This window comes from Flagellimonas lutimaris, assembly GCF_051494225.1.
GTDB classification, from domain to species: Bacteria; Bacteroidota; Bacteroidia; order Flavobacteriales; family Flavobacteriaceae; genus Flagellimonas; species Flagellimonas lutimaris_A.
Genome location: NZ_JBNPYE010000004.1, coordinates 1 through 57,671 on the forward strand (window position 1 = coordinate 1; position 57,671 = coordinate 57,671).

Annotated in this window: 41 protein-coding genes, 1 tRNA gene and 1 pseudogene (1 of these 43 running past the window's edge); 19 read left to right on the plus strand and 24 right to left on the minus strand. The window is 39.8% G+C overall.

The window, feature by feature from the left end; all coding sequences use genetic code 11:
- The 9 genes and pseudogenes from ACQQ5U_RS09935 to ACQQ5U_RS09975 all read right to left on the minus strand — a co-directional run.
- Positions 1–2,600 (minus strand): annotated as a pseudogene (locus ACQQ5U_RS09935) (hypothetical protein); the annotation flags it as partial.
- 348 nt (positions 2,601–2,948) lie between these two features.
- Entirely contained in the window at positions 2,949–5,096 is a 2,148-nt protein-coding gene (locus ACQQ5U_RS09940; protein WP_437397181.1) for a DUF5723 family protein, read from the minus strand.
- Positions 5,097–5,694: 598 nt separating this feature from the next.
- Positions 5,695–6,021 carry a YegP family protein gene (locus ACQQ5U_RS09945; protein ID WP_437397183.1) on the minus strand — a complete coding sequence of 109 codons (327 nt, stop codon included), beginning with the start codon at positions 6,019–6,021 and terminating at the stop codon, positions 5,695–5,697.
- A gap of 185 nt (positions 6,022–6,206) precedes the next feature.
- Positions 6,207–7,406 carry a glutamate-5-semialdehyde dehydrogenase gene (locus ACQQ5U_RS09950; protein WP_437397184.1) on the minus strand — a complete coding sequence of 400 codons (1,200 nt, stop codon included), beginning with the start codon at positions 7,404–7,406 and terminating at the stop codon, positions 6,207–6,209.
- Positions 7,406–8,182, minus strand: a complete 777-nt coding sequence (gene proB, locus ACQQ5U_RS09955) for a glutamate 5-kinase (protein WP_437397186.1) — start codon at positions 8,180–8,182, stop codon at positions 7,406–7,408. Before proB ends, ACQQ5U_RS09950 begins: the two co-directional genes overlap by 1 nt.
- Before the next feature lie 3 nt (positions 8,183–8,185).
- Entirely contained in the window at positions 8,186–8,992 is an 807-nt protein-coding gene (proC, locus tag ACQQ5U_RS09960; RefSeq protein ID WP_437397188.1) for a pyrroline-5-carboxylate reductase, read from the minus strand.
- Between the two features lie 36 nt (positions 8,993–9,028).
- On the minus strand, positions 9,029–9,220 hold the full coding sequence (locus tag ACQQ5U_RS09965; RefSeq protein ID WP_437397189.1) for a hypothetical protein: 192 nt from the start codon (positions 9,218–9,220) through the stop codon (positions 9,029–9,031).
- A gap of 31 nt (positions 9,221–9,251) precedes the next feature.
- Positions 9,252–9,449 (minus strand): 30S ribosomal protein S21, encoded by a 198-nt coding sequence (gene rpsU / locus ACQQ5U_RS09970; RefSeq protein WP_321414813.1) that lies wholly within the window; start codon positions 9,447–9,449, stop codon positions 9,252–9,254.
- Positions 9,450–9,457: 8 nt separating this feature from the next.
- Positions 9,458–9,901, minus strand: coding sequence for a GNAT family N-acetyltransferase (locus tag ACQQ5U_RS09975; protein ID WP_437397191.1), 444 nt, complete (start codon positions 9,899–9,901; stop codon positions 9,458–9,460).
- 476 nt (positions 9,902–10,377) lie between these two features.
- On the opposite strand from ACQQ5U_RS09975, the gene ACQQ5U_RS09980 reads away from it, so the two are divergent.
- On the plus strand, positions 10,378–12,024 hold the full coding sequence (locus ACQQ5U_RS09980; RefSeq protein ID WP_437397193.1) for a S41 family peptidase: 1,647 nt from the start codon (positions 10,378–10,380) through the stop codon (positions 12,022–12,024).
- Positions 12,025–12,185: 161 nt separating this feature from the next.
- Positions 12,186–13,448: a site-specific integrase gene (locus ACQQ5U_RS09985; protein ID WP_252078828.1), complete on the plus strand. Its 1,263-nt coding sequence runs from the start codon at positions 12,186–12,188 to the stop codon at positions 13,446–13,448.
- Positions 13,449–13,478: 30 nt separating this feature from the next.
- Here the strand turns inward: ACQQ5U_RS09985 and ACQQ5U_RS09990 are convergent, their stop codons facing one another.
- On the minus strand, positions 13,479–14,606 hold the full coding sequence (locus tag ACQQ5U_RS09990; protein ID WP_437397195.1) for a Fic family protein: 1,128 nt from the start codon (positions 14,604–14,606) through the stop codon (positions 13,479–13,481).
- Between the two features lie 725 nt (positions 14,607–15,331).
- Here ACQQ5U_RS09990 and ACQQ5U_RS09995 point away from each other — a divergent pair.
- From ACQQ5U_RS09995 to ACQQ5U_RS10045, 11 genes are all read left to right on the plus strand, one after another.
- Complete coding sequence (locus tag ACQQ5U_RS09995) at positions 15,332–15,622, plus strand: helix-turn-helix domain-containing protein (RefSeq protein WP_437397197.1); 291 nt, start codon at positions 15,332–15,334, stop codon at positions 15,620–15,622.
- A gap of 139 nt (positions 15,623–15,761) precedes the next feature.
- Positions 15,762–16,100: a plasmid mobilization protein gene (locus ACQQ5U_RS10000; RefSeq protein WP_252078839.1), complete on the plus strand. Its 339-nt coding sequence runs from the start codon at positions 15,762–15,764 to the stop codon at positions 16,098–16,100.
- An 80-nt stretch (positions 16,101–16,180) separates the two neighbouring features.
- Positions 16,181–16,972: a type IV toxin-antitoxin system AbiEi family antitoxin domain-containing protein gene (locus tag ACQQ5U_RS10005; protein ID WP_437397199.1), complete on the plus strand. Its 792-nt coding sequence runs from the start codon at positions 16,181–16,183 to the stop codon at positions 16,970–16,972.
- Positions 16,969–17,760 carry a nucleotidyl transferase AbiEii/AbiGii toxin family protein gene (locus tag ACQQ5U_RS10010; protein ID WP_437397201.1) on the plus strand — a complete coding sequence of 264 codons (792 nt, stop codon included), beginning with the start codon at positions 16,969–16,971 and terminating at the stop codon, positions 17,758–17,760. Before ACQQ5U_RS10005 ends, ACQQ5U_RS10010 begins: the two co-directional genes overlap by 4 nt.
- A complete protein-coding gene (locus tag ACQQ5U_RS10015) occupies positions 17,757–20,822 on the plus strand; it encodes a type I restriction endonuclease subunit R (protein ID WP_437397203.1) in 3,066 nt (1,021 codons plus the stop codon). Before ACQQ5U_RS10010 ends, ACQQ5U_RS10015 begins: the two co-directional genes overlap by 4 nt.
- Positions 20,822–22,447, plus strand: coding sequence for an HsdM family class I SAM-dependent methyltransferase (locus ACQQ5U_RS10020; RefSeq protein ID WP_437397204.1), 1,626 nt, complete (start codon positions 20,822–20,824; stop codon positions 22,445–22,447). Before ACQQ5U_RS10015 ends, ACQQ5U_RS10020 begins: the two co-directional genes overlap by 1 nt.
- Positions 22,440–24,365, plus strand: a complete 1,926-nt coding sequence (locus ACQQ5U_RS10025; RefSeq protein ID WP_437397205.1) for a restriction endonuclease subunit S — start codon at positions 22,440–22,442, stop codon at positions 24,363–24,365. Before ACQQ5U_RS10020 ends, ACQQ5U_RS10025 begins: the two co-directional genes overlap by 8 nt.
- Complete coding sequence (locus ACQQ5U_RS10030) at positions 24,349–25,521, plus strand: hypothetical protein (RefSeq protein WP_437397207.1); 1,173 nt, start codon at positions 24,349–24,351, stop codon at positions 25,519–25,521. The genes ACQQ5U_RS10025 and ACQQ5U_RS10030 overlap by 17 nt, the downstream gene beginning before the upstream one ends.
- Before the next feature lie 258 nt (positions 25,522–25,779).
- The gene (locus ACQQ5U_RS10035) at positions 25,780–28,500 is read left to right on the plus strand and encodes a KAP family P-loop NTPase fold protein (protein ID WP_437397208.1); all 2,721 of its coding nucleotides are present in this window, start codon (positions 25,780–25,782) and stop codon (positions 28,498–28,500) included.
- Positions 28,501–28,538: 38 nt separating this feature from the next.
- Positions 28,539–30,770 carry an AAA family ATPase gene (locus tag ACQQ5U_RS10040; protein ID WP_437397209.1) on the plus strand — a complete coding sequence of 744 codons (2,232 nt, stop codon included), beginning with the start codon at positions 28,539–28,541 and terminating at the stop codon, positions 30,768–30,770.
- Positions 30,763–31,980 carry an McrC family protein gene (locus ACQQ5U_RS10045; RefSeq protein WP_437397211.1) on the plus strand — a complete coding sequence of 406 codons (1,218 nt, stop codon included), beginning with the start codon at positions 30,763–30,765 and terminating at the stop codon, positions 31,978–31,980. Before ACQQ5U_RS10040 ends, ACQQ5U_RS10045 begins: the two co-directional genes overlap by 8 nt.
- A 313-nt stretch (positions 31,981–32,293) precedes the next feature.
- Here the strand turns inward: ACQQ5U_RS10045 and ACQQ5U_RS10050 are convergent.
- The 5 genes from ACQQ5U_RS10050 to ACQQ5U_RS10070 form a co-directional block, all read right to left on the minus strand.
- Positions 32,294–32,367 (minus strand) — tRNA-Asp (locus tag ACQQ5U_RS10050).
- A gap of 126 nt (positions 32,368–32,493) precedes the next feature.
- The gene (locus ACQQ5U_RS10055) at positions 32,494–33,423 is read right to left on the minus strand and encodes a DUF58 domain-containing protein (protein ID WP_437397213.1); all 930 of its coding nucleotides are present in this window, start codon (positions 33,421–33,423) and stop codon (positions 32,494–32,496) included.
- A gap of 82 nt (positions 33,424–33,505) precedes the next feature.
- Positions 33,506–33,823: a thioredoxin gene (gene trxA, locus ACQQ5U_RS10060; RefSeq protein WP_100817082.1), complete on the minus strand. Its 318-nt coding sequence runs from the start codon at positions 33,821–33,823 to the stop codon at positions 33,506–33,508.
- A 102-nt stretch (positions 33,824–33,925) separates the two neighbouring features.
- Positions 33,926–38,311, minus strand: a complete 4,386-nt coding sequence (gene dnaE, locus ACQQ5U_RS10065; RefSeq protein ID WP_437397215.1) for a DNA polymerase III subunit alpha — start codon at positions 38,309–38,311, stop codon at positions 33,926–33,928.
- 146 nt (positions 38,312–38,457) lie between these two features.
- Positions 38,458–38,913, minus strand: a complete 456-nt coding sequence (locus tag ACQQ5U_RS10070) for a ferritin-like domain-containing protein (protein WP_437397217.1) — start codon at positions 38,911–38,913, stop codon at positions 38,458–38,460.
- Positions 38,914–39,176: 263 nt separating this feature from the next.
- On the opposite strand from ACQQ5U_RS10070, the gene ACQQ5U_RS10075 reads away from it, so the two are divergent.
- Together ACQQ5U_RS10075 and rimM are read left to right on the plus strand one after the other, a co-directional pair.
- A complete protein-coding gene (locus tag ACQQ5U_RS10075) occupies positions 39,177–39,752 on the plus strand; it encodes a 30S ribosomal protein S16 (protein ID WP_437397219.1) in 576 nt (191 codons plus the stop codon).
- Between the two features lie 12 nt (positions 39,753–39,764).
- On the plus strand, positions 39,765–40,292 hold the full coding sequence (gene rimM, locus ACQQ5U_RS10080; protein ID WP_437397220.1) for a ribosome maturation factor RimM: 528 nt from the start codon (positions 39,765–39,767) through the stop codon (positions 40,290–40,292).
- Between the two features lie 62 nt (positions 40,293–40,354).
- Here rimM and ACQQ5U_RS10085 read toward each other — a convergent pair whose 3' ends face one another.
- A complete protein-coding gene (locus ACQQ5U_RS10085; RefSeq protein ID WP_437397221.1) occupies positions 40,355–40,924 on the minus strand; it encodes a hypothetical protein in 570 nt (189 codons plus the stop codon).
- Between the two features lie 184 nt (positions 40,925–41,108).
- Here ACQQ5U_RS10085 and ACQQ5U_RS10090 point away from each other — a divergent pair, with 184 nt between their 5' ends.
- Positions 41,109–41,819 (plus strand): tRNA1(Val) (adenine(37)-N6)-methyltransferase, encoded by a 711-nt coding sequence (locus ACQQ5U_RS10090; protein WP_437397223.1) that lies wholly within the window; start codon positions 41,109–41,111, stop codon positions 41,817–41,819.
- A gap of 44 nt (positions 41,820–41,863) precedes the next feature.
- Complete coding sequence (locus tag ACQQ5U_RS10095) at positions 41,864–43,042, plus strand: acyl-CoA dehydrogenase family protein (protein WP_437397225.1); 1,179 nt, start codon at positions 41,864–41,866, stop codon at positions 43,040–43,042.
- A gap of 7 nt (positions 43,043–43,049) precedes the next feature.
- On the opposite strand, the gene ACQQ5U_RS10100 is transcribed toward ACQQ5U_RS10095, so the two are convergent.
- The 8 genes from ACQQ5U_RS10100 to hutH all read right to left on the minus strand — a co-directional run bounded on the left by ACQQ5U_RS10100 (position 43,050) and on the right by hutH (position 56,138).
- Entirely contained in the window at positions 43,050–45,350 is a 2,301-nt protein-coding gene (locus tag ACQQ5U_RS10100) for an FdhF/YdeP family oxidoreductase (RefSeq protein WP_437397227.1), read from the minus strand.
- Between the two features lie 5 nt (positions 45,351–45,355).
- A complete protein-coding gene (locus tag ACQQ5U_RS10105) occupies positions 45,356–45,724 on the minus strand; it encodes a DUF7009 family protein (protein WP_437397229.1) in 369 nt (122 codons plus the stop codon).
- 40 nt (positions 45,725–45,764) lie between these two features.
- Entirely contained in the window at positions 45,765–48,764 is a 3,000-nt protein-coding gene (locus ACQQ5U_RS10110) for a DNA polymerase III subunit alpha (protein WP_437397231.1), read from the minus strand.
- Between the two features lie 67 nt (positions 48,765–48,831).
- Positions 48,832–50,046: a DNA polymerase IV gene (gene dinB, locus ACQQ5U_RS10115; protein ID WP_437397233.1), complete on the minus strand. Its 1,215-nt coding sequence runs from the start codon at positions 50,044–50,046 to the stop codon at positions 48,832–48,834.
- A gap of 296 nt (positions 50,047–50,342) precedes the next feature.
- Positions 50,343–51,314 (minus strand): formimidoylglutamase, encoded by a 972-nt coding sequence (hutG, locus tag ACQQ5U_RS10120; RefSeq protein WP_437397235.1) that lies wholly within the window; start codon positions 51,312–51,314, stop codon positions 50,343–50,345.
- 4 nt (positions 51,315–51,318) lie between these two features.
- Positions 51,319–53,322, minus strand: coding sequence for a urocanate hydratase (locus ACQQ5U_RS10125; protein ID WP_437397237.1), 2,004 nt, complete (start codon positions 53,320–53,322; stop codon positions 51,319–51,321).
- A 10-nt stretch (positions 53,323–53,332) separates the two neighbouring features.
- Positions 53,333–54,559, minus strand: a complete 1,227-nt coding sequence (gene hutI / locus ACQQ5U_RS10130) for an imidazolonepropionase (protein WP_437397239.1) — start codon at positions 54,557–54,559, stop codon at positions 53,333–53,335.
- 1 nt (position 54,560) lies between these two features.
- On the minus strand, positions 54,561–56,138 hold the full coding sequence (gene hutH, locus ACQQ5U_RS10135) for a histidine ammonia-lyase (protein WP_437397240.1): 1,578 nt from the start codon (positions 56,136–56,138) through the stop codon (positions 54,561–54,563).
- A 75-nt stretch (positions 56,139–56,213) separates the two neighbouring features.
- Between hutH and ACQQ5U_RS10140 the strand changes: the two genes are divergently transcribed.
- Both ACQQ5U_RS10140 and ACQQ5U_RS10145 read left to right on the plus strand, forming a co-directional pair.
- A complete protein-coding gene (locus ACQQ5U_RS10140; protein WP_437397242.1) occupies positions 56,214–57,101 on the plus strand; it encodes a LysR family transcriptional regulator in 888 nt (295 codons plus the stop codon).
- Between the two features lie 48 nt (positions 57,102–57,149).
- Positions 57,150–57,671: the 5' portion of a nitroreductase family protein gene (locus tag ACQQ5U_RS10145; protein ID WP_437397243.1), read on the plus strand. The gene runs 33 nt beyond the window's last position; 522 of the gene's 555 nt are visible here — the first part of the coding sequence; its start codon is at positions 57,150–57,152; the stop codon falls past the right edge of the window.

Below are 57,671 nucleotides of genomic sequence, written 5' to 3' on the forward strand. Positions count from 1 at the left end.
GAGCAGTTCGGTGTGGTGCCCGTCTCGTTGTAGACGTACAGGGTGGTGGTCGTTGTTATGGCGTCCCCTGCGGACAGGGCGTTGCCCCCTCCGTTGGGGGCGTCGAAATAGTTGCCGTCCGTGAGTGGGGGCAGTGTGTAGGAGTCACATGCGGTGACGTCCGCCGGGGCGTCCACCGGCGGGGTGTTGTTGATGGTCACGGTGAAGTTGCTCTCCGCGGAGCAGTTCGGTGTGGTGCCCGTCTCGTTGTAGACGTAGACGGTCATGGTGCTGTCCACCACGTAGCCCACGGGCAGTGGGTTGCCCCCTCCGTTGGGGGCGTCGAAATAGTTGCCGTCCGTGAGTGGGGGCAGTGCGTAGGAGTCACATGCGGTGACGTCGTCGGGGGCGTCCACCGGCGGGGTGTTGTTGATGGTCACGGTGAATTTTTCTTCATCCGTACATACAGGCGAAATACCACCTACTTCATCATAAATATAAAGTGTGATATTGCTAGTAATTATATCGCCAGGATTATAAATGGTACCGCCTCCTGCCATGCCACCTGATAAATCATAGTAAGCTTCGTTACCTGATAAATTGGTTCCGGTTATGGGAGGTAATTCATATGAATCGCAGCTTTCAACATCAAGAAGGGGATCGATAACAGGGGTTTTGTAGATGTAAATTATTTGTTGGACATCAAAATAATTACCATAGATGTCAGTAATCCTATAGGTCCGAGTAACTGTCTCTGGATTGGTAAGACCATCAGAAACATCAGCTATAAATGTAACAGTATCCACAGCACAATTGTCAGCTTCATCCGTTACCACTGTTGGGTCTGGTGTTGGTGCTGTATCACAAACAGTTTCTGTTAAGGGATTACTGGCAGTAGGGGGGGTAGTATCTACAAAAGCAACAGAGAAAACATCGAGATGCTCAAAATTTACACCATCAAAATATGCATTTTTGGAGGCGTCGATGCTTGTTGCTTTAATTGCTGTTATTGTTCCGGTAAGGAAATCTCCATCCCCATCTGTGTCAATGATCAATGATAGATCACCACAGTTGTTATTGTCGAGGATATCCGATCCTGAAAGGTCTATTCGGACACTGACTCCTAGAATGGGGTCTACTCCTCCTGGAGAAACTGTTTTTTGGATTTTCCATTCCCTTTCTATTCTGGAAACAAACTGGGGAGGAAGTTCGGTTGCTGTTTGATTAAGGCTTCTGTGATCATTGCCCCATAGCAGATAATTATGAAGATACGAAAATAGTGAAGGAGACCCCCAAGTTGTATTGTCGATCTCTGGTCTGGATTGGTCCAAGTTGTCCGTTCCAAAATTTGAGTTTGTGGACATGGAAACAATGGCTTCCGTGTTTTCACTTTTGGAAATCCGTTGATGAAGATTATAGCGAAGCTTTTTGTCATCATAACTGGTTGAGTTATCCCCACCATCAAAGTCTTGATAACGATCTCTTCCCAATCCTGCGATATCGTATCGATAGTTGGGGTCTATGGTAGGATCCCAGATTATTGTTCCATCCGCAGCGAGATAATTGTAACCTTGATTACCTACAATACTTCCTAATTGTCCGGAATTGTTCAGGGTAATACCGTATTTTATGGCCAAATAACTTTCTACCCGTTGAATGCTATTGGCATCCAAGGGCCCATCTGCCAATAGAACTTCGGCAATATTTCCAGTTAAATTTTGATTTGAAATGGAACTGTTAAAATGTTTGCCAAGCCTATTGAACAAGTATAGATCTCGCTCGGCACCGGCATCGTTTCTGATGACATTGATATCTGGTAGTCCGTTCACCCAAGTAGTGAACTCTTCATCTTCCATAAAGGGATCAACATCCACTTTTCTCATCAAAGTGCCAATAGTTGGTGCTTCCAATAGATCTATGCCACCACTTTGAAAGAAATTCCAACTGTCCCATGTTCGGCCTATGGAGAATCGGTTACTGTTAGATATACCTATGGAAAGATTGGTAGTCGAGCTATGGTATGTATCCATATCACCTCCAAACAACAAGCGCTGGGAATCTGCGGAATTGCCCATTCCTCTTCCCTTAAATACAATGAATACTGTGATTTCTCCTCGGGAATTAGACCTAAAATGAAGGGCTTGACCATCTCCACTTCCATCAAACTCTATTGACGGATTAAAGTTGAAACTGTTTCTACGAAGTGTTGGAATACCAGGAATTGTACCACTGGGGATTAAGTAAGCTGGTGACCCAAAGGAATTTTGCAATCCCAATGGGTAGGGATTGTTGTAATCTGCAGGAGCTGGATGGGGCACCGCATCTTGGGCTGTAAAATCTACAAAATCGTACCAAATGTTCACGGGTGTGCCATCGGCTGGGGCCAATGGTGTAATCAATTGAAACTGACCTGGTGTAGGTAATGGTGCTGAATTTATCGCCCTATCCCCAATAAGCCATGTATCCACTTGTTGGCCAAAAACATGTCCACTGAAAATTAGGATGAGCAACACTGAAATGTTTCTAAGCAAGTTCTTGAAGACACTTCCTGAATAGATTCGTTGCCCCCAATTTTTATACGTTCTTCGTGTAATGAAATAGTAGAGTAGAAGTATAGCCATATCAGTTAAGTTTATTCGATCTCTTGTTGGGGTCAGGACAGGAAATAGATTTGGTATTATAAAATAACACAGTTCTGTGGATGATTATTAGCCCCAATTAACCAATGACGGTTTAGAATTGATGAATGGTGGAAATGGATCAATGAAAGTGAAATCACTTTGATATTCAGCACCTTACATTTGTAGGTATTTCCTTATCATTAGTAATTCCTTTACATGGATGTTCTGGGCAATAAAAAGGGCCGTCAAGAAAATCCTGACGGCCCTAACCATCCTGTTGTTGAAGAACTCACGTGTTTCACCAAACCATACGTTCTAAAACCTATTGATTAAATATGGGAAGGATGGTTATTTGATTAAATTGATTTCCACTCTTCTATTTTGTTTTCTGCCCAGTTTAGTAGTATTGGATGCTATAGGTTTTTCTTCACCAAACCCAATAGCACTCAATCTATTACCAGAGATTCCCTCATTGATCAAAAAGTCTCTTACAGAATTGGCCCTCGCTTCGGATAATTTCTGGTTACTTTCGCTGCTTCCAACGCTATCGGTGTGTCCTTCAACGGTAAACCTGGCACTTGGGTATTCATTTAAAATTTGGATGATGTCCACCATTACAGAAACAGATTCTGTTTTAATAGTGGCCTTGCCCGTATCGAACAAAATGGTCTTGGCATAATCGTTCAATTGCTTTTGAACTTCCTGTGTAACTTCTGGACATCCATTGTTACTGACAGGCCCAGCTGTTTGCGGACATTCATCATCGATATCGGCCAAAGTGTCCCCGTCAGTATCTGGACAACCCTTGTGTTCCTTAGTGCCAGGATTGTTGGGGCAACGGTCATTTTGGTCTATGATGCCGTCACCGTCGGCATCGGGACATCCATTTAGTTCTTTTAGTCCAGGTACTTGTGGGCAATCATCATCTTTATCCAATACACCGTCTCCATCGGAATCTTTCCATGGACATCCGTTGTTTTCGATAGGTCCTGCTTCGTTGGGGCAATTATCGTCTTTGTCCAAGATTTCATCACCGTCGGTATCTTTCCAAGGACATCCATTGTTCTCCAATGGTCCTGGAATTTCTGGGCAACTATCCATATCATCCTTGAGACCATCCCCATCTTTATCTCGAAGTTTATGTTGGTAGATGGGCACTTTAACACCAGCATAGATGTCCAAAGTTTTGGTTTGACCCATGAATGAAGTAAGTATAGAACTTGAACCTAGATAAAATGGCCCTGCTCTAAGTCCTGCGCCCCATCTAAAACCTATTTCCTTCATAATACTGACTGGTGAGTAGATACTTAACCAAGCTGTCTCCAATCTAGGTGTCAATGATATTTGGTTTTGGATATGGTTGGTGTTTATCCTGTTTTTTCCTCTCAGGGAAACATCCGAATTGAAGTTTAGATAGAACTTGGAATAAATGTTCCAGTCTACATTGGCGTGAAATGCGGTTGGTAATGAAGACCTTGATGAACTTTGGGCAGTACCAATAACATCGAAGTTGTTCTTTAAGCCTTCTTCCAAATCTAGTCCGTCAAAATTATCTATGCTTTGTGTCTTGTCAAGGTTATATGTTTCTTCTTCTCCGCCTTTGTTTTTTATGCTTCCTATATCTGTAATGGATGCACCAAATTTTATTTTGTATTTATTGACTCCTTTATTTACAATGATGTTCCCCTTTGTATCTGTTAATTTATGGTCTTTATGGTCGGGCCTCCATTCGTAAACCAAACCAATGTCACTACCTAATCCTGAGGATTTACCAAACTTGAAGAAGTCCCCAAAGCTATCATCTTCACCTCCTGATACGTCATTGCCATAGGTTAAGGCACCATCGGTTGTTACTTCTTGCGTTGCGCTATTGAAGTCAATGCTTACTTCGGAACCTTTCAAATAGGCATGGTGTGTTCCCGATAGGTATTTTAGTGTGATTCCGCCTTTTAGGAAATGTTTCCCGTTGTCCATCAATACCCGAGCATAAGATGCACCGATTTCTGTCCATAGGTTGATGTCTCCGGACAAATCTCCCTCGTTGATGAAGAAGTCCTCATCTTCATTGAATCCACCTTCTTTATCAATGGTAGTGCCGTTGATGTCATCCACATTGATAAATAGTCTGGCTCTAGAATATAATGCAATGGAGTGCTTTTCCGATAGACTTAACATGACCGATGGACCTAAGACATCCAAATTGGAAACAAAAAAATTGTTTTCATTGGAATTGGTGTTGGCCTCATCAAAGGTTTTGTCTATATCATTGAACAAGTCGTTTAGGTTTACACCAAGATAGTTATTGCCAAAAAAGGCGCTAAGTCCAATTAAGTTCACATCTAGTTTCAACCTGGAATCTGCAATGTTTGATGGGTTGGAGATAATTCCATGAACACCATTATAGTTATCGGTGAGCAAACCTTCATATGATTGGGCGTTTATGGCACTAACTGAAAGTATCAGCAAAGCACCGACCAAAATTTTCTTTGTAAACATATCTGAAATTTTTAACCTAAAAGAAATAGGCATAGGGTTATTAAAAAGTAAATGATCAGCCCAAAGAGAGTGTAAATAATGGAATGGAGAGGTGGTAAATAAACGAATGAGCTTTTTCAGTTGACGGATGGGGCAATTGAGTTTATTTGGATTTTCACAATGCCTCAATTTTTAGTTGAGGACTTTACTATTTCAGTGTTTTGATAGTTGAATCTTTGAATGTTTTTAACACCTAAAGGATTATTGTAATTGATAAATTTTATAGGAGTTGGCGCAAATAAAAAAAACCATTACAACCAAGGAATTTTTAAAATTCCTTGGCGTAACGGAAACCTCAACTAAACTAAACACTTTTATGACCAACAGTCTTCAAAAGTGAATTGCTATATGTGCATACGTTAAATTGATCTTGCTCATCAATATGTACTAACGCGATTGCACAACAAACATAAGTGGGAAAAATGAAATAAAAGCACCCCGTTTTATGGATGCCCTGTTTCAACCAATGAATGCACGTTTTCGTTTGAGGAAGAAAAAAAAAGGCAAAAAAAAACAGCCCTCAAAGGCTGTTTCTCTATGATTTATAATGGTATGGGAATTATATTTCCTCTACCGATGCATCTGGCGCGTTCTTTTTTACGGAAGCAATACCGTTTTCCATGGCGGATTCGCTGGAATACATTTCACTATTACCGATAACCTGCCCGTTGGATGCTTTTAAGTTAAAGAATGGGCTTCCATCCTTTGCGGTGTTTCGTTCAAAATACTTATCGTCTTGTGAGTGCTTTTTCACAGACTCGATACCATTTTCACAAGCATCTTTGGATGAATATCCCTGACTGCTTAAAATAACTTGGCCGTTCCCAGCTTTTAAATTAAACCTGAACTTGCCGGCTTTATCTGTTTTAATTTCAAATTTTCCCATACTTATTCTATTTTAAGTAATAAATCTAGATATTTTCTTAAAAAATGACCAATAAAAGATACAATAATTGATAATAAAATAAGATTTTAATCTTTTTGGAAACGTTTTAGTAATAGAATAGTAGTTTTTATATTAAAAAGGAGGCCAATTGGCCTCCTTTACAATTAATTGTGTACGAAGATTGGTTACACCCTAATTTGACCATCACCAAACACATAGTATTTGTTGGTGACCAATTGTTTAAGCCCCAATGGGCCTCGGTGATGCAATTTGTCCGTACTGATGGCCAATTCTGCACCAACTCCCATTTGACCTCCATCCGTAAATCGTGTAGAAGCATTTTGGTATACCGCAGCACAATCCACATTCTCCATAAAGGTCTTTGCCACACTATTGTTCTCGGTCATGATAGAAGCAGAATGTCCACCAGAATTTTGGTTGATCATTTGTACAGCCTCATCAATATTGCTCACGGCGCCTATAACGCACTTCATGGCCAAAAACTCTTCTTGCCAGATGGATTCGTCTGTAATGATATCTTCATCGGTCAAAACTTTTTTGACTTCATCATCTACTATAATAGAAACATTATTTGCTGTGAGTATTTGCTTCAATTCCTTAAGCTTGTCCTCGTAACCGTCAATTTGAGTATCTATCAATATCTTGTCCAAGGCATTACAGGCTGAAATTTTATGGGTTTTGGCATTTAAAATTACTTTCAGACTTTTCTCCCAATCTGCCTCTTTGTGCACATATAGGAAGTTGTTCCCTCTGCCACTAATAAGCACTGCGCATTTGGCGTGTTCTTTTACAAATGCGATCAAGCGTTCACCTCCGCGGGGAACAATAAGGTCTAAATCTTGATCGGGATTCCTTAAAAACTCCTGCGTCTGGGTTCTGTCCATTTCCAAGAACTGAATAAAGTCTTCGGAGAGTCCATTTTCCGTCAAGGCTTGGTGCCAGAACTTTACAAGTGCCCTATTGCTGTGGTAGGCTTCTTTACCACCTTTGAGCAATATTTTGTTATTGGCCTTAAATGCAAGTACGGCAGCCTCGACTGTTACGTCTGGACGTGACTCATAAATAATCATTATGGTGCCGAAAGGCGCGGTTCTGTTGATGATTTTCAATCCGTTGTCCAGCTCTCTTGTGGAAATCTCCTTGTTTACAGGATCATCTTGCAAGCGAACCTCTTTTACGGCCTGAATCATTTGGTCCACTTTCTTTTGGTCCACCACCAAACGATCGTATAATGCTTGGTCGTCGCGATTAAAAGCGTCTAAATCTTTTTTGTTTGCTTGGAGCAGTTCATCCCGATTCTCATCAAGAATGTGCTCCATATCTTGTAATACTTTATTTTTTAATTCTGTGTTTAATAATTTCATTACTCTGGTTTTGAAACTTCAGTTCCTACGTTCTTTCCTTCTATAATATCTAGGATTATGTTATCTCGCTTACCGTTAACAATGTAGGATGGAATATTATCGGCTGCGGCTTTTTGTGCATAGCTCAATTTAGAACCCATGCCTCCCCGGCCTTCACCTTCTTGTTTGTTTCCTTCTTCAATATACTTGTCCAGGTCTTCTTTAGGCTCTACTTTATCTATGACCTTGGACTCTTCCTTTTCAGGGTGTCCATCATAAAGACCATCAATATCCGTCATAAGAATCAATTTGTCGGCTCTCATCAACTGTGCAAGCAATGTAGCCAGCTCATCGTTATCTGAAAACATGGACATGGAAACGGAAACGGCATCATCCTCATTGGCTATTGGGATTACTCCTTCCGAAAGGAGACCCTCAATACAATTGATCATATTGTCTCGGTGAACACCAGGGTTAAAATCCCTTTTTGTGGGGAGTACCTGGGCACATTTCATGCCGTAATCATTAAAGATATTGTAATAATGTCTCATCATTCTGGGTTGCCCAATGGCAGAATAAACTTGCCTACGTTGGGTCTTATCCTTGATTTTTGCCTTTCCCAAAACCTCTTTACCGGCGATTACCGATCCAGAGGAGACCAAAATGGTCATGATGTCTCGTTCGTATAGCTCTGCAATTTGTTGTACCAAACTGTTGAGCACAGGTCTTACAATTCTATTGTCTTTGTTGGTCATCACATTTGTACCTACTTTGATGACCACTAGTTCTTTATACATGATTTAGTATTCTTCACCTAGTTCCACAGCTCTACTGAATGCTGCAAAGGCGGCTTCTTTAATTAATTCGTTTACATTGTTGTCTTCCATGGAATCCAAGGCTGCCCTTGTTGTCCCTCCCTTGGAGGCAACCATTTCCATCCAAGTATCGGGGTTAAGGTTGTTTTGATTGAACAACTCAACAGCTCCTGTAAAGGTTTGGCTCACCAATACTTTGGAAACGTTCTCGGAAAAGCCCATTTGCAGCGCAGCTTCCATCATACTTTGCATAAAGTAGAATACATATGCCGGACCACTTCCGGAAATTCCGGTGGATGCATCAATGAACTTTTCATTTTTGACTCGGAGTGATTTCCCAGTGGTATCCAATAGGCCTTCTACCATAAAAAGCTCCAAACGGGATACATCTTCGGCAGAAACATAACTTGTTAGCCCTTTGCCAACTTGAGCCGGTAAATTGGGCATGGCCCTTACCACTTTTTTGATTCCTAAGGATTCTTGGATGTAATTGATGGTTACACCGGCCATTATGGAAATGAACAATTGTTCTGGATTCACTAATTTTTTCATGCGTTCGAAAAGTTCTTCGGCATGATAGGGTTTAACGGCCAAAAAAATGATATCTGCTTGTGGAACGCAGTCTTCAATCCTATCGATGGCGTCGAAATAGGCAATTTTATCTACTTCTTCCAATTTTTCTTTTGATTTGTCCAATACCATGATATTGCGTTTTTTTAGCAATTTGGATTTGGACATACCGGTAGCATAGGTAAGCCCCATGTTACCTGCGCCTATAACTAATACTTTCATTGTTTTTATTAAAGGGTTATATAATAAATTGTGGTTTTATGCCAATACATTACATTCTTCGCAGTCCTTTACTTCTCCGTAATAGGTTTCACGATATTTATGTAAAGTGCGAACGGGAAGCCCCATGATGTACTTTCTAATGTACGTGACCTGGGTGGTAAGCTCGCCCATTTTAACGCTATAGCGTTTTTCATATTTGGTTTCCCTTTTAATCTTTGAAAGTTTCATTTTATTGTTATTGATACTATAGTTTTTGATGTTATTGGTCTTCCTGTTCTTTCAGGAATTGTTCCTTATATTGCGCCTTTTTTAATGTTTTTCGGCGCTCTACTGATTTTTTGGTGTATTCTTGACGACTTCGTATTTGGTCCAAACGCTTGGTGTTTCGATATTTCCTTTTGTAGCGTTTTAGAGCCCTTTCAATACTTTCGCCAGGCTTAACTTCGATTTTTAGCATATAATGGTTTATCTGTTCAATCTCATTTCTAAATGGGTTGCATTGAACCCTTTTTCTTCAAAAAACTTTTTATTCGGATATTGATTTTCACTTGTAATGTGAATGGCTACGTCCCCTTTGCAATATTGGAGCGTGTAGTCCAATAGCTTTTGTTCGATGTCGTTATTCCTGTGGTTTCTATGTATAACAAAGAATACCAGAAAATTTTCGGGAATATAGTCTCCCATCCCTGTCTTGTTCACAACGGCCAAACCTAGAATTTCATCCTTCTCTTCCATGGCAAAAACATATCCTCCCAATCCGGGAATGTCTTTAGTGGAATACTGGATGGCCTTTCTAATGGCCTTTTTCGTAGCTTTCTTGCCTTCTTGATGTTCGAAAAGAAAGTTGGCAAATCGGTGGGCTTCCATAGTAGAAAGTCTGGTATAGGCATCGTAGGTCTTGATTACCATGCTTTTATTTTGAACGATAATGGATCTAGTTTTTGGTTAATGGATACAAATAGGGCGTAATGAAAATGTCGGAAAAATTTTTCCGTGAATTCCCATTTAAATTGGGTCAATTTTCCCGTGTCGGGGGAAGGTAATTATAGGGTAGGCGGAATAAACTTATCTGGCTGGTTTCGGAATACCAGATAATTAAAACTTAGGATTCTGCAATTTTTTCTCTCGTGGAGCTTGACGTTCATCGGGACAAAGGTAAGGAATGTAGCCCTTAAATCCCAATAATACTGGGGTTTATGTTTTTTATAACGTTTGGAAGTATACCAAATGGTGGAATCATGGATTTTTCATTTATTCATTCTCAAATATTAAAAGTTACTTAAAACTCACCTATTTAGCGTTAAATGTTCTTAAATGTAAGGGTGGTTTTTATATGTCTGAAAGAATGAAGGTTATATTTATTTCCAAACGCTAATCAAATAATCATGGTAAACAAAATTGTCTTCATGTTTGGGTTGTTTATTACTCAGGCAGTATTCCCATTCAATCCCCTTCAACTTAATGAAACTCAAAAATTAGCTAAAACTGCTAAAATCTGGGGTTTTTTAAAATACTATCATCCTCAAGTAGCCAAAGGCAAGTTCAATTGGGATGAGCAGTTGTTAGAGCTATTGCCCAAAGTGGAAAAAGCAACAAACAAAGAGGAACTATCAAAAATCTATTTGGATTGGATTGAAAGTTTGGGAAAAGTACCCATTTGTAAAAAATGCGCAAAGGAGGATGATCAAGAGTATTTCGATAAAAACTTTGATCTCTCTTGGTTTAATAATGCTGAATTTTTCACCCAACAACTATCCGATAAACTAAAGTTTATTGAGCAAAACAGGTTTCAAGGAAAAAACCATTATGTGTATTCCCAATATAAACAAGTGGGCAACATTACCTTAAAAAATGAACCTGAATACAAGGATTTGGATTGGTCCAACCCAGATATGAGGTTGCTTATTGCTTTCAAATATTGGAACATCATCGAATATTTTTTTCCTTACAAATACCAAACCGACGAACCTTGGGATGAGGTGTTGCTTACCACCATTCCACAATTGCAATCTGCTTCCACAGAAAAGAAGTTTCATGAAGCGATACAAAAATTGGTGGTAAAAATTGATGACTCCCATGGAGGTTTCGTCACTTCAGAAGGCAGCTACTACTATTACCCAAATTTTAAAACTCAATTTATAGATGGCCAATTAGTGGTGCGCGGATTTTATAATGATTCAATAGCGCAGCAATCACCCATTAAAAAGGGGGATGTTATCCTTGCGGTGGACAATGTGCCTGTGCAAAGTATGATCAAGAACAATATGGATTTGGTTTGGGGGTCCAACCCAGCAAGCAAGTACAGAAATTTGAGCTACAATATTATTCGTTCTTTGAGCCCTACTTTTAAAAACATATCCTTTCAATCCAAAGGAGAAGTTCTGCAATATGATGCTCCGTTGTTTTCTATTAAAGGAATTCTGTCTAAAAAGGTGGAAAAATGGAAAATGCTCGATGATAATATCGGCTATGTGAACATGGGAAAGTTGACTGGTAAAGATGTTGAAGAAATGATGGAAAGTTTTAAAGACACCAAGGCTATTATTTTCGACATCAGAAATTATCCAAAAGGAGCCATATATAGATTGACTTCCTTCTTGTTTCCTGAAGAACGATCATTTTATAGGGTAATAATGCCTGTCCTGGATTACCCAGGTAGATTTAAATGGCATGATGGTACCCAATGTGGAAGTTCAAAAAGCAAAAAGGAATATACAGGTAAGATTGTTCTTTTAGTCAATGAGGTCACTCAAAGTCGGGCGGAGTTTAATGTGATGGCCCTGCAAACAGCTAATGACGTTATTACTTTGGGGAGCCAAACTGCCGGAGCGGATGGGGATGTATCCCGCTTGGATTTGGGAGGGGGCATCAAAACCTCCATTTCTGGGATTGGCATTTTTTATCCCGATGGTACCGAGACCCAACGTAAGGGAGTGAAAATCGATATTGAGGTTCATCCAACAATCCAGGGAATTCGGGAAGGTAGGGATGAGGTACTTGAAAAAGCCATTGAACTGGCCGGAAGGCCGTAAAACAAAAAAAGCCCCGAACTTTCGGGGCCTTTTGCGGTCTGGACGGGATGCTACCTTGCATTTTTAACATATCATTAACATACATTATTTTACTGATAATCAAGCAATTAAATGTATATTGATTTTTATTTTACATCATAAAACACTACTTTTCATGAAAAATGCAGCACGAATGCAGCACGCAAATGTATAATTACAACTTTTATATTTCAGAATCACCAAACAAAAATGGTACCCATAGTATCAAGTTGAGATACTATGAAAATCGTCATGTAAGAATCCAAATCGATACAGGAATTGAAATTGCAATAAAGTATTGGAACAAGGATAAATCGTTTCTTAAAAAATCAAAGGAAGTGGGTTCTGAATTTGTCCAACTTACCCAAATGGACAGCTTGGCCAATCAAATTATTTCCAGCTATCGAAATCAGGGTAGGCCACTTTCAAAAAAGATGTTCAAAAAACAATTTGAAGAAGGTGAACCGTCCATCAATTCAAAACCTGTTCAAGACTTTTTTACTGAATTTGACCATTATCTGGAAAGCAAAAAGAGCAAGGTGGTTAAAGATGTGATTAAGGATTACAATTCACTTAGAAAACATTTGGAGGGTTTCCAGGAATTTTCGGGAATCATCATCGATTTCAATGCTTTTGATTATCATTTCTACCAAGAATGGACGGATTACCTAGCGTACCATGCTCCATTAAAGAATGGGGGTGTCGGAATGAAGAACAATACCATAGGCAAGTTGGTGAAGAACTTAAAGGCTTTTTTAAATGACCGTATGCGTAGAAACCGTATCAAGCCCATTGATCTTTCAGCATTTAAGGTAGTTCAAGAAGAAGTGGACCATATCTATCTATCCGATGATGAAATTCAGGCTATTGCGGCCGTGGACTGTAAAGCCGATGAAGAATTGGAGAAAGTAAAGGACTTTTTTGTAATTGGGTGTTTGACAGGGCTTCGGTTTTCCGATATTTCGAGGATTCGACCTGAGTATTTGGACGATAATGGGTTTTTGAATATTCGACAGAAGAAGACATCTGGCCGAATTGTAGTGCCACTTCGTTCCCAAGTCAAGAGCATTTTGGGAAAATATGATGGATATGCCCCTGATATTGACTCATTCACTTTCAACAGGCGTATAAAGGAACTTGGGGATTCGGCCAAACTTCACCAAAAAGTAGAAATTGAACATAAACGGGGAACCATTAAAGAAGCACAACTTTTGGAGAAATATAAATTGATAAGTTCCCATACCTGTAGGCGTTCGTTTTGTACCAATGCTTACCTAAATGGCATCGATGTGCAACTCATCATGAAGATTTCAGGCCATAAATCAGAAAAGGCTTTCCGTCGTTATCTCAAAATTTCAAACTATGAGGCTGCTCAAAAATTGAAAGAGGCCTGGGGAATTTCATAAAACGAAAACTTGTATGATTGTCAAATAAAATCAAACTTCGTTTTTGAACTTTAGGTTTAGTGAGTACCGGGTGCTTTTGAGTTCACCAGATTTGACTAATATGGATTTGTTGACCAAATCCTTTAAATCACGTGTGGCCGTTGATGCAGATGTTTGGGCTATACGAATATAATTGTCCGCACTGAGCCCGCCTTTAAATCCCTTATACCCTGCTTTAAACATACGTTGGACTACTTTTAGCTGGCGTTCGTTCATCAAACGGGAGTATTGATCAAAGAACCTTGCTTTTTGAATCAAAAAGTCAATGGTTTTGATGGTGTGTTGTTGTGCTGTAAGTATAGTTTCCCCAAAGTATAGTAGGAATTCAGTAAGGTCTAGTTTGAAATTATGGGCTTCGATGGAAGAATAGTATTCTTTTTTATTGGACTCGATGGTCTGTGATAGGGATATAAGTGCTGGTCTGCCCAAATCCATGGAAATCGATTTTTCTGAAATCCCTCTAGCAATACGTCCATTCCCGTCTTCAAAGGGGTGGATGGCCAAAAAGTAAAAATGTGCCAATCCTGACTTGGCCAATGGAAGCATTTTGGATTTGTTTGTCGTGTGGGTTTCGTTGAACCAACGAACATAAGCTTCCATTTCATTCGTCATTTGTGATGAGGGAGGTGCCTCATAATGTACCGTCGGTTTGTCGAGGCGTCCTGAAACAACTTGCATAGGATCTTCATGGGTACGATATCTTCCAATATCCACTAAATCCCTTCTGCCATTGGCGAGCATCTGATGCCACTCAAAAAGTTGTTCATGGGTCAATGGTACTGCATATGTACGATATAGATTGACCATCATTTCAGATATTCCATATTCAGCTTGGGGAAGTTTCTTTCTTTCCGTTTCAAGTCCTAAGTTTTTTTTAATGGATTCCTGAATACTCCCACGATCAAGATATTCCCCTTCAATTGCCGATGTGGTAAGAGCTTCATCCGACAAAACTTCAATTAAAAGTTCATTTTTGTCTTCCTCATCAATATGTTTAATTGAACCAAGAGCTACTCCACTAGTTTGGACAAACTGATATTCCAAGTTTTCCAAGGCTGCCTCATCGTACTTGAAATTGGGCCAATCTTTTTGTTGCCAGTTCCATTTAAAAGCTGTCATGAGCCAAATAATTAAGGTTTATAGCTCAAAAATAACATAAAAATGAGCTATAAATTAAATTTTTATAGCCCAAAATAGAAAAATGGAAGAAACGGTCACTGAGAACTACTAAAAACGGATTATTTGAACTATCATAAGTTTTGATATAGAAGATTTGTTTTTCAGCTCCTTATAGGTACTTGTATTGTGCTTAATTTTTCCTAGTGAAGGTGGTTCACTTTCGCCCTGTCAGCTATGCTAACTTTATCCCAGTTGGAGTGATATAAGTTGGCCGGTGTTTCTATTTAATATGCCACATACAAAACTTAATGCGGTGTTCATTTCTTCATAGCATTATATAACCATTTGTATGAAACATTAACTATTGCTTTATACAAATGTATAATTATACATCTGTATAAATATTTGTGGAAAGGGAGAAAGAAGACAATGGCTAGAGATTGTTCGAGTGTTAGCGTAAACTGAATTCTTTTTCTCCCTACCCATATTTCTATGGCAGTTGCCAAAAACACTGTTTTTGGCAACACCCCCAAAGGAATCGAATAGAGATGGTAAGCCTCTCGAGGCTTACCATCTCTATCTTAGATTTAATCTCAATTACCATACAAATTTATTTTGAATGTTTCTTGATTTACCATACATAAACTGATGTACGGTAAACAGGTTAAATGCTGTTCAATGTTGCTAGGTTTGTTCAATAAAGTAAATCAACAAATACCAGTAATATGAAGCGCATATTTATCATGGACGACGATGGATTAAAGGAATACGTTCCTGTAGAATCTCTCAAAAACAATCCAGCTCCAAAACTGGAGGATAAGGATAATCAAAATCAAACTGAAAATGAAATGTTGACGATTGCCGATTTGGTCAAGAAATTTAAAGTGACCAGGCCGACCATCTATTCCTGGATGGAAAAAGGGCTGCTCAAAAAGATACCGATTGGCGGACGTGTTCTATTTCATCCCAATGACATCGACGAGCTTATCGATCGGTTAAGGGGTATTTCTTCTTAGAAACAGATTGATGATCCAAAGTCAAAATAAAAAATGGATTTTATTAATCGGAGGTCACGAAGCAAGTTGTGTTTTTGTATACAAAAACTGCTCACTTTGTTCGCAAGCTTGTTGAAGATACTCCTCAATTCCTAAAATTATGGCACGGCCAAAAAAAGAAATTAGAGAGCTTAAAGCAATTCATATCAGTTTTAGAACTACAGTGGATAATTATCTCATTGTAGCTCATAATGCAGAATCTTGCGGGCTTTCAATTGCTGATTATATCCGAAAAAAAATTACTGGAGAACCTTTGCCTAGATATAAGATCTCTCCTTATGAAAGAAAAATTTTCGTTGAGCTGAGCAGGATAGGTAACAATATTAACCAGTTGGCCATCAAAATTCATTTAGGGCAGAACCAACCCGAAAAATTGACGGGACAACTTGTGGAATTACAAAGGTTGCTTTCTGAAGTAAAACAAATTATGGTAAAATAAAGTCAAAACAGGTTGATTGAATTTTAGTAAAAAAAAAAGAAAAATAGCAATAATTGCTAATATTCTTCTAAATTTACTAAATGCAGCTCGCCGATTTTATCAAAAATAGATTGTCATTGGAAGAATATTCATTCTCCCGTGATGAATATATGGCTTATTCAGGGAAGGACGCAAATGCTATTGCAACGGATTTAGCCTATTTATCTGAGAAAGGGGAGATTTTTGCCTTAAGAAAAGGATTCTATCTTATCATACCGCCAAGATATTCAAAGTTGGGTGTTTTGCCATTGGAGCTTTATGTCAATAAATTATTTGAACATTTGGAAAAGCCCTATTACATTGGTTTATACTCGGCAGCACAAATACATGGAGCAGCCCATCAACAGGTACAGACTGGATACATCATCACACAAAGCACTAGAATGTTGGATATTCATAAAAAAAATGTAACCATAAATTTTTTTCTTACCTCTAATTGGCCCAAGGCCAATATTGTCCAAAAAAAATCGGATGCTGGTTATTTTAATGTTTCAGACCCATTACTGACCATTGTAGATTTAATATACCACCAAAGAAAGTTAGGAGGAATAAATAGAATATTGGCAAATATCGAGGAACTTTTAGAAGAAGTTGAGCCAAGTGAAATGGATTCCTTATTGCAATGGTATCCGCATAAAAGTGTTTTACAGCGGTTGGGTTTTTTAATCGATTATATAAACCCAGAAGAGAATTTGCGTGAGCCACTTATTGTGCATTTGGAAAGACATGGGTTTTACCCTGTACTGTTGAATACATCGGATAAAATCAAACCAGGTGCAGTGGATAATAAATGGAAAGTTGATGTGAACTTAGCTCTTGAAAGCGATATATGATACCACGGCCCTACATAGCAGAATGGCAAGAACATGCTCCTTGGAAATCATTCGCCCAGATAGAGCAAGATTTGATTATAAGTCGTATGCTGGTTGCCATATTCTCCGATGATTTCTTATATGAAAACCTAGCTTTTAGAGGTGGTACGGCATTACACAAGTTATACCTTAATCCAGCACCTCGGTATTCAGAAGATATTGATTTGGTTCAAATTAAGGAAGGACCCATTAAACCTATTATGGAAAGACTGGATCAGATTATAGATTTCTTTGAAGAGCCAAGAAAAACGCAAGTTAGAGGTCATGGCGCAAAAGCTCTATATCGATTTAACTCAGAGTATGAGAATATCCGAATGCGGGTTAAAATTGAAATCAATTGTCGAGAGCATTTTAATGTTCTTGATTGGGTTGAATTCCCATTCGAAGTTGAGAATACCTGGTTTACAGGCAGCACCAAAATACGAACATATAGCATCAATGAACTTTTAGGAACTAAGTTACGGGCATTGTACCAGCGAAGTAAAGGCCGTGATCTTTTTGATTTGGATTATTCGCGGACGCACATAAATTTGGAAACGGCCTCAATCATCGAATGTTTCAATGAATATATGGCCTTTTCGGTTGGAAAGCCACCAAGTCAAAAAGAGTTTTTACAAAATATTGAAGCTAAGGAAAATGATTCTGGTTTTACTGGGGACATGGAAGCCTTGTTGCGTCCTGAAATTGAATATGACCAAAAAGCAGCATTTAGATGGTTGAAAAATGAAATACTTAAAACCGAAGAATGATATTCAACGAAGACTCTAGAGTAAAGATACCAGTGATTTTACATCTCACGCAGCTTGGGTATACGTATTTGTCCCTTAAGGAATCCAGCTGGGATGTGGAGACCAATATTTTTACAGACATTTTCAAGACTTCGATTGAACGAATAAACCCGCATCTTGAAAGTCAAGATATTGAAAGATTATATCAGGAAATAAGCCTGTCTCTTGACAATAATGATTTGGGCAAAGCCTTTTATAATATGTTGGTGCAACGTTCAGGAACTAAACTTTTGGATTTAGAAAATTTTGGAAACAATTCTTTCCATGTAGTAACGGAGCTTACCTATAAAAATGGTGAGGATGAATTCCGGCCAGACGTTATTGTATTGATTAACGGTATGCCATTGGTTTTTATAGAGGTGAAAAAGCCAAATAACCGCGATGGGGTTTTGGATGAGCGGAGGCGAATCAAAAGAAGGTTTCAGAACAAAAAGTTCAAAAAATTTGTGAATCTTACCCAGTTCATGATTTTCTCCAATAACATGGAGTATGACGACAATGAAATTGAGCCCTGGCAGGGTGCGTTTTACGCCTCCCCCTCCTATACTAATCCCATCTTTAATTATTTCAGGGAAGAAATTGGCTTCAACCTTTCCCAAGTTTTAAAACCTTTGGACCCCGATACTGAGGATTTTGTTTTAAGGGACACTAATTACCAAGCCATAAAAAACAGTCCAGAATTTTTAACCAACAAGAATCTGGATTCTCCGACAAATAGAGTTCTCACTTCTTTGTTGAGCAAGGAAAGACTGGAATTCATGTTGCGCTATGCCTTGGCCTATGTTAACGAGTACTCCGGTATTCAGAAACATATCATGCGTTACCCTCAGTTTTTTGCAACAATGGCCATTCAAGTAAAACTGGATAAAGGGATAAAAAAGGGAATCATTTGGCACACTCAAGGTAGTGGTAAAACGGCTCTTGCGTATTACAATACCCATTTTTTGACCGATTACTTTCAAGCCAAGAACATTATTCCAAAGTTCTATTTTATAGTCGATAGGTTGGATTTGCTTACACAGGCCCGGGATGAGTTTACGGCGAGAGGATTGAAGGTCCATACGGTAAACTCTAAACAGGAGTTTCTAAATGATTTAAAAACTACCACCGCTGTTTATAACGCCAAAGGAGTTCGTGAAATTTCTGTGGTAAATATCCAAAAGTTTCATGATGACAAAGACTTGCGGATGAACCTTGACTATGATATTTCCATACAGCGGATTTATTTTTTGGATGAAGTGCACCGCAGTTACGATCCCAAAGGTAGTTTCTTGGCCAATTTAGAACAGAGCGATAAGAATGCCATCAAAATCGGATTGACAGGAACACCTTTAATCGGGAAAGATTTAAAGTCCAAAGACTTGTTTGGTGATTATATCCATAAGTACTACTACAATAAATCCATAGCTGATGGCTACACTCTAAAGCTGATTCGAGAAGACATAGAGACCGAATACCAAATAAAATTAAAGGCTGCGCTTGATTCCATTGATATAAAAAAGGGAGATACTGATAGAAAATTGGTGTATGCCCATTCCTCTTTTGTAGAACCTATGTTGGAATACATCGTCGACGACTTTGAAAAATTCAGGGTTCGTAACAATGATGGTAGTTTAGGGGGCATGGTTATATGCGACAGCAGCGAACAGGCGAGAGAATTGTTCAGGATTTTTAATGAGAAATTTGGTTCCGTGTTTAATAGTCTGCCAAAAGTCGCTGAAGAAGATATTACCTATGGTAATGAATGGTCTGCAAACTTTAAACCTAAAAAAGCAGGGCTTGTTTTGTACGATTCTGGATCAAAGGATGAATTGGCCGAACGCAGGGATCAATTTAAGTCTGGGAAAATTGACTTGCTTTTTGTTTATAATATGTTATTGACGGGTTTTGACGCCAAACGGCTAAAGAAACTGTATCTGGCAAGAGTAATAAAAAGCCATAATCTTTTGCAGGCATTGACCAGGGTAAATAGAACCTATAAAGATTACCGTTATGGCTATGTGGTTGATTTTGCCGATATATCCTCCGAGTTTGACAAGACCAACCGTGCCTATTTTGATGAGCTTCAAGAGGTTTTGGGTGATGAGATGGAAAGCTATTCCAATCTCTTTATGTCCAAAGAAGAGATTGAGGTCAACATATCGGAAATAAGGGAAACCCTTGCTGATTATGAATTAAAAAATGCCGAAATCTTTTCTGCTCAAATTTCAGAAATTAGCGATAGAGGTACTATGTTAAAGATTAAGAAGGCCTTGGAAGATGCCCGTTCCCTTTACAACGTTATTAGATTGACAGGGGAATATGATCTGTTGGAAAAATTGGATTTCCGTCAATTGGGACGATTGCGTATCATGGCGATAGACCATTTAGCATTGATTAACGCCAAACAAGCCTTGGAGCACAATGAAGAAATGGGCAATCTATTGAATATGGCTCTGGAGGATGTGGTATTTCTGTTCAAAAAAGTAGGGGAAGAAGAACTGATTCTGGCCGATAGACTAAAAGACATCCTAAGAAAAACGCGCGAAGGCCTTGCCAGTAATTTTGATACCAAAGACCCTGAATGGATCAGCCTATATGATGAATTAAAAAGACTTTTTGAAAATAAGAACCTAAGTGAGGTCACTCAGGAGGAAATGCAGCGTAATATGCATTCACTGAAAACCATTCATGAAAAAGTGAAGGAATTGAACCGGAAAAATGAGCTGCTGCGTGCTAAATACGAAGGTGATCAAAAGTATGCCCGGGTTCAGAAACGGTTGTTGGAAGCAGGAAAACCTTCAAAAATTAGGACGGCCATTATCGAGGCCTTACAAAATATAAAGGAACAAGCAGATATGAGCATACTACAACGCAACAATACTTTGGACAATGAAGCATATTTTAAACGGGAAGTGGCACGCTATGTAATGAAGTCATTCAACCAAAGTTTGACCACCGCTTTGGATTACGACACCGTAATTTTTATTAGTGACATCATTGTAAATGAATATATGAACGAGTATTATAACAGACCGGCATAATGACTGTAGAGAATACAACACAAACTAAAAAACTAATAGACAACCTAAAGGCTGTATGTGCCAGTTATGGTTTAGGGAATGATGGCAACGAGTTTAAGATCATCACCCAGGTATTTTTGTACAAATACCTGAACGATAAATTCTCATATGAGTTAAAAAAAGTAAGACCAAGTTTAACTAAAAGGGAAAAATGGCAATTGGCATTGAGCGAGATTGATGAAGGAGAATATAAACTACTACAGTTTGACTTAGAAAGTAATACGGCCTTTCTCTATCCACACCATGTGATTGAGTATTTATTCGATAGACAGAATGAACCTGAATTTGGTAAGCTATTGGATGACACCCTTTTGGACATTGCCGCCAAAAACAATGATCTCTTTGCCGTTAATACCGATGGTGGTGCCAAAATCAGGTTGTTTGATAGGGTCACTGAATTTATTTCGGATCCTACCAAGCGGGATGCCTTTGCAAAGGCATTGTTGAATAAGTTAGTGGATTTTAGTTTTGAGAATATCATGACCGAAGGGTTTGATTTCTTCTCCACCATTTTTGAGTATCTGGTAAAAGATTATAACAATGACGCTGGGGGTAAGTACGCTGAATACTATACTCCGCATGCCGTGGCCAAGATAATGGCTGCTATTTTAGTTTCGGAACCTGTTAAGAATGTGACCGTATATGACCCAAGCGCAGGATCCGGCACTTTGCTTATGAACCTGGCTCATGCCATAGGTCCAGATAAATGCACCGTGTACTCCCAAGATATTTCCCAAAAATCATCCACCTTGTTGCGATTAAATTTGGTGCTTAACAATTTGGTGCACAGTATTGAGAATGTGATACAGGGCAACACCATGACCACTCCCTATCACAAAGAACATGGGTCCTTGCGTAAGTTTGACTATATCGTGAGCAACCCTCCTTTTAAGCTGGACTTTAGTGACGATGTAGAGGAGTTGCAGAAGAAAATAAATAAAGATCGCTTTTTTGCGGGAATTCCCAACATACCTAAAAAAGCCAAAGATAAAATGGCGATTTACTCGCTGTTTTTACAGCACATCGCATACTCGTTGACAGAAAAGGGGAAGGCAGCAGTAGTTGTACCCACTGGGTTCTTAACGGCACAAAGTGGTATTGATAAAAAAATACGTGAATACTTAGTTGATCATAAAATGTTGGCCGGAGCGGTAAGCATGCCCAGTAATATTTTTGCCACGACTGGCACAAATGTTTCCATTGTCTTTATGGACAAAAATAATGATGGAAAAGTGGTGTTTATTGATGCCAGCAACTTAGGCACAACGGTTAAAGAGGGGAAAAACCAAAAAACGGTTTTAAATACTGAAGAGGAAGACCGTATTATAAACACCTTTATCAATAAAACAGAGGTGGATGATTTTTCCGTAGTGGTTGAATATGATGAAATCACTACTAAAAACTATAGTTTTAGTGCAAGTCAGTATTTTGAAATTAGAATTAAATACATTGACATAACTCCTGGTGAATTCGAAGAAAAAGTGAGAACCTCTTCAAAACAGCTCGCTAACCTTTTTTCCGAAAGTGAACTTCTGGAAATGCAAATACAACATAACCTAAAGAATTTGAAGTATGATAATGAATGAGTCAAAGTATAATGCTCATTGGAAAACTAAAATTCTTTCGGATTTGGGATCTTTCCAACGTGGTAAATCTCGTCATCGTCCCAGAAATGACAAATCACTTTTTGAAAACGGTCATTTTCCTCTAGTTCAAACAGGAGAAATAAAAGATGCCAACCTTTACATAACATCTCATAACGCCACTTATAACAGTTTTGGACTGAAACAAAGCAAGTTGTGGCCAAAAAATACTCTCTGTATAACGATAGCCGCAAATATTGCTGAGACTGCCTTATTAGGGTATCCCATGTGCTTCCCAGATAGTGTTGTTGGTTTTATTGCCAACCCAAAAGAAAGTTCAGAGTTGTTTATGCACTATGTTTTCACATACATTAGAAAGGCTATTCAAAGTTCAGCAAGTGGAAGTATCCAAGACAATATTAATATTGATTACTTAACTAGACTTAAATTTAAGATTCCAGCTAAGTCGTACCAAGATGGAATTGTTAAAACTTTATCACAAATTGATTCAAAAATAGAGATCAACAACCAAATCAATGCAGAGCTTGAGGCCATGGCCAAACTGCTTTTCGATTATTGGTTTGTACAGTTCGACTTTCCATTCGACTTCAATCAGGGCAAGCCCGATGCCAACGGCAGGCCCTATAAGTCTTCCGGGGGCAAAATGGTCTATAACAAGCAGTTGAAACGGGAGATTCCTGAAGGGTGGGATGATGGTACGCTCTCAGATATAGCAAATATTATAATGGGGCAATCTCCTCCTGGAAATACCTACAACGAAAATCAAAATGGAATAGTCTTTTTTCAAGGCTCTACAGATTTTGGTATTAGATATCCATCCATACGCCAATACACAACTCACCCATCTCGGATAGCGCCGGAAGATTCAATACTATTATCAGTTAGAGCTCCCGTCGGTACACTTAATCAAGCATTGTGTGAATGTTGTATTGGTAGAGGATTAGCGGCTATCAATGAAAAAAGTGGATCCAATTCTTACTTATGGAGTCAAATGACTTATTTCAAACAAGTTTTTGACTACAGGAATTCTGTGGGAACAACTTTTGGTTCAATTACCAAAGATGATTTATTTAGTTTAAAAGTTGTTCTACCTAGTAAAGATGCGATTAATCATTTTAAATCAATAGTCGATTCTTTTCATCAAAAAATTAAAGTTAATTCAATAGAAAACCAAAAATTGTCAGAACTCCGGGATTGGTTGTTGCCACTGTTGATGAATGGGCAAGTAACATTTGGTAAGGTTAAGGAAGAATTAGGTCAGGTTGCAAAGGAAGGAGTGGCTTACAAAAAAGATAAAGAGTCCATTGACACTTTATTTGAGAACATCAACTTTGATTACGAAGTGGCCGTGGTACAACTGCTCACCGAGCGTCGATTTGGTTTTACTTATGGCAAAAAATACACCCATAAAATGTTCAGCAACATAGAACTGCTGAATACTATGCCAAAACTTAAAGAACTAGTTTTTGAAGAAAAAGGTTGGGGCATGTTTTCTAAGGCTATTGCCAAAACTATCGATGCACAATGTTTTGTTTATCAGTATCAATTGGATAATGGTACAAAAGTGTTGAAAGTAAAAAGTAGTGCTTTTAAAGAAGTACTGGACTGGACAAACCAAAAAGAAAACAAAGAATTTGTCGAACAGGTCAATGCCATGTTGGATTTATATGAGAAGCCTCTCATTAATAAAGATATGGACCGTATAGAACTGTTTAATACAGTATTGAAGTGTATTAAGGTTTTAGAAACTGACAGCCTGCAATCTATTAGAAACAAAATGGCACAATGGCCAATGGAAGAAGGTGGCTATCGTTCAAAGGCTGAAAAGTTTAACGAGAATGAAACTTTGTATATGATTGGGTTTATAAAAAATGAAATCCTAAATGAGTTTTCCAAATAAGATTACTTATCCTATTTTGATATTGCCCAATGATCTAGATGAGATTCTAAAATCAATTCCGGAGGAGGCACTTAAACCAAAAGAACCTGTCGAACCTACTTTAATTATTCCTAAAAGCCCGATAGAACCAAGTAAACCAGCCGGTGGAATACAATCATATGGATGTCTTTTATTATCTATAGTCATATTTGTTTTGGCAGGAGTTATTGGTAGTAATTCAGAGATAATGGCATCTATTTTTGATGGATTTGGTCTTGTTTTTTTAGTAATAATAGTTCTTGGGTTTGGTATGGTTTACAACTACCATAAAAATGGAGAAAATGCGAAAAAGGAATATAAAAACAAAATGGATGATTACAAAGCTTCGAGAAAGCAATACCAGCACGATATACTTTACTACAGAGAAGAGTATGAAAGGAAAAAAACAGAATACCAAACTGAATTAATAGATTATATAATCCAACTTGACAAATGGGAAAAAGGTCTTTTAAGGTCACAAAGGCCAGATTATATAAGTGCTATGCGTAAAGCTTCCTTATTATATAGAACTAACCCGACAGCTCCAACAGAAATTTCTACAAATTATAATAAGGGAGTTTCAGAGGAAGGGTTTTACAACCTGCTTCTATCGAAATCTTCAAATTTTAGCGATAAATGGGTTTTGTCTTTATCCTCGGCTCCTTATATCCGGCCTTATAGGCCAGATATAGTGTATATTGAAGATATTTACAGTCCTTTAACTGAAAACACTACAAGTTTATACGTTGATATTGAGATTGACGAACCTTATGTTGGCGCGACTGGCGAACCAATTCATTATATAGGTTCTGAAAAGAGAAGGAACAGTTTTTTCACGGAAAATGGATGGGTAGTGATTAGATTTGCGGAGGAGCAAGTAATTAAACAACCACAAGAGTGCGCTGAGTATGTCATGAACATTATTGGCAATATAAAGTCGGGGATTTATCCAGCACAAAATCATGCTATTCATTCCGTGGAAAAATGGTCAAAAGAACAATGTCATAAATTAGCCTTTGCACGATATAGAAATACTTATCTAAATTTTGAGCTTAGTGAAAAACTTCAAGAGGAATTACTCTTTGAAGCGAAAAACAACTCAAGATTAGATAACAATGATTATGAATTACCTTTTTAAGATCTTTAAGTGATACTCTAATATTCTTAAATGGTTGATTATCATTAACAAAGAATCATTTGAAAAATGGATTGGTTCTAGAGAATTGATATGGAAAGCTAGAAAATCGAAAACGGACTGCAAACAGGCAATCAGGTTAAAAATGGCTAAATTGGAAAGTGAAAGAAGACCACAAAATCATGGCCGAGAAGTTTTCGGAGAATGAGACGTTGCAATTGATTGGGTTTGTTAAGCAATTTAATTAATAATCAAACTAAAATGAGTGAAAAGAGTTATCCAACTTATACGGTTAGATTTTTTGTTTTGTTGGTAGTTTCGGTTGCTCTTTTACTTCTTTTTAGTTACCCCATCGTAACCCTGTTCATAAAAATTGGGAGACATATTAATTATGAATCCTTGGGGTTTTTGATAGGTTACGGAAGTACTAGTTTACTGGCAATTATTTTTTTAATTATTGCGATTGTCAGAGGATATATCCCTCATAAAAATCTAACCTACATTATCAGTATTGTCCTTGTTTTTTACTTATTTCTACGATTTGATGGTGTTGATCATTTAGAGTTATTACCATTAAACAATCTTCTAAAGTATCTTGATATCATAATCCTTTTAGGGGTACTCTATATAGTACTTATAAGTCTCTCCTTATTCAAAAAAAAACAGACAAAAAGCTCCCCTTTCTTTTTAGAAGATAACCTATATGAAGAAGGTGAAATAGCCAATGAGAAAATTCTTCAAAAATTAATAATCACTTTAAAAGATTTTCGTCCCAGTACAGCATTTTCAGTTGGAATAAATGCTGTATGGGGCTATGGGAAAAGTACATTCTTAAAACGATTTAAGATAGAATATGAGAAAAGGGAACCGAAAGCCATAGTTTTTTGGTACCGGGTATGGAAAAATAAAGGAGTAAATGCTATCATCGAAAATTTCTTTCACGAATTGAGTACAGCTTTGAGACCATTATCAGGGGAGCTCGACACTGAATTTAAGGGATATGTTGATGCAATATTGAAAATTCCCCATAATGAGTTCGGAAAAGTATTGGCTATGGGAAGGGAAATAATTACCGGTAATAAGTCACTTGAGGAACACTATAGTTCGATTAATAGTATTTTAAAAAGAATAGATAGGCAAATTATTATCCTTTTAGATGATCTTGACCGACTTGAAGGAGAGGAGATTTTAAATACAATGAAATTGATGCGTACTCTTTCTGATTTTAACAATGTGATTTTCATTGCCGGGTATGATAGACAATATGTATTAAAAAGTATCTCTAAACCGAAGGATAATTATATTGATAAAGTTTTTAATGTGGAAATCAACTTATTGCCGTTTGATGAAAACCTCATCTTGCAAGAATTGCTTGTTGAAATAGAAAAAATCCCTTCCCCAAAAAATACCAATGTTGATGACTCAACCTTATTAGAGGTCTTTAAGAGTTTGTTTGATGACCATCCATTTGCGATAAATATAGATACTTTAATATCCAGTCCCTGTACTCAAGAAAACCTTTCATATTCAGATTTCTTGGAAACACTGAGGGATGTCAAACGATTTGTTAATGAGTTCAGATTCAATATTGATTTTTTAGAAACTCCGTCGGATGTCATTCTGAGTGAATATATACTCCTAAGGTTGTTAACATACAAATACCGTTATGTGCAGGAACTGATATTGAATAAAATGGAAACCATACTTTTTAAAGGGAAAATTGATTGGGTCAATAGGGAAATCAAAGAAGGAAATGGTTTTTATCATGACGTTTGGATATATACTCATGAGAAAAAAATAATCGGCAAAGACATTCATGACAACCCAATCTATATGATATCATCTAAGGAAAAGTTAAAAGAATTATTGTCCAAGAATGCAAAAATTGATGATTTTGAGGTAATTAATGCTGGTTTATGTCGCCTTTTCAAAATGAAAAGTTTGGAATTCTATGAGACTCATCAAAATAGCATTTCAAAAACGTACTATACAAATCTATACATTAGAAACAATATTGCTTCAGGTAATATCACACTTTCTCAAATTCAAAAAGCATTTGAAACCAACAAACTTCATGAGTTGGTACACATGATAGGAATAAATCCTGATTATAAAGAGTTTTCAATTCAAAATGAGTTAAAGTATTTTGTTTTCAGAACTAAACCTCAAAACCGCGAACAATTCGAGGATTTAATACTTTCTTTGAATATTTTCATGTCTGATGGAACTCACTCAGATGATGAAAAAGTATTAGCAATTCTTAAGAACGGTGTCGAAACTTTTTATCCTAATCAGAGAAATGATTTTGTTGAGTTTTTAGGCAATGTATTGAGCATTAGTTCCATTGGATATCTTGACAGATTATTCAGTGGAATTAACCACAATTTGAAAAGAAAAGAAGTCGGGGAAAATTATCCAGGTGGATATATCAAGTATAATAATAACTTCTTTTCAAATGAGTTAAAGGCATTACTTCTTCACAAGCTTAAGGCCTTAATCAATAAAAAAGCCGAAACGAATGAGGTTTTGGAGGCATATCATTTAATCACAGAAAAAATCACTCCCCAGCAAACAATAATAAGACCTTTTGAGGCAAACACTTTGCTAAGAGAAGAAATTGAAAGGGACTTCTTAAAATATTACGATACACCACTTTTTCAGATGATTTCGGATAAGGCCGATAACCGAGAAGCAGAATTCAGAGGTTATAAACCCAATGATTTTTTGAATCAAATCTTTGCTTCTCAAAGTGCTTATAAAAAACTTGTTGGACAGATTAGTAATCCAACAGCATTTGAAGAATTGGAAAAAGATGGACTTGATAATTTGATATCTTTTATGGAGAGTATTCAAAAAAGCTTCAGTGAACCAGACAACATTAGAATTGAAAATACGATTAAAACACTAAAAAAATATGTTGAGAAGGGCTTCAAAAGTCTAAATCAAAAGGAATATGACGAAATATGGGGACACAAGAATTGAAGCCAATGACTTTTCACGAAACTATCCTAAAAAAGTTATTGGAATATAGAGAAAAGCATCCACATTTTAATTTTCTAATGCGACAACGCGCTGGGGCTGGACAGCGATTTGAAAGTGGTCATTGGTTTCAGGGCAATGATGATTATGCTTTTGTTGGTTTAATCAATGCAAGTGGAGGCTCCAATAGAACTAGAAGCGTTGGTATATTGTTCTATCCAAACGATAATGGATATACCTGTAATCTAGAAGTAGTGTATAACGAGGAAAAAGATGAAAACCTGATTGCAGCATATCAAGCTTTAATCCATCGAATTGGTCCTTTCCAAAAAATTACAGAAACTAAGTCTTCACTCCATATAGGAGAAGTTTCAAAAGATAATTTTTCAACTCTCTTTACATTCTTGGATCGTAATTACCAATCCATTGCCCAAGAGTTTAGAAATCAGGGCAAAGAAAATGTATTGGTAAGTAATAAGAAGTTTGATAGTATGCTTTCAAGAATAAACGAAGTGAAGGCTGCTATCAGCTCGAAAACGCAAACAAATATACCAGCCTATTATTGTGTTGGCATTACTTTTAAGGATGGTGACAATGAAAATCAACTTTCAAGATTTAAAAAGGAAAACATTTGGGAAAATGGTTATGGAGATAAAAATATCCAAATAGTCAAGAGAGTTAAGCCAGGGTCGATGATAGCTGCCAAAACGACTTATACCGAAGGAAAAAATGGCTCTACAGTTTCAGTATTAAAAATTCATGCAATTGGAAAAGTAGTAGCAAACCCTGGAGATGGAAATATCTTGAAGGTCAAGTGGGAAGATAATTTAAATCCATTTGTCCTTTATGGAAAAGGGGGTTATCGAAGTACAATTTCACAGATAAGAAATCAAGAAACAATTGATTTAATTTTTAAAGTTAGAAAAGGAAATAGCCCTGATGAGCTAGATAAACTAAATATAAACGAAATGGCATTGAATCAAATTTTATATGGCCCGCCGGGGACAGGTAAAACATATTCTACAAAGGAATTGGCTGTGCAGATTGCCAACCCAGCACTTTCAATTAAAAAGGACTTGGATAATGTCCAAAAACGGGAATTGATTTTGAGTGAGTATGATAGATTGTGCGAAGCAGGACAAATTGTATTTACCACCTTTCATCAATCATTTGGATATGAAGATTTTGTAGAAGGTATTAAACCTGTCACCACTGCAGACCAAAAACTTATTTATGATATTAAACCGGGCATATTTAAGAAAGTTTGTAAAAAGGCAGAGGACAACTATCTAGATTTTAAGAAAGGGGGGGCCAACGAAATGGCGTTTGACGACGCTTTTGAAAAATTAAAGGAAGAATGGGAAGAAAATGAGGAAATAAAATTTCCCTTAAAAAGAGAGGGGTATGATTTCACTATCATAGGTTTTACAGAAAAATCAATTCAATTTAAAAAATCAAGTGGGGGAACAGACCATACTTTGAGTATCTCAACCTTAAGAGACGCTTATTATGGCACAAGAGAAATTAATGAGACGGGGGTTGGTATTTATTACCCCAGTATTTTAAAAAGGTTGAAAAGTTATGAGTCTGAAAATGATTCATCTAAAAAATCAGTTAGAAACTATGTTTTAATCATAGATGAAATCAATCGAGGAAATGTTTCATCAATTTTTGGGGAGTTAATCACATTGTTGGAGCCTGATAAAAGGTTGGGAGCTGATGAGGAAATACTTTTGAAATTACCATATTCTAAGGATGAAACATTTGGCGTACCTCCAAATCTTTATATCGTTGGCACAATGAATACTGCCGATAGAAGTGTGGAAGCTTTGGACACCGCCTTACGGAGACGGTTTATCTTTGAGGAAGTTATGCCCAAGCCCCAATTGTTGGAAAAAATCACATATGACGGCTTTAACCTTAAGGAGGTTTTGGAGACTATAAATGAACGTATCGAAGCCCTGTTGGATAGAGACCATACCATTGGTCATTCATACTTCATCAAATTAAAAAGTGGTGATAAGGATGGACTTTCACGTGTTTTTAAGAACAACATCATCCCTTTATTACAAGAGTATTTTTATAACGACTACGAAAAAATCGCCTTGGTACTTGGCCAGGGTTTTGTAAAAGAGAAAGGTACAGGGAAGGTCAATTTTGCCCAAGTTAAAAATATAGATGTGCCGGAAAGTGAAGCAACTTACATATTACTTCCACAAATTGATGATATTGAAGCTGCCGTAGGCGGTTTACTGAATACATCTAATGAATAATCGAAAAAACATACTTCAGGCTTTTGAACATAGTAAGCTGCAAGTCGGACGGGAATATAATAATGTTCTTTTCGAAGAAAAGCACCTTAATGCTTTAGCTAAATTAAACCAGCTACATAACAATGAATATTTTACGCTACTCCATAAAGGCATTAAGTTTTCTCAATATGTCGGTGTAATTCAAATTGATGGTCTTACCATTGAAATTTTACCAAAAATTGACGGTGGATCAAACAATGAATCGCATTGGCAAAAAGTATTGATTAACATGCTTAGGACCACAAGACGATTAAAAGTCAATAAGGTGGGACAAGCCAAAGTCAGCAAACAGCAAATCCATTTGTTGGACATTTATTTTGAATGGTTTCTGAATGAAACACAGCTATTGATAAGACAAGGTCTCATAAGACAATACCGCACAAAAAAAGGAAATATAAAAGCCCTAAAAGGTAAATTGGTTTTTGCCGCACATTTAAATCACAATCTAATCCATAAAGAACGGTTCTATACTGAACATCAAGTGTATGATTATGACCATCAAATCCATCAAATTTTATCACAAGCACTTGACATCATCGGTCAATTTTCATCAGGTACTTATTTGTATTCCAAATGCAAACGAGTACAAGCAGCATTTCCCGATGTTTCCAATACCGCTGCAAATCTCCATATATTCGATAAACTGGTAAGCAATAGAAAAACAAAACCTTATGCGACTGCCCTTGAAATTGCGCGACTCATTATTTTGAACTTTGCTCCAAATATCTCAAATGGAAAGGAAAAGATGTTGGCTTTGCTTTTTGATATGAACAATTTGTGGGAGGAATATGTGTTGGCAAAACTGAAATCTGTTCACATAGATGGTCTTTCGGTAAAAGGTCAAGAATCGAAACCATTTTGGAATCGAATTAAGATTAGACCTGATATTGTTCTAAGAAAAGACAGCAAAACCTATGTGATAGATACTAAGTGGAAAAATATAGGTGGCAACAAACCTTCGACCAATGATTTACGCCAAATGTATGTCTATAATAAATATTGGGAATCTTCTCGGGCTTTGCTGCTTTACCCTTCCCTCATTACAGAAAAGCCAAATTTTATATCCTTTAAAAATGAAAAGCAAGAATGTGGCATAGGTAAGCTCAATATTCTTGAAGATGGTAATTTGAAAGATGATTGTGGTCAAGAAATAATAAACTGGCTAAATTGACAACTAAATCTTGATAATTTGAGCCGAATAACACTTCTAATCGGCTCTCTGGAGAAAAAAAGTGATTCCAAACACCGCGAAAAATGTAGTTTGTTGCAAATGCATTTTAATGGCAAGATTAGTTTATCCTACTTTTTAAGGAGTAATTTTTCGTAATGAAAAGTATTGTAAAATACTGCAAAGAAGTAAAAAAGAATCAAAAATGCAGCACGAACGCAGCACGCTAATTAACTTTTGTTTAACATTTAGTTTTATAAATACCTGAAAAACAGAATGTTATAAAACAAAAAAGCCTCATAAAATGAGGCTTTTGCGGTCTGGACGGGACTCGAACCCGCGACCCCCTGCGTGACAGGCAGGTATTCTAACCAACTGAACTACCAGACCAATGATTTTATCTTTAGAAGACTCCGACAACAGTCGGATTCAAATCTTGTTCATTTGCTTTTTTAAAGCGAGTGCAAATATACATTCTCATTTCGGATATGGCAAAACATTTTTTTAAAAAAATGATCAAGCAAATTTTTGTCTCTCGATCATAAAAGAATTCAGCACTTGGGAGAAGTCCGACCTAATGTCCACCCCTACATACTTTATTTGATATTGGGCACATTTTAGTTTAAGATCGTTCTGGTATTGCAATACCTTTTCCGAATATGCTTTTTTAATGGAATCCGCGTACAAATCTATTTGTTCGCCTGTTTCCACATCTACAAAACGTTTGGGGGCATTGTCAAAATCAAAATTGAGTTCATGCTCTTGGTCCAATAAGTGAAAAAGGACTACCGCATGTTTGTTGTATTTGAGATGACGCAGTGCTTCAAAAAGTTTTTCCTCTTCGATCTCTGTTTGAAACATGTCCGTAAACAGAAAAATTAAGCTTCTTCGGTGTATTTTCTCGGCAATTTGATGCAGAAAGGTGTATGTTTTGGTCTCTTTTGTGTTCGTTTTGTTTGCCGCGACCTCATTCAATTTGTTATACAACATTTGAAAATGTCGCTCACTGTTCTTTTCTGATGTATGAAAATCGTAGGTGTCCGAATAAATACTTAGCCCTACTGCATCACGTTGTTTCTTCAAAACCTGCATTAAAGCTGCAATAGAAAGTACTCCAAATCCAATTTTGTTAAGGTTGTCCAAGGAATATTCTTTCACTTCGGGGTAGTACATGGATGCTGAGTTGTCCAAAATCATGTGGCAACGCAGGTTGGTCTCGTCCTCAAAGCGTTTGGTGTACAAACGGTCGGTCCGAGCGAAGAGTTTCCAGTCAATATGCTTGGTGCTCTGTCCTGAGTTATAGATTTTATGTTCGGCAAACTCCGCAGAGAACCCATGGAAAGGACTTTTATGGATACCACTAATAAAGCCTTCCACAATTTGGTTTGCCAAAAGTTCCAAATTCTGGAAGAGGGTTGCTTTGCTAAGTTCCGATCGTACGTCCATAACTAATTTGTGAAGACAAGATAAAATAAAAAAGGTTTGGCATTAGCCAAACCTTTTTTAAAATCTAATTCCTGAATTCTTATTACAGTGCTGCATCAATGGCATCTGTATAAACTTTTTTAGGAGATACCCCTACTTGACGGTTAATCACCTCACCATCTTTAAAAACCAAAACAGTTGGGATGTTACGTACACCATATTTGGCGGCAAACTGTTGGTTTGCATCTACATCCACTTTACCAACAACAGCTTTGCCGTCGTATTCTTGTCCTACTTCTTCAATGATTGGACCTACCATTCTACAAGGCCCACACCATGCTGCCCAAAAATCTACTAGGACAGGCTTGTCGCTTTTTAAAACTACTTCGTCAAAAGTTGCATCTGTTATTTCTAGTGCCATCTTATTTATTTTAATATTATGCAAAGTTAGTCAAATAATGCCCATGTAACTTACATACAACATATTCGTTTTAATTATTGTGCCATTGGTTATAGTTATGATCTAATTTAACTTATAGTGAATTTCATGGGCATCCAGCTCTGAAAGTAATTCACTGTTGATTTTCACTTTCTGTTTTCGACTCGATAATTTCAATTTTATTTCCTCTTGCATTTCATAAATTACAAAACTGATAGGATGCTCTCCTTTATGTAACCTTAAAGTATCCTTTAGGGTTCGAATCCGTTGTTCCTGCAATCTGTCAATATTCAGTTTGATGGTAAGCTTCTTGGCAAAAGCATCCATCACATCCTGAAGCTGTTTAAAATCATTGAACTGAAGCCTTGGGTCACCCTTTTTGCCCGTATCACGATTTACCCAGCCCTCACGCACAAAGGCCCTCACGTGCACAAAGGAATTGATCATCAAAAAATGACGGAACTTTAAATACTCTTCGCCAAAAATCCGAAGTTCGTAAGATTCGTTGTAATCTTCCAGTGTAAAGAATCCCCAACCTTTACCGTTTTTGGAAACTCGGTGCTGCACATCGGTTATGACACCGGCGACAGTAAGTTCCCTGTTCACATGCTCTTCCAAACGGGAGAAATCGCTAACCGTGTTCTTGCAGAATGCCTTTATTTCCTTTTTGAAGTCATCCAACGGGTGACCCGAAATATAAATACCGACGACCTCTTTTTCGCGACGTAGCTTTTCCATTGTACCCCATTCCTCACACGGTGGCACAATGGGTTCGGGAATCTGTACCTCGCTCGCCTCTCCAAAAAGGCTTACTTGTGACGAATTTTGATTCTCCTGAAATTTGGAACCATATTTTACGGCCTTTTCCAAGAACGTGATACCATCACCCTCGTCATGGAAATATTGGGCCCGATGGGTGTCTCCGAAGGAATCAAACCCTCCTGCCAGCGCCAAGTTCTCGAATGCTTTTTTATTGGCTGCCCGTAAATCCACCCGTTTGGCCAAATCGAAGATGGATTTGTAGTGTCCATCTTCTTTTCGGTTTTCCACAATGGTTTCCACTGCAGAACGTCCCACACCTTTAATGGCTCCCATGCCAAACCGTACCGCATTGTCCTTGTTCACGGCAAATTTGTAGTAGGATTCGTTAACGTCCGGCCCCAGAACTTCCAGCCCCATACGTTTACATTCCTCCATAAAAAAGGTGACCTGCTTAATGTCGTTCATGTTGTTGGACAACACGGCGGCCATGTATTCGGCAGGGTAGTGGGCCTTTAAATATGCCGTTTGGTAAGCGATATAAGCGTAACAAGTGGAGTGACTCTTGTTGAAGGCGTAAGAAGCAAATGCTTCCCAGTCCTTCCAGATTTTTTCCAGAACGTCTCGTGGATGACCGTTTTTCTCCCCGCCGTCCAAGAACTGCGGTTTAAGTTTTTCCAGCAGGGCAAAAATCTTTTTACCCATGGCTTTCCTTAGAACATCCGCATCACCTTTGGAGAATCCGGCCAGTTTTTGGGAGAGCAACATCACCTGCTCTTGGTATACGGTAATCCCGTAGGTTTCCTTTAGGTATTCCTCCATGTCCGGGAGGTCGTACGTGATTTCTTCGTCACCGTGTTTACGGGCAATAAAGCTTGGAATGTATTCCATGGGCCCAGGTCTGTACAGGGCGTTCATGGCGATAAGGTCATCAAAAACCGTAGGTTTCAGGTTTTTCATGTGTTTTTGCATCCCTGGGGATTCGTATTGGAATACCCCTACGGTTTCCCCACGTTGGAAAAGCTCGTATGTTTTTTCATCATCCAGCGGAAAATCATCGGGTACCAAATCTATTCCGGTACGTGCTTTTACGATTTTTACGGTGTCCTTGATCAAGGTCAAGGTTTTCAATCCCAAGAAATCCATTTTCAACAGACCGGCACTTTCCACCACCGAGTTGTCGAATTGTGTTACGTAGAGGTCGGAATCCTTGGCTACGGATACGGGTACAAAATTGGTAATATCGTCTGGCGTGATGATGACCCCACAGGCATGAATTCCTGTGTTTCGCAATGAACCTTCAAGCACTCGGGCCATCTTTAAGGTCTGACCTTCCAAATCATCTGTTTCGGCTATGTTGAGAAGTTCGTATACCTTTTCCAACTCTTCGGAACGGAACTTTTTCTTCAGGTCGGCCTCTGCGACACCAAATATTTTATTGAGCTTGGACATGTTGGGAATCAACTTGGCAATACGGTCGGCATCGCCCAAGGGCAGATCTAACACACGCGCGGTATCCCTAATGGATGATTTTGCCGCCATGGTACCGTAGGTGATAATCTGTGCCACTTGGTTGGCTCCATATTTATTGATCACGTAGTCCATTACGCGGCTACGGCCTTCATCATCAAAATCAATATCGATATCGGGCATGGATACCCTGTCTGGGTTCAGGAACCGCTCAAAAAGCAGGTCGTACTTCAAGGGGTCGATGTTTGTAATCGTCAAGCAATACGCTACCACCGAACCTGCTGCGGACCCCCGTCCCGGGCCCACGGAAACATCCATATTTCGAGCTTCGCGGATAAAATCCTCTACAATCAAAAAGTATCCGGGATACCCGGAGTTTTTGATAATCTCCAACTCAAAATCTATCCGTTCCCTAATTTCATCTGTAAGTTCTCCATACCGTTTTTCGGCCCCTTTATAGGTAATGTGCCTCAGATAGGCATTCTCACCTCGATTGCCGCCATCAATTTCATCTTCTGGGTCCTTGAATTCTTCCGGAATACCAAATTTTGGAAGCAAAATATCACTGGCAAGATCGTAGGGCTCAATTTTATCCACAATCTCTTTGATGTTCAAAATAGCCTGTGGTAAATCCTTGAAGAGTTCTTTCATCTCGTCCGAAGACTTAAAGTAGTACTCTTGGTTGGGCAATCCGTAGCGGTAACCTCTACCTCGACCGATAGGGGTGGACTGTTTTTCACCATCCTTTACACACAACAGAATATCGTGTGCCTCGGCATCTTTTTTGTCACAATAATAAGTATTGTTGGTAGCGACCAGTTTTATATTGTGGTCTTTGGCCATTCGTACCAAAACTTGGTTTACACGGTCTTCGTCTTCTTGACCATGACGCATGATTTCAATGTAAAAATCATCATCAAATTGCTCTTTCCACCAAATAAGGGCTTCTTCGGCCTGTTTTTCGCCAACATTCAAGATTTTGTTGGGCACTTCGCCGTACAAGTTTCCCGTAAGGGCGATTACATCTTCTTTGTATTGCTCAACAATTTTCTTGTCAATTCTGGGGACGTAGTAAAATCCATCCGTATAAGCCATAGAAGACATTTTGGCCAAGTTGTGGTACCCTTTTTTGTTCTTGGCCAAGAGTACAATTTGATGCCCGTAGTCCTTTACATTTTTATTGGCATGGTCCTCGCAGACAAAAAATTCACAACCAACAATGGGCGTGATTTCTTTTTCCGTAGGTTGCTCCCCATTGGCTATAAGTTCTTCGTTTTTAGCCTTTACGGCTTTGTTGTGCCCTATCACTTCTTTTACAAAATGAAAGGCGCCCATCATATTGGCGTGGTCCGTAAGGGCAACGGCGGGCATGCCATGGTTGGCAGTGGCCTTGACTAAATCCTTTATGTTGATGGTGGACTGTAACACCGAAAATTGGGAGTGATTGTGTAGGTGCACAAAAGGTTCCTCCTCCAGCGTCTCTACGTTTTCTTGGATTTCCTGATCGGAAACCCCTCCAGTATCTTCTGTCCAAAGGGCATCGGAAATTTTTTTGGAGGCAGCTTTTAGATTGATGTGCTTTAACCCAATAAGTTCTATCTCCTTGGGATTGGCTTCGGAGAATCGTTCAAAATAATCAGGTTGAACATCGAGTTCTTGGTAGGAATACTGCTTTTTACGAATCAATTCCAAAAAGCAACGCGTGGTCGCCTCAACATCCGCGGTTGCGTTATGTGCCTCGGAAAAGGGTTCCCCGAACAAAAATTCGTGCAACTCGGTAAGGGTGGGCAATTTGAATTTACCACCTCGACCTCCGGGTATTTTACAGAGTTCTGCTGTATGTTCGGTACAGGTGTCGAGAACTGGGAGTTCGGTCATTGGACTTTCTACACCTTCTCGGTGGAATTCGCATCCCATAATGTTGATATCGAACCCTACATTTTGCCCCACCACAAATTTGGTTTGCCGCAATGCTTTGTTGAAAGCTTCCAGAACATCACTTAAAGGAACGCCTTTTTCTTCCGCCAAAGCTGTAGAAATACCATGTATCTGTTCAGCTTCGTAGGGTACGTTAAACCCTTCGGGTTTTACCAAAAAATCTTGATGTTCTATCAGATTTCCGAGTTCATCGTGCAATTGCCAAGCAATCTGTACGCATCTTGGCCAATTGTCCGTATCGGTAATGGGAGCATTCCAACGTTTGGGCAAACCTGTGGTTTCCGTATCAAAAATTAAATACATAAGCTATCTGTCTCGGTCAAAAAAAGGAATGAATAAAAGTACGGAAGAAGATAGATTTGATAAAAAAGAGTTGTGATGAGTTATCAACGAAAAAAAGCCGGGAGAATATCCCAGCTTTTCTTGTTGTTATCTATTGACTTTTGGAATTATGAAACTGCGGTTTCAAATATGTTTGCAGTCTCCAAAGTTTCCCTGATGGCATTTCTATGTCGCATCAATAGACTTTTTGTGGATTGCGGCAAAACAAAATCTTTGTCGTGGAGGATGTCATTGTAAGTTTCAATGGCTTCTTTTTCTCCACGGTGTACTTCTTCGAGCATCGCTTCTTCATTATTTGATGTAAACAAGGATTTAAAATTTATCCAAGATCTGTGCAGTGTTCCTTTGGTGCTTCCCCCTTTATCGGGTGCTTCACCAAAAGAATTGATTTCAGCTTTCAATTCCTGTCCAAAATTGTATCGCTGTTTGGCACTGTTCAGGAAAAAATCTTTTATTGTTTTATTGTCAACCTTTTCTGCTGCTTGCTTAAAACCGTTTTCAGCATCATAGGTTTTCTTCAAAAGTTCGTTCAATTTGTTCGACATTTCTACGGTATACTTCATAATCTCTCTTCATTTTTAAGTTAGCGGCCGCCGGCTTTCGACGACATCTACTAATAAACTACAGATAATGAGCGGAATACCAAAGGATTGGGTAGGTTTGTCATAGGTTTAACGTAATGAACCTCAGTTGTTAAAGCGATTTAACTTTTTTTGCTTTGAACGCTGTGCTATAAACAAATAAATGTATATTTGCACCCGCTTAACCAATAAGCGATTAAAAAGAATTAATAATCAGGGTCGGGCACCCTACAAATTAATGTGATATGCCAGTTAAAATTAGACTTCAAAGACACGGTAAAAAAGGTAAACCATTCTATTGGGTAGTTGCTGCAGACGTCAGAGCGAAAAGAGACGGTAAATATTTGGAAAAGTTGGGAACCTATAACCCAAACACCAATCCAGCTACAATCAATCTTAATATTGACGGTTCTGTAAAATGGTTGCAGAACGGTGCACAGCCAACTGATACGGCTAGAGCTATTCTTTCTTATTCAGGTGTGATGATGAAACACCACTTGGCAGTAGGTGTTCGTAAGGGAGCAATGACTGAAGAGCAAGCTGAGGAAAAATTCAAAGCTTGGTTGGAAGAGAAAGAACAAAAAATCCAAGACAAGAAGGATGGTTTGAGCAAAGCTGAATCTGAAGCAAGAGCCAAAGCATTGGAAGCTGAAAAAGAAGCTAGCGCTAAGAGAGCTGCCGCTGCGTTGCCAGAAGAGGAAGTAGCCGAAGAGGCTGCAGAGGAAACTGCTGAAGCTGCAATTGAGGAAGTTACCGCAGAAGCTGAAGCACCAGCCGAGGAGGCTCCTGCCGCTGAAGAAGCTGCAAAAGAAGAAGAATAGAAACGTAGGACGATGCGCAAGGAAGATTGCTTCTATCTGGGCAAAGTCGTTTCAAAATATAGTTTTAAGGGAGAGGTGTTGATTAAATTGGACACCGATGAACCCGATATTTACGAAAATATGGAATCAGTACTTGTTTCATTGGGAAACAATCTGATTCCATTTTTTATTGATAGATGTCGATTGCACAAATCTAATCTCCTTCGCATCGATTTTGAAGAGGTAAAAGATGAACCCACGGCCGATAAACTGATAGGTTCCGAACTTTACTTGCCACTTACTATGCTGCCGCCACTGACAGGTAATAAATTTTATTTCCATGAAGTAATCGGTTTTACCATATTGGATGAGGTTCATGGTGACATTGGGGTTGTGGAATCCGTTAACGATAATGCCTCCCAAGATCTTTTTGAAGTGAAAAAGGGTGATAAAGAATTGTTGATCCCTGTTAGCGATGACATAATCACTAAAATAGATAGGGAAAATAAAACTATTCATGTGAAGACGCCAGAAGGCTTGGTGGACCTTTATTTGAGCTAAAGCAAATAAAAAAGGAGGCAAATCAATGCCCCCCTCTTCATTTAACAGAACTAGACGAAATTTTATTTTTTCCACTTGCCACCACCAAGGTAGAAACCAAGTGAGATGCCTAAGTAAGAGTTTTTTACTTCTACACCTTCAATTTCAGTTTTTCCAATAAGATTGTAATTTGCAGCTAGACGAAATTTTCCCCACTCGAAACCAGCACGGATCAGTCCACCAAATTTTCCATCTACTTCGGCTTCGGCATCAGGGCCGAATTCATCAAAAGCGATATTGGCCAAAGCAGTATACCCAACGCCAGCTCCCATAAATGGAGCAAAGGAGGAACTTCCATTATGGAAATAATAATCAAAAGTACCTAAATAGGAGGCACTTGCAGCCAAATCTGCTTCTAAGGAAATTCCATCGCTTGTCACGTTTTTTGCCATAGCAGCGGACTCAAAACGTATTCCTATATTCATGTTGTCGGCTATATTGTACTTAGGTTCGATAGCTAGTAAAACACCACCGCCACCATCGGGCATAGTATAACCTGCTTCAAGTCCAACACGGAATTTACCTTCTTCTTGTGCATGAGATACCTGAGCTACAGCTAGCATCAATATCAAAGCAAAAAATAATTTCTTCATAATTTAAAGTTTAAAATTGGTAATGATTTAACTGGGGCCTTTCCCCAAAATTGATGGCGAAATAACTGTATCCAACTCATATAATAGCTTGTGAATTAATGAATGGCTCATATCAACTAACCAATGCCGTGTTTGAATTGATGGCTGTAAATTATGTACACACCTTTGACTTATCTTTGAGGTAATGAAACCATTCATATTCAAAGAATTTACCATTCATCAAGACCAATGTGCCATGAAGGTGGGAACCGATGGGGTATTGTTAGGTGCTTGGGCATCATTGGACAAACAACCAGAATTTATTTTGGATATAGGTACGGGAACCGGACTGATCGCTTTGCAGTTGGCCCAGCGTTCCTCAGCGGAAGTTATTGATGCCATTGAGCTGGATGATAATGCATACGAACAATGTGTTGTCAATTTTGAAGCATCGCCATGGGGAGACAGACTGTTCTGTTACCATGCAGGTTTTGATGAGTTTGTGGATGAAATGGACGATAAATACGATTTAATCGTTTCCAATCCCCCATTTTATGCTGAAGATGTCGCAAGTGCTGACCCATCTAGGGATAAGGCAAGACAAAGTAGTTCGTTGCCGTTCGATGAACTGGTTCAAGGTGTTTCCCAGTTTCTCACTAAAAACGGAATTTTTGCAGTTATTCTTCCTTATAAAGAAGAGGGGAGGTTTACCGAGCTAGCCCAAAAGGTTGGTTTGTTCCCGAATCGAATCACAAGGGTGAAGGGAAATCTCGAAACCAATTTTAAAAGGAGTTTGATGGAATTTAGTTTTCATAAAAATGAACCGATAATTGATACCTTGGTCATTGAGAAAGGAAGACATCAATACACTAAAGAATATGTTGAATTGACCCAAGCATTTTATTTAAAAATGTAACAATACGCGAATGAAATGTTATATTTACTCAAAATTTATTCCAAATGAAACCCGATTTATTTGAAGCCCCAGATTACTATAATCTCGACGATTTACTTTCCGAAGAGCACAAACTGGTTCGTGATGCAGCCCGTCAATGGGTAAAGCGAGATATTTCTCCCATTATTGAGGAATATGCCCAAAAAGCAGAATTTCCTGAGCAGATTATTGGTGGTTTGGCAGAAATAGGTGCGTTTGGACCTTATATTCCTGAAGAATATGGAGGAGCGGGGCTAGACCAAATCAGTTATGGGTTGATTATGCAAGAAATTGAGCGTGGAGATAGTGGAGTTCGCTCCACGGCTTCAGTACAATCTTCCTTGGTGATGTACCCCATATTTGCTTATGGATCAGAGGAACAACGTAAAAAATATCTACCCAAATTGGCAACAGGGGAGTGGATGGGCTGTTTTGGGCTCACCGAACCTAACCATGGTTCCAATCCTGGAGGTATGGAGACCAAATTTAAGGACGCAGGTGACCACTACGTATTGAACGGTGCCAAACTTTGGATTTCCAACTCGCCATTTGCGGATATTGCCGTGGTTTGGGCCAAGAACGAGGAAGGCAGAATACATGGGCTTATCGTGGAACGTGGCATGGAAGGCTTTTCCACTCCGGAGACCCATAACAAATGGTCGTTGCGTGCATCAGCTACGGGCGAGCTTATTTTTGACAACGTAAAAGTGCCCAAGGAAAATTTATTGCCGGGCAAAAATGGCTTGGGAGCGCCGCTCGGGTGTTTGGACTCCGCCCGATACGGAATAGCATGGGGAGCGATCGGTGCCGCCATGGACTGCTACGATACGGCATTGAGATATGCCAAGGAGCGGGTTCAATTTGGGAAACCCATTGCTGCATTTCAGCTTCAGCAAAAGAAGTTGGCCGAAATGATTACCGAAATCACCAAGGCCCAGTTATTGGCTTTTCGTTTGGGACAGTTAAAGAATGAAGGCAAGGCGACTACGGCACAAATTTCCATGGCCAAACGCAACAATGTGGAAATGGCTATCAAGGTTGCTCGTGAAGCTCGACAAATGTTAGGTGGAATGGGTATCACAGGAGAGTACAGCATTATGCGTCACATGATGAACTTGGAAAGTGTCATTACTTACGAGGGTACTCATGATATTCACTTGTTGATTACGGGAGCCGACATTACGGGAATCTCCGCGTTCAAATAGTAAGGTATCAGGAAGCTTTTTCTACGGTTACCTTGATGGATTTACTGATGGGAGTCTGGCTCTTGTCCGCAAAATGATTGTAGGGAACCAATAAGTTGGTCTCTGGAAAATAAGCGGCCATATTTCCCTTTGGTATTTCGTAAGGTATTACTAAAAATTTTTCTGCGGTTCGTAGAATCCCGTCATAATTACTGTGGAGATTGACAACATCCAATTTGGCCAAACCTTTTTCAGTTATGTCCTCTACATTCATAAAAACGACCCGGCGCTCGTTGTGGATGCCACGGTAGCGGTCATTCAATCCATAAATGGTAGTATTGAATTGATCATGGGAACGAATGGTCATCAACATCAACTCATCAGGTTTTAATTGATGGTCGGGCAATGAGGTAATCGATAACTGCGCCATCCCATTAGGAAGCATGCGAAAATCACGCTTACGAACGTTATTGGGCAAATAATAACCAAATCCTTTGGACTGTTCACTGGTATTTTCAAATCCTTTTACGGTCTTATCAATGAGTTTTCGGATAAGGTTGTAATCCTGTCCCAACTCATACCAATTCATGGAATGGTTGCCCCTAAAATAAGTGTGGGCCAATAGTGAAATAATTTCAGGCTCGCTTTTTATTTGTTCCGAAGCGGGTTTCAATAATCCTTTGCTCTGGCGTACTTTTCCCGTACTGCTCTCCATGGTCAAAAATTGGAGTTCCCCGTTTTTCTCATCTTTTTCGGAACGACCAAAGGTTGGCAATAACAATGCAGTTTTACCTGTCACCAAATGACTTCGGTTCAGTTTGGTGCTTATCTGAACCGTTAAATCACAACTTTGGATAGCCTCTGCAGTGTATTTTGTGTCGGATGCCGCCATCAAAAAATTACCGCCTAAACAAACAAAGACCTTGGCCTTTTTTTCGTGCATCGCCTCGATGGCCTCCACCGTATCGTACCCTTTTTCCGTGGGTGGGTCAAAATTAAGGTGCTCTTGAATTCGGTTGTTCAAAGTTTTGTTCACATAATGCATAATGCCTACAGAACGATCTCCTTGCACATTGCTATGCCCACGTACAGGGCAGGTTCCAGCAAATGGTTTCCCCACAGCCCCCTTTAGGAGTAAAATATTTACATATTCTTTAATGCACTCCACCGCATTTTTGTGCTGGGTAATTCCCATGGCCCAACAGATGACAATCTTGGAGTTTTCGGCCAACAATTCCACAACCTTGTCAATTTTGTGCATATAGACCCCACTTTTGCGTTGAAGACTTTCTTCATCGTAGCGGTCCAAATCTTTCAACAATTCATCATAGCCATCCACATATTCCACAATAAATTCATGGTCGAGGACATCGGTGTTTTTGGCATCGAGTGCTACCAATTTCTTTAAAATCAGTTTGGCCAAGGCAATATCCTCATTGATTTTTACAGGTAAGTGGATATCCGCAATAGGTTGTCCGTTCCCCAACATATCCGAAATACTCTGTGGGTTTTTAAAGTTGACCAATCCCGTTTCCGCTAATGGATTTATGCTGATGATCTTGCCACCGTTCTTTTTGCACTTTTCCAAGGCCGATAACATTCTGGGGTGATTGGTTCCTGGGTTTTGTCCCACCACAAGAATAACTTCCGCTCCATGCAGATCATCAAGTTTTACAGAACCTTTACCGATACCCAAAGTTTCGGAAAGTGCCACTCCGGATGATTCGTGGCACATATTGGAACAATCGGGCATATTGTTGGTACCGAAAGCACGGGCAAACATTCCGTAGAGATAGGCAGCCTCGTTACTGGATCTACCTGAGGTATAAAATATCGCCTCATTCGGATTGTCCAATCGATGTAATTCCTCCGATATTAATTCAAAAGCATCTTGCCACGTAATGGGCTCATAGTGTATGCTATTTGGTTTGAGAAGCATCGGCTCTATAACCCTTCCTAATTTATTGAGTTCAAAATCGCTTAATTGAGAAAGTCCTTCCACGGAATGTTCTGCAAAAAATTCTGCACCGATATGTTCTCTGGTGGCTTCGTCTGCCAATGCTTTTGCGCCATTTTCACAGTACTCTGCAATTTTTGATGGATGTTCGGGAACAGGCCAGGCACAACTCGGGCAGCGAAAACCATTTTCTTGGTTCATTTGTGACAGGGTGTTCATGGAACGCAATATGCCCATTTCCTTAAAACTGTGACGCAACGCTTCTTTTACGCCTTGGAAACCAGCGGAAGTTTGCATGGGCTCCTTTAGACGAAGCCCCGTGAATCTAATTTCCCCGGTAAGGGAGACATTGCGTTTTATTTCTTTTTCCATCGTGGTCAGTGTTGCAGTTTTGGATTGGGATAATTGTCCGATTGGTCTTCGTCCCTATTTTCGAGGCAGGTAAAGTCTTTTTCCAATAATAAATGCAGTTTTTTTCCTTCGGAAAGCTCCACTTCATGTTCAAAACCAATGGTGTCGTTATGGAACCAGTTTTTCCCATCAGCCTCGGGAATCATCATCAGTATAGTATCATTGTAGTATGATACTTGTAGATTTTGGACAGAGGACATCAACTTAACTTGATATTGAAAAACGTTCGGACCAAATATGGTGGTTTCTTTTACCGAACCCGTTTCAGATAATTGTTGTACTTCGCTTTGGGTCAATCTAAATCGTATGGAATTTCCTTTGATTCTAATTTTCATGCACTGGGTTAATTCGCCTTCCTAAGTTACGGTATTCCGTTCACTTGTTCGAACCAAACAACTTTTTGCTTGTCCTCATATCGGCATATCGGGGGTCTTGGATGTAGTTTTCTTTTTTCATTTTGATGACCTCAATGCTCAAAAAACCAAACTCTTCCACCACTTTACCATAAAATCGATAAATGCCCTTCCCTCTAAAGTAATATTTGGACGCAACAGGAGGGAAGAGTACCGTGTCGAAGACTTCGCCATGTTGATCCACCAAAGTAGCAAAATGCATGCGTTTGCCGTGATGCGTGGAGGTGTTTTTTACGGTGACCAAATACCCATAAATGTCTATGTATTTGTTAAGGTGCCGCTCCAAATCTTTTTGTCCGTTGGTGTTTTTGGGAGGGTCCTCCAAAAGTTCAAAAGGACTGCAAAGGCAGAACCCCAAAAGTTCCAATTGTTCAAAAGCGGTTTCCAAGGCGGTGGTGTTCAGTTGGGGCATCTGAAATTTTTGATGCCTTGGTGGAAAAAGCTTCGGGTGTTCCAATCGGTCGTTTTTGGACAACATCAAATGGGCTTTCCAAAGCAGTTCGTGCTTGTTGATTCCCGTAAATCGGAAGGCATCGATACGAATCAGGATAGAAAGTTGTTCCATACGGATGAACACGCGGTCCAGAAAATCTTCCAAAGAAGTAAAACTTCCGTGAAGCATGCGTTCTTTTAGGATACGTTCCATGACCCTGCTTTCCAGATCGCGGAGGTACATCATTCCTAAATAAATATGGGTGCCATAAATGCGGTTTACGGCCATACTTTTGTTCACACAGGGCGGATGAATGGTGGCACCCATCATACGGGCATCGTGCACATAGAATTCCGAACGGTAAAATCCACCCCCATTGTTGAGCACTGCCACCAAATATTCCAAGGGATAATAAGCCCTCAAAAACAAACTTTGATAACTCTCCACAGCGTAGGAAGCGGAGTGTCCCTTGGCAAAAGCATAGCCTGCAAAACTGGCGACTTGGTGCCAAATTTCTGAGATCAAGGATTCCGCATAGCCCTTTTTTCTGCAATTGGAAATAAACTTGTCCTGCACTTTTTGGAACTCTTCCCGCGAACGGAACTTGCCGCTCATGCCTCTGCGGAGCACATCGGCCTCGCCAAGGTCCAATCCCGCAAAATGATGGGCCACTTTGATGACGTCTTCTTGGTACACCATGACTCCGTAGGTGTCGGGCATAATTTCCAGCATGATCGGATGTGCTTTTTCCTCGGTTCTGCCCTTGTTGCGATGGCGCAGGATGTATTCTCGCATCATACCACTTTTGGCTACACCTGGACGGATAATGGAACTGGCGGCCACCAATCCCAAATAATTATCGACCTGTAGTTTTTTCAACAACATGCGCATGGCGGGCGATTCCACATAAAAACAACCCATACATTGTGCGGTTTTGATGAGGTTATTGATAACAGGGTCTTTTTTAAAACCTTTGATATCGTGGATATCGATACCATTATATTTTTTAGGTTGATTGTAGGCGACAATTTCCAAAGCCTCTTTGATTTTACCCAATCCGCGTTGACCAAGAATATCAAACTTATAAAGCCCCACATCTTCTGCAATTACCATATCATATTGCGTGGTGGGGAAGCCTTTTGGCGGTAAATGGGTGGCCGAAAACCAATGCAAGGGTTTGTCGCTGATCAAAATTCCCCCTGCGTGAATACTCAGATAATTCGGTTTCCCTTTGAGCAAACTACCATATTTCAAGACAAGTTTGGATACATGGTCCAGTTGCTCAAGGGAATATCTTCCCGTCAACAAAAAGTCAATGTCCTGTGGTGGGAGGCCGAATACTTTCCCCAACTCTCGGATAACCCCTCTTTCTTTGAAGGTAACGTAGGTGCCGAGCAGAGCCACATGTTTAAACCGATCAAAAATATATTGGGTCATGGCAGGGCGGTCTCTCCATGAAAAATCAATATCAAAATCGGGCGGATTGGCGCGGTACAGGTTGATGAAACGCTCAAAATAAAGGTCTAGTTCCATCGGATCCACATCGGTGATGCGGAGCAAGTAGGCCACAATGCTGTTGGCACCACTTCCTCGACCTACATAAAAGTAACCCCTTCGCTTTGCTTCGGAAGCAATATCCCAATTGATCAAAAAATAGGAAACAAAACCCATTTTTTTGATGAGCTCCAATTCTTTTTTCAATCTGCTTTTGATGGAGTCGTTCACCTCTTCATACCGATAGGGGAGTCCCTCGGCACATAGTTTTTCCAAGAGATGTTCGTCCTCTTCTACGCTTCCTAGATACGTTTCAAGGTTTTGGGGTTTTCTGTCCTTGGAAAAATCAAAATGGATACTGCACTTGTTGAGCAATTTTTCGGTGTTTTCCAGAATAAAAGGAAATTCAGAAAACGCAGCGGCCAGATTTTGGATAAGGTACATTTTCTCTTCCTCGTTTGCTTCTTCTTCCTTTGGAAGTATACTCAGCAGTACGTTATTATCGATGGCCCTGAGCAATCGGTGGGCATTAAAATCTTGTTTGTTCCGAAAAGTAACAGGTTGCTGCACCACCAATTTCTTTTTAAGATCGGCCAATTTCGAGAACGGAAGTCTGCGTAAATCTTTAATAGAGACTCCGATGAACTCATGACCCTGAAAATGGTCGAGTTCGTTGAGCAGCACCTGTTCAAATGGATATACTACAAATGCATTTTTAAAAGCAGGAGCCCTATCAGGAATCTTTAATTTATCATGAAGGTGACAGGATAAAAAATCGTTCAGTTCCAGATACCCCTCGTTGTTTTTTGCAATACCGATAAAGCAGGGCTGTGTTCCATTTCTAAAATCGATGCCCAAAATCGGTTTTATGTCAAATTCTGATGCTTTTCGAACAAAGTTCAATCCCGCTGAGGTATTGTTGATATCCGTAAGTACCAATTGGGTCACGTGGTTTTCTTGTGCCAACTGCAATAGCTCAACCTCCGAGAAGGTTCCGAACCGTAAACTGTAATATGTGTGGCAGTTGAGGTACAATTATCAATAGTCAATTATCAGTTATCAATTGCCAATTTTTTAATGTTCATTGGAAATTGATTGTTGTTCACTGTTTTCTGTGAGCTAAAACTACAGGCGGTTCCCCGTTAAAGGGGTTGTGCATGCTCCCAATGGTCTTTGCGCCCATGGCAGAGGCACGCAGTACACTCCGACTCCCAAATCGATTACGGACATGGTCCATAGCCTGGTAAAGGTTCAAGGTCTCTTCAGTATCTTCAAAAAGATTGATTTGGTAGTTGCCCGAGACCAAATGGCTGAACCGAATTCCGATAAGACGAACCAACATTCGTTTATTATATAATGAATTGAACAGCTCCAATATTTTTGGGATGAGGGTGTGGTCTGCACTTGTGTAGGGAATCCGTGATTGTTTGGAATAGGTATTAAAATCGGAATACCGAATCTTTACGGCAATACAAGCTGTTAATTTATCGCCCCTTCGTAATTGGTAGGCCAGATTTTCGGTCATAGCGATCAAAATGCCTCTTAGTTTGATGACGTCGATGGTGTCTTTGTCAAATGTTCTTTCGTTGGAAATGGATTTTCGCTCGTGGAATGGAATCACGGGAGTGTTGTCTATGCCGTTGGCTCTTTTCCAGATTACCCCGCCATTGGCACCTAACACCCGTTGCATAATATCCATGGGCATATCCTGAACAGTTTTTACTTGTCGTATTCCTAGATTTCTTAAGGTTTGATAGGTTTTATCGCCCACCATCGGAATTTTTTTGATGGAAAGTGGAGCCAAAAAAGGCTTTTCCAGACCAAAGTCTATCTTAAGCTGATTGTTGGGTTTTGCCTCGTTGGTCGCTACTTTGGAAACCACTTTGTTCACCGATAATCCAAATGAAATAGGTAGGCCCGTTTCCCGAATGATTCTCTGTCGCATCTCCGTAGCAAATTTGTAACAGCCAAAAAAACGGTCCATGCCAGATAGATCGGCATAAAATTCATCAATGCTCGATTTTTCAAAAAGGGGAACCTGTTCCTTGATGATTTCCGTAACCACATCCGAATACTTGCTGTAAGTGCCTGCGTTTCCACGAATCACCACGGCTTCAGGGCAAAGTTCCTTGGCCATTTTCATGGGCATACCGGAATGCACCCCAAACCCGCGGGTCTCGTAGCTACAGGCTGCTACCACACCACGGTCGCTGGTACCGCCCACCAATAAGGGCTTATTTTTAAGCTCTGTATTGATGATGCGTTCCACGGATACATAAAAAGTATCCAAGTCTAGATGCAAAATCGTCTTTTTCATTGTTTAGCTGAAGGGGAAGCTAAATTATGGAAATATTCCTATATAATGGAAATAATCCATAAAATAAATATGAACAACTTCTGCTGCCCTTATTTCGGAAAAATCATCATATCTTTGTCTTGTTGTGTTGGATTCCAGTCGCGATGATTGGAATCAGGTTGAAGCATCAAACTGATGCTCGCCAATGAAAGGCTTTCCATTTGGAAGGCTTTTTTTGTTTGTAGAAGAAAGTGTAAAATAAGAACGGATGTCACCTCGAGCGCAGTCGAAAGGCTCAGAATGACAAATAAGTGCCGTCAACTTCCCGAAACAGCATGAGCCACATGATGCACCAGCGAGGCGGCCAATTTTGCCGTTTGCCCGTCAATATCGTATTTGGGATTCATCTCGGCAATGTCCATACTGATTAATTTTCCAGAACCTATAATCGTTTTTAAACATTCCAAAACCATATAAGGGCTAAAACCCATGGGTGAAGGGGCGCTAACTCCAGGAGCATAGGCCGATGAAAAACCATCCAAATCGATGGTCACATAAATATGATCTACGTTCTTGGCAAACGCATTGATCCAAGTTGTGATTTCATTTAATAGTGGAGTTTGAAAGGTGTCGTTCATCACATAAATGACATCAAGATCTCTGGCCGTTTGAAACAGGCTTCTATCGTTGGCATCCTTTCGGATACCGAGGCAGAGATACTTAAAATCAATGCCTTCTTTTTCGCAGTCCTTGGCTATCTGATAAAACGGGGTACCCGAGTTACTTTGCTCCGTGTTTTTCCGCAAATCAAAATGCGCATCAAAATTGATGATACCGATGGTCTGTCCCTCTTTTTTGGTGTCCAAATATGTTTTGATACCATTGTAATGCCCGTAAGCCATATCGTGCCCACCGCCTAAAACGATCGGGAATTGCTTTTTCTCCAAGAGAACTTTGACAGCTTCCGCGAGTTGTTCCTGTGCTGATTCCATATCGCTATTGGCACAAGTAACCGAACCCACATCGTGTAAAAGCACATTGCTTCCCAAATGGTTGGGCATTTTGGCAAAACTACTTTTAATAGCATCTGGACCATCTTCTGCTCCAACACGCCCCTGATTGCGGTGCACTCCGGCATCGCAGGCGTAGCCCAAAAGGGATATGGCTTTTTTCTGGGCTTCGGGAAGTTCTTCCAAGGGTGTACAATGCACTTTTTCGTGTAAATACAACCATTTGTTGGAGATTCGACCTGTCCAAAGGTTCTTTTTAGGGTGTTCGTAGTGTTTCATCACATTAAAATAGGTCGTCCAAAATATTGGACTCTACAAGATAAGGCAAAGTTACTTTTAAATTTGGAGAGCGTTCCATTTCACGTTCAATGGCAAATCGGGCTTCTTTGTTCCGTGCCCAACTTCTGCGGGAAATACCATTGTTTACATCAAAGAACAACATTTTCTCCAATCGGTTGGAGGCCTCTTCGGAACCATCGAGCACCATGCCAAATCCGCCATTGATTACTTCTCCCCAGCCAACACCTCCACCATTATGGATGGAAACCCAAGTGGCTCCCCTAAAACTATCACCAATCACATTTTGAATGGCCATATCTGCAGTGAACTTGCTGCCATCGTAAATGTTGCTGGTTTCTCGAAAAGGTGAATCCGTTCCACTTACATCATGATGGTCACGACCCAATACCACGGGAGCACTAATTTCTCCCTTGGCAATCGCCGTGTTGAAAGCATCGGCAATTTTGCTTCGTCCTTCAGCATCAGCATAGAGGATTCGAGCCTGTGAGCCTACTACCAATTTGTTCTGTTCCGCTTCCGAAATCCATTTGATGTTGTCCTGCATCTGCTGTTGGATTTCTTCTGGCGCTTCGGATTTTATCTTTTTCATTACTTCCAAGGCAATGGTATCGGTCTTTTGGAGGTCTTTTGGGTCGCCCGATGTACAGACCCATCGGAAGGGGCCAAAGCCATAATCAAAACACATGGGCCCTAAAATATCCTGCACGTAGGACGGATACCTGAAATCGATATTATTTTCAGCCATTACATCACCGCCCGCTCGGGAAACTTCCAATAAAAAAGCGTTGCCGTAATCAAAAAAGTAGGTGCCCTTTGCGGTGTGCTTGTTGATGGCGTTGATTTGTCTTCGCAATGATTCCTGCACTTTTTCCTTAAAGGCTTCTGGATTTTCTACCATCAAAGCATTGGACTCCTCAAACGAAAGTCCAACAGGATAATAGCCACCTGCCCAAGGGTTGTGCAAAGAGGTTTGGTCGGAACCTAAATGAATAAAAATGTCCGCTTCAAAAAAACGTTCCCAAACATCCACCACATTACCGATATAGGCCAAGGAAACAACTTCCTTGTTTTCCACAGCCTCTTTGGTACGAACCACCAACAGATCTAAATCGACCAACAATTCATCCACCCAACCTTGGTCATGTCTTTTTTTGGCAGCTTCGGGATTGACTTCGGCACAAATGGTAATACCTCCAGCAATGTTTCCGGCTTTGGGTTGGGCACCGCTCATTCCTCCAAGTCCGGCAGTCAAGAAAATCTTACCTTCGGGGGATTCATTTTGCTTCAATACTTTTCGGAACGCATTCATGACCGTAATGGCCGTACCATGCACAATGCCCTGTGGGCCAATGTACATATAGGAACCAGCCGTCATCTGTCCGTATTGTGTTACGCCAAGTGCGTTGTATTTTTCCCAATCATCGGGTTTGGAGTAGTTGGGAATCATCATGCCATTGGTGACGACCACTCGTGGAGCTTCTTTGGATGATGGGAAAAGACCCATCGGATGACCCGAATACATATTCAAAGTTTGCTCCTCGGTCATTTCCGCCAAATATTTCATGGTGAGCAGATATTGCGCCCAGTTTTGGAAAACCGCTCCATTGCCTCCATAGGTAATAAGTTCTTCAGGGTGTTGTGCTACGGCAGGGTCCAAATTGTTCTGAATCATCAGCATAATTGCCGCTGCCTGATGTGTTTTGGCAGGGTATTCCGAAATGGGCCGTGCATACATCTCATAATCGGGCTTGAACCGATGCATATAGATACGACCATAGGTTTTGAGTTCTTCCGCAAATTCTACGGCGAGCTCCTTGTGCCAAGTTTCGGGGAAATACCGTAGCGCATTCTGTACGGCCAATTTTTTTTCTTCCTTGGAAAGGATGTCCTTCCGTTTTGGGGCCGGATTCCCATTTTTGGGATACTCCTTTTTTGGAGGAAGTTGCTTTGGTATACCTTGTAATATCTGTTGCTGAAATTCAGTCATGATTCAATTTTTAGTGGATGGGCGTTCCTTTTTTCCAAACCTCGCAGGGTTTTAATTGCCCTTGGTGATAGGTGATTTCTTGATAGTTATCCGTAGGGAAAATAACAAAATCTGCTACTGCACCGACTTCAAGCTTTCCTCTGTCTTCCAATCGTAAAGCTGCTGCTGCCCTTGAAGTAATCCCTGCCAAAACCTCGGTGTTGGACAGTTTTTCGAAAGTGCCCAAAATACTGGCTTGGGTCAGTAGGTCGCCCATGGGAGCGGACCCTGGATTATGGTCGCTGGCAATGGACAAAGCGCCACCTGCATCCAAAATTTTTCGTGCTGGCGTGTAGGCGCACCCCAAACCAATAGACGCTCCGGGCAAGGCGGTCGCAATGGTGTTGCTCTTTGCCAATAATTGGATTTCTTTTTCGGTGCTGGCCTCCAAATGGTCGGCGCTTACCGCATCAAAATCCACTGCAACTTGACTGCCGCCCGTGGTAAATTGGTCGGCATGTACCGTAATATCGAATCCCATTTCCTTTGCTTTTTGAAAATAGGGCTTGATTTCCTCAGGGGAAAAGGCACTTTCTTCCACAAAGGCATCAACTCGATGGGCCAAGTTTTCGGTTTTGATGATGGGAAACAATTCCTTGATAATCACATTGAGATAATCCTTGTCCTGATTCCAATCTTTTGGCTTCATATGGGCTGCCAAACAAGTGGGGATTAACGAAGCATTTGATGTTTCGTTGGCCTGCTTGATAGCGCGTAGTATTTTCAATTCTTCATCTACGGAAAGGCCGTAACCACTTTTCACCTCAATGGTGGTTACACCGTTTTTGAGATGTTTTTTACTTCTGGAAATAATGCCTTCAACCAATTCATCTTGTGATGCTTTTCGGGTTTGGGTCACCGTGTCCCAAATGCCGCCACCAGCTTTGGCAATTTCCAAATAGGTTTTTCCGGCGTTTCGGAAGGCATAATCGCGAGCACGAGTGCCTCCAAAACAGATATGGGTGTGGGAGTCCACAAATCCGGGTAAGCAAACATGATGACCTTGGATATAATGTACATCGATATCATCGGATTTTAAATCATCAAAAACACCAACTTTTAGAATTTTTCCTTCGGAAACCAAAATGCCTCCGTTTTCAATGATGGGCAGTTGCTCATCTTTTAGGGTTCCTTTTAAAGGGAGTCCCGTCATGGGAAGTAATTGGGTAAAAGGTCCTATTAATAATGGTCTGTTCATTTTAATATGTTTCAAATGCTTCAAGATGTGGTGTGTCCCATTTCAGTTGTTTCTCATCCATCACACGGTCTACCAAATCAATAATCTCTCGGTTTTGAATGATTTCGATTCCTTTTTCGATGTCGTCGGCAAAAACGCGGTCGTTTTCGGCAAAAGCAACCTTTGTCCTCAGGAATGTATGGATTTCATCCAACACAATCCCCGATTTTAGTGGTTTTCTGTACTCGAATGCCTGCGCTGAGGTCAATAATTCGATGGAAAGGATTTTCTCGACGTTGCTGATTATGTTGAGGGCCTTTCTACCGCTGATGGAACCCATGCTCACATGATCCTCCTGACCCAAAGAAGTGGGGATGCTATCGGCGCTGGCGGGAAAACATAGGCTTTTGTTCTCGCTGGCCAATGCTGCAGAAGTGTATTGTAAAATCATATAGCCGGAATTGATGCCCGTATCATTCATCAATAATTTGGGAACACCTGGGCTGTTCCCTTCGAGGGCCAGATAGATGCGTCGGTCTGAGATATTTCCAATTTCCGAAGCGGCCAAGGCGGCATAATCCAAGGCCATGGCCAAGGGCTGTCCGTGGAAGTTTCCGCCACTGATGGTCAATTCATCATTAATGATGACGGGATTGTCGGTAACCGAGTTGAGTTCGATTTCCAACAATTCCTTGAGGTGGAGCCAAGCATTTCGGGAAGCTCCATGCACTTGTGGCATACATCGCAGGGAGTAGGGGTCTTGCACCCGTTCGCAATCGATATGATCTTCCAAAATCTCGGAACCTTGCAGCAATGTGCGAATCCTACCCGCCACATGTTGGTTCCCCTTGAACGGACGGAGTTGGTGCAATTCTTCAAAAAAGGGCTTCATGGAACCTTGTAGCCCTTCGAGCATCATGGCCCCGATGATGTCCGCATGTCGAAGACAATGCTGTAATTTGTGGACGACCATCACTCCGTGTGCAGCGATAAATTGGGTGCCATTGATCAAGGCAAGCCCTTCTTTTGGGCCCAATTCCAAAGGCTTTAATCCTGTTTGTTCAAATAACGCTCGGGTCGGGATGGTTTTCCCCTGATATTCCACCTTGCCGAGGCCAATCAAGGGTAGAAACAGATGGGATAGCGGAGCCAAATCTCCAGAAGCCCCAACCGAACCTTGCGATGGAACCACGGGAATGGCGTCATTTTCCAAATGCCAGAGCATCCGCTCCAATGTAGCTTCGGCAATACCCGAATATCCTTTTGCCAGGGCATGGATTTTTAGAATCAGCATAATTTTTGCCAATTCATTGGAAATGGGTTCACCTACTCCTACACTGTGACTTTGTAATATGTTGGATTGAAGAATTTTGGTGTCCTCTTTGGATATTTTGGTATTGCACAATGGGCCAAATCCCGTATTGATACCATACACCGTATCGCCTTTTTCTACAATACGCTGTACACGTTGGAAACTCGCATTTACATTTTTTAGGCATTCATCTGTAAAAATACCTTTTATGCTGCCTTGGGCCAACCCCAAAGCTATGCTTGCGGTTAAATGGTCCTCGCCAAATTGAAATGTTCGGTCTATTGCCATGCTTTTTTCTTTTGAATAAAATTAGCGGTTAGGTTTAATAATCACCAATACTTATTTTTGTAACAATCAATAAGTATGAATTATCAAATAGAACTTCGACATTTTATTTATTTTTTGGCGGTTGCCGAAGAGCTTCACTATCGAAAAGCAGCTGAAAAACTCTTTATTTCTCAACCAGGTCTGAGTACACAGATTAAACAAATGGAAGAGATTTTGGAAACTCAACTTTTTGTGAGGGATAAGAAAAAGGTGAGTTTGACCCCGGCAGGGGAATTTTTAAAAAAGGAAGTGGAATTCATTTTAAACCATTTGGATCAGACAAAAAAACAAGTAAAACTTATCGGAGATGGGCAATTGGGGGAGGTGCGAATCGGATTTTTGGGTTCGGCCATGCAAAATGTGGTTCCCAATTTGTTGTTGGGGTTGAAGGAAAAGTATCCAACGGTACATACCACTTTAGAAGAGCTTTCCAACCGGGCGCAAATCAATGCGATATTGGCCGATCGTTTGGATCTTGGTTTTGTACGATTATCCAGAGTGCCAAAAGGACTTGAAGTAAGACCTGTTTTTGAGGACACTTTTTCTTTGGTGCTGCCAGCGGAGCATTATTTGGATGCAAAGAATTTCAAAAATATCAATCAAGTGGCGGATCAAGATTTTATCCTATTTTCTCAAGATTACAGTCCCATGTACTACGATACTGTTCTGAGTATTTGTGAAGATAGTGGGTTTGTGCCCAATGTTTCCCATAAATCGGTGCATGCGCAGACCATTTTTAAATTAGTAGAGAACAAATTGGGCATTGCCATTGTACCAACGACGCTTCAACACGGATTTCAGATGAAGGTGAAGTTCATCGAAATGAAAAAGATAAAACAGCGCGCTGTATTGAGCATGGTCTGGAAAAGGGATAATCGAAACCCTGCTCTTCAAAAATGCATGGATTTACTCATGAAATTATGATGGCAATATTTTGGAGCGTAACTTTGGGATTCAACTTAATTCACCAGTATGATTTTTGATTTGATAAAGGAAAGAAGAAGCATTTTTCCTCCACAATTTACCGATAGACCTATATCGAGAGAAACCCTAGAAAAGATTTTGGAAGCCGCCAATTGGGCTCCGACCCATAAAAAAACGGAACCTTGGCGTTTTAAAGTACTAATGGGAGAAAAGAAACAGGAGTTGGGTGTCTTTTTATCCAACAAATATCAGGAGGTAGACCCCAAGCCAAAGCAAATGAAAATCAAAAAACTGCAATTCAACCCATCCAATTCTGCTGCGGTAATCGCCATTTGCATGCAACGAGACCCTAAGGAGAGTTTGCCAGAATGGGAAGAGATTGCCTCCGTGGCCATGGCGGTACAAAATATGTGGTTGTGCTGCACTGAATTGGGCATTGGAACTTATTGGGCTTCACCGGGCCTCATCAAGTTTATGGATGAATTCTTTGATTTGAAGGAAGGAGAAAAGTGTCTTGGTTTTTTATATATGGGTTATTATGAGGGTGATGTGGAACCATCCAACAGAACC

Coding starts and splice junctions, on each gene's coding strand:
- ACQQ5U_RS10140 (WP_437397242.1), top strand. CDS start 56,214: ATGAATTATCAAATAGAACTTCGACATTTTATTTATTTTTTGGCGGTT.
- ACQQ5U_RS10020 (WP_437397204.1), top strand. CDS start 20,822: ATGACTGTAGAGAATACAACACAAACTAAAAAACTAATAGACAACCTA.
- ACQQ5U_RS10010 (WP_437397201.1), top strand. CDS start 16,969: ATGATACCACGGCCCTACATAGCAGAATGGCAAGAACATGCTCCTTGG.
- hutI (WP_437397239.1), bottom strand. CDS start 54,559: ATGAACAGACCATTATTAATAGGACCTTTTACCCAATTACTTCCCATG.
- ACQQ5U_RS09995 (WP_437397197.1), top strand. CDS start 15,332: ATGAAGCGCATATTTATCATGGACGACGATGGATTAAAGGAATACGTT.
- proB (WP_437397186.1), bottom strand. CDS start 8,182: ATGTATAAAGAACTAGTGGTCATCAAAGTAGGTACAAATGTGATGACC.
- rimM (WP_437397220.1), top strand. CDS start 39,765: ATGCGCAAGGAAGATTGCTTCTATCTGGGCAAAGTCGTTTCAAAATAT.
- hutH (WP_437397240.1), bottom strand. CDS start 56,138: ATGGCAATAGACCGAACATTTCAATTTGGCGAGGACCATTTAACCGCA.
- ACQQ5U_RS10005 (WP_437397199.1), top strand. CDS start 16,181: ATGCAGCTCGCCGATTTTATCAAAAATAGATTGTCATTGGAAGAATAT.
- ACQQ5U_RS10000 (WP_252078839.1), top strand. CDS start 15,762: ATGGCACGGCCAAAAAAAGAAATTAGAGAGCTTAAAGCAATTCATATC.
- ACQQ5U_RS09990 (WP_437397195.1), bottom strand. CDS start 14,606: ATGACAGCTTTTAAATGGAACTGGCAACAAAAAGATTGGCCCAATTTC.
- dnaE (WP_437397215.1), bottom strand. CDS start 38,311: ATGTATTTAATTTTTGATACGGAAACCACAGGTTTGCCCAAACGTTGG.
- ACQQ5U_RS10100 (WP_437397227.1), bottom strand. CDS start 45,350: ATGGAAAAAGAAATAAAACGCAATGTCTCCCTTACCGGGGAAATTAGA.
- ACQQ5U_RS09965 (WP_437397189.1), bottom strand. CDS start 9,220: ATGAAACTTTCAAAGATTAAAAGGGAAACCAAATATGAAAAACGCTAT.
- ACQQ5U_RS10105 (WP_437397229.1), bottom strand. CDS start 45,724: ATGAAAATTAGAATCAAAGGAAATTCCATACGATTTAGATTGACCCAA.
- ACQQ5U_RS09940 (WP_437397181.1), bottom strand. CDS start 5,096: ATGTTTACAAAGAAAATTTTGGTCGGTGCTTTGCTGATACTTTCAGTT.
- ACQQ5U_RS10095 (WP_437397225.1), top strand. CDS start 41,864: ATGAAACCCGATTTATTTGAAGCCCCAGATTACTATAATCTCGACGAT.
- ACQQ5U_RS10030 (WP_437397207.1), top strand. CDS start 24,349: ATGAGTTTTCCAAATAAGATTACTTATCCTATTTTGATATTGCCCAAT.
- ACQQ5U_RS09945 (WP_437397183.1), bottom strand. CDS start 6,021: ATGGGAAAATTTGAAATTAAAACAGATAAAGCCGGCAAGTTCAGGTTT.
- ACQQ5U_RS09950 (WP_437397184.1), bottom strand. CDS start 7,406: ATGAAATTATTAAACACAGAATTAAAAAATAAAGTATTACAAGATATG.
- trxA (WP_100817082.1), bottom strand. CDS start 33,823: ATGGCACTAGAAATAACAGATGCAACTTTTGACGAAGTAGTTTTAAAA.
- ACQQ5U_RS10070 (WP_437397217.1), bottom strand. CDS start 38,913: ATGAAGTATACCGTAGAAATGTCGAACAAATTGAACGAACTTTTGAAG.
- ACQQ5U_RS10055 (WP_437397213.1), bottom strand. CDS start 33,423: ATGGACGTACGATCGGAACTTAGCAAAGCAACCCTCTTCCAGAATTTG.
- ACQQ5U_RS10035 (WP_437397208.1), top strand. CDS start 25,780: ATGAGTGAAAAGAGTTATCCAACTTATACGGTTAGATTTTTTGTTTTG.
- ACQQ5U_RS10075 (WP_437397219.1), top strand. CDS start 39,177: ATGCCAGTTAAAATTAGACTTCAAAGACACGGTAAAAAAGGTAAACCA.
- ACQQ5U_RS10125 (WP_437397237.1), bottom strand. CDS start 53,322: ATGACTGAATTTCAGCAACAGATATTACAAGGTATACCAAAGCAACTT.
- ACQQ5U_RS10090 (WP_437397223.1), top strand. CDS start 41,109: ATGAAACCATTCATATTCAAAGAATTTACCATTCATCAAGACCAATGT.
- ACQQ5U_RS09980 (WP_437397193.1), top strand. CDS start 10,378: ATGGTAAACAAAATTGTCTTCATGTTTGGGTTGTTTATTACTCAGGCA.
- ACQQ5U_RS09975 (WP_437397191.1), bottom strand. CDS start 9,901: ATGGTAATCAAGACCTACGATGCCTATACCAGACTTTCTACTATGGAA.
- rpsU (WP_321414813.1), bottom strand. CDS start 9,449: ATGCTAAAAATCGAAGTTAAGCCTGGCGAAAGTATTGAAAGGGCTCTA.
- ACQQ5U_RS10085 (WP_437397221.1), bottom strand. CDS start 40,924: ATGAAGAAATTATTTTTTGCTTTGATATTGATGCTAGCTGTAGCTCAG.
- ACQQ5U_RS10015 (WP_437397203.1), top strand. CDS start 17,757: ATGATATTCAACGAAGACTCTAGAGTAAAGATACCAGTGATTTTACAT.
- ACQQ5U_RS09985 (WP_252078828.1), top strand. CDS start 12,186: ATGCAGCACGAATGCAGCACGCAAATGTATAATTACAACTTTTATATT.
- dinB (WP_437397233.1), bottom strand. CDS start 50,046: ATGAAAAAGACGATTTTGCATCTAGACTTGGATACTTTTTATGTATCC.
- ACQQ5U_RS10025 (WP_437397205.1), top strand. CDS start 22,440: ATGAATGAGTCAAAGTATAATGCTCATTGGAAAACTAAAATTCTTTCG.
- hutG (WP_437397235.1), bottom strand. CDS start 51,314: ATGAAACACTACGAACACCCTAAAAAGAACCTTTGGACAGGTCGAATC.
- ACQQ5U_RS10045 (WP_437397211.1), top strand. CDS start 30,763: ATGAATAATCGAAAAAACATACTTCAGGCTTTTGAACATAGTAAGCTG.
- proC (WP_437397188.1), bottom strand. CDS start 8,992: ATGAAAGTATTAGTTATAGGCGCAGGTAACATGGGGCTTACCTATGCT.